General features: G+C 40.5%; 58 protein-coding genes (1 of these 58 running past the window's edge). 26 read left to right on the plus strand and 32 right to left on the minus strand.

Features of this window, described 5'->3' with window-relative positions; all coding sequences use genetic code 11:
* Positions 1–123: 123 nt before the first annotated feature.
* The 17 genes from cysQ to AKG98_RS16720 all read right to left on the minus strand — a co-directional run bounded on the left by cysQ (position 124) and on the right by AKG98_RS16720 (position 17,449).
* Positions 124–900, minus strand: a complete 777-nt coding sequence (gene cysQ / locus AKG98_RS16640) for a 3'(2'),5'-bisphosphate nucleotidase CysQ (RefSeq protein ID WP_067048394.1) — start codon at positions 898–900, stop codon at positions 124–126.
* Positions 901–972: 72 nt separating this feature from the next.
* Positions 973–1,608: an adenylyl-sulfate kinase gene (cysC, locus tag AKG98_RS16645; protein WP_067048619.1), complete on the minus strand. Its 636-nt coding sequence runs from the start codon at positions 1,606–1,608 to the stop codon at positions 973–975.
* Between the two features lie 7 nt (positions 1,609–1,615).
* Entirely contained in the window at positions 1,616–3,346 is a 1,731-nt protein-coding gene (locus AKG98_RS16650; RefSeq protein WP_067048395.1) for an SLC13 family permease, read from the minus strand.
* Positions 3,347–3,355: 9 nt separating this feature from the next.
* Positions 3,356–4,777, minus strand: a complete 1,422-nt coding sequence (gene cysN / locus AKG98_RS16655; protein ID WP_067048398.1) for a sulfate adenylyltransferase subunit CysN — start codon at positions 4,775–4,777, stop codon at positions 3,356–3,358.
* 15 nt (positions 4,778–4,792) lie between these two features.
* Positions 4,793–5,701, minus strand: coding sequence for a sulfate adenylyltransferase subunit CysD (gene cysD, locus AKG98_RS16660; protein ID WP_067048401.1), 909 nt, complete (start codon positions 5,699–5,701; stop codon positions 4,793–4,795).
* 176 nt (positions 5,702–5,877) lie between these two features.
* On the minus strand, positions 5,878–6,930 hold the full coding sequence (gene dinB / locus AKG98_RS16665; protein WP_067048404.1) for a DNA polymerase IV: 1,053 nt from the start codon (positions 6,928–6,930) through the stop codon (positions 5,878–5,880).
* 197 nt (positions 6,931–7,127) lie between these two features.
* Positions 7,128–8,219 carry a hypothetical protein gene (locus AKG98_RS16670; RefSeq protein ID WP_067048407.1) on the minus strand — a complete coding sequence of 364 codons (1,092 nt, stop codon included), beginning with the start codon at positions 8,217–8,219 and terminating at the stop codon, positions 7,128–7,130.
* Between the two features lie 432 nt (positions 8,220–8,651).
* A complete protein-coding gene (ompW, locus tag AKG98_RS16675; protein WP_067048410.1) occupies positions 8,652–9,299 on the minus strand; it encodes an outer membrane protein OmpW in 648 nt (215 codons plus the stop codon).
* A gap of 329 nt (positions 9,300–9,628) precedes the next feature.
* On the minus strand, positions 9,629–9,853 hold the full coding sequence (gene nqrM / locus AKG98_RS16680) for a (Na+)-NQR maturation NqrM (RefSeq protein WP_067048413.1): 225 nt from the start codon (positions 9,851–9,853) through the stop codon (positions 9,629–9,631).
* A gap of 8 nt (positions 9,854–9,861) precedes the next feature.
* A complete protein-coding gene (locus AKG98_RS16685; protein WP_067048416.1) occupies positions 9,862–10,857 on the minus strand; it encodes an FAD:protein FMN transferase in 996 nt (331 codons plus the stop codon).
* A gap of 45 nt (positions 10,858–10,902) precedes the next feature.
* The gene (nqrF, locus tag AKG98_RS16690; RefSeq protein WP_067048419.1) at positions 10,903–12,123 is read right to left on the minus strand and encodes an NADH:ubiquinone reductase (Na(+)-transporting) subunit F; all 1,221 of its coding nucleotides are present in this window, start codon (positions 12,121–12,123) and stop codon (positions 10,903–10,905) included.
* 48 nt (positions 12,124–12,171) lie between these two features.
* Complete coding sequence (gene nqrE / locus AKG98_RS16695) at positions 12,172–12,780, minus strand: NADH:ubiquinone reductase (Na(+)-transporting) subunit E (protein WP_067048420.1); 609 nt, start codon at positions 12,778–12,780, stop codon at positions 12,172–12,174.
* Positions 12,781–12,783: 3 nt separating this feature from the next.
* On the minus strand, positions 12,784–13,413 hold the full coding sequence (locus AKG98_RS16700; protein WP_067048421.1) for an NADH:ubiquinone reductase (Na(+)-transporting) subunit D: 630 nt from the start codon (positions 13,411–13,413) through the stop codon (positions 12,784–12,786).
* The gene (locus tag AKG98_RS16705) at positions 13,406–14,179 is read right to left on the minus strand and encodes a Na(+)-translocating NADH-quinone reductase subunit C (RefSeq protein WP_067048423.1); all 774 of its coding nucleotides are present in this window, start codon (positions 14,177–14,179) and stop codon (positions 13,406–13,408) included. The genes AKG98_RS16700 and AKG98_RS16705 overlap by 8 nt, the downstream gene beginning before the upstream one ends.
* Entirely contained in the window at positions 14,172–15,380 is a 1,209-nt protein-coding gene (locus tag AKG98_RS16710) for an NADH:ubiquinone reductase (Na(+)-transporting) subunit B (RefSeq protein WP_067048426.1), read from the minus strand. The genes AKG98_RS16705 and AKG98_RS16710 overlap by 8 nt, the downstream gene beginning before the upstream one ends.
* Positions 15,381–15,382: 2 nt before the next feature.
* On the minus strand, positions 15,383–16,723 hold the full coding sequence (locus AKG98_RS16715) for a Na(+)-translocating NADH-quinone reductase subunit A (protein WP_067048622.1): 1,341 nt from the start codon (positions 16,721–16,723) through the stop codon (positions 15,383–15,385).
* A gap of 414 nt (positions 16,724–17,137) precedes the next feature.
* Complete coding sequence (locus tag AKG98_RS16720; protein ID WP_067048430.1) at positions 17,138–17,449, minus strand: BolA family transcriptional regulator; 312 nt, start codon at positions 17,447–17,449, stop codon at positions 17,138–17,140.
* 75 nt (positions 17,450–17,524) lie between these two features.
* Here AKG98_RS16720 and AKG98_RS16725 point away from each other — a divergent pair, with 75 nt between their 5' ends.
* On the plus strand, positions 17,525–18,652 hold the full coding sequence (locus AKG98_RS16725; RefSeq protein ID WP_067048625.1) for a methyltransferase: 1,128 nt from the start codon (positions 17,525–17,527) through the stop codon (positions 18,650–18,652).
* Between the two features lies 1 nt (position 18,653).
* Positions 18,654–19,211: a YajG family lipoprotein gene (locus AKG98_RS16730; RefSeq protein ID WP_067048433.1), complete on the plus strand. Its 558-nt coding sequence runs from the start codon at positions 18,654–18,656 to the stop codon at positions 19,209–19,211.
* Between the two features lie 135 nt (positions 19,212–19,346).
* Here AKG98_RS16730 and AKG98_RS16735 read toward each other — a convergent pair whose 3' ends face one another.
* A complete protein-coding gene (locus AKG98_RS16735; RefSeq protein WP_083544002.1) occupies positions 19,347–19,871 on the minus strand; it encodes a peptidylprolyl isomerase in 525 nt (174 codons plus the stop codon).
* 334 nt (positions 19,872–20,205) lie between these two features.
* On the opposite strand from AKG98_RS16735, the gene AKG98_RS16740 reads away from it, so the two are divergent.
* Positions 20,206–20,547: a hypothetical protein gene (locus AKG98_RS16740; protein ID WP_067048439.1), complete on the plus strand. Its 342-nt coding sequence runs from the start codon at positions 20,206–20,208 to the stop codon at positions 20,545–20,547.
* Between the two features lie 116 nt (positions 20,548–20,663).
* Complete coding sequence (locus tag AKG98_RS16745) at positions 20,664–22,052, plus strand: MFS transporter (protein ID WP_228140340.1); 1,389 nt, start codon at positions 20,664–20,666, stop codon at positions 22,050–22,052.
* 109 nt (positions 22,053–22,161) lie between these two features.
* Here the strand turns inward: AKG98_RS16745 and AKG98_RS16750 are convergent, their stop codons facing one another.
* Positions 22,162–22,644, minus strand: coding sequence for a YajQ family cyclic di-GMP-binding protein (locus AKG98_RS16750; RefSeq protein ID WP_067048442.1), 483 nt, complete (start codon positions 22,642–22,644; stop codon positions 22,162–22,164).
* A gap of 149 nt (positions 22,645–22,793) precedes the next feature.
* On the opposite strand from AKG98_RS16750, the gene AKG98_RS16755 reads away from it, so the two are divergent.
* Together AKG98_RS16755 and AKG98_RS16760 are read left to right on the plus strand one after the other, a co-directional pair.
* Positions 22,794–23,141 (plus strand): VanZ family protein, encoded by a 348-nt coding sequence (locus AKG98_RS16755; RefSeq protein WP_067048445.1) that lies wholly within the window; start codon positions 22,794–22,796, stop codon positions 23,139–23,141.
* A complete protein-coding gene (locus AKG98_RS16760) occupies positions 23,134–24,033 on the plus strand; it encodes a ketopantoate reductase family protein (RefSeq protein WP_067048448.1) in 900 nt (299 codons plus the stop codon). The genes AKG98_RS16755 and AKG98_RS16760 overlap by 8 nt, the downstream gene beginning before the upstream one ends.
* A 117-nt stretch (positions 24,034–24,150) precedes the next feature.
* Here AKG98_RS16760 and thiI read toward each other — a convergent pair whose 3' ends face one another.
* Positions 24,151–25,605 (minus strand): tRNA uracil 4-sulfurtransferase ThiI, encoded by a 1,455-nt coding sequence (thiI, locus tag AKG98_RS16765; protein ID WP_067048451.1) that lies wholly within the window; start codon positions 25,603–25,605, stop codon positions 24,151–24,153.
* Positions 25,606–25,778: 173 nt separating this feature from the next.
* The gene (locus AKG98_RS16770) at positions 25,779–26,996 is read right to left on the minus strand and encodes a DNA ligase (protein WP_067048454.1); all 1,218 of its coding nucleotides are present in this window, start codon (positions 26,994–26,996) and stop codon (positions 25,779–25,781) included.
* 272 nt (positions 26,997–27,268) lie between these two features.
* Between AKG98_RS16770 and AKG98_RS16775 the strand changes: the two genes are divergently transcribed.
* Complete coding sequence (locus tag AKG98_RS16775; protein ID WP_067048457.1) at positions 27,269–27,502, plus strand: thymidylate kinase; 234 nt, start codon at positions 27,269–27,271, stop codon at positions 27,500–27,502.
* A gap of 95 nt (positions 27,503–27,597) precedes the next feature.
* Here the strand turns inward: AKG98_RS16775 and AKG98_RS16780 are convergent, their stop codons facing one another.
* A complete protein-coding gene (locus AKG98_RS16780; protein WP_228140341.1) occupies positions 27,598–28,104 on the minus strand; it encodes a hypothetical protein in 507 nt (168 codons plus the stop codon).
* A 331-nt stretch (positions 28,105–28,435) separates the two neighbouring features.
* Between AKG98_RS16780 and leuS the strand changes: the two genes are divergently transcribed.
* From leuS to lipA, 14 genes are all read left to right on the plus strand, one after another.
* Positions 28,436–31,027, plus strand: coding sequence for a leucine--tRNA ligase (gene leuS, locus AKG98_RS16785; RefSeq protein WP_067048463.1), 2,592 nt, complete (start codon positions 28,436–28,438; stop codon positions 31,025–31,027).
* 194 nt (positions 31,028–31,221) lie between these two features.
* Positions 31,222–31,968 carry an LPS assembly lipoprotein LptE gene (gene lptE / locus AKG98_RS16790; RefSeq protein WP_067048466.1) on the plus strand — a complete coding sequence of 249 codons (747 nt, stop codon included), beginning with the start codon at positions 31,222–31,224 and terminating at the stop codon, positions 31,966–31,968.
* Positions 31,968–33,005 (plus strand): DNA polymerase III subunit delta, encoded by a 1,038-nt coding sequence (gene holA, locus AKG98_RS16795; RefSeq protein WP_067048469.1) that lies wholly within the window; start codon positions 31,968–31,970, stop codon positions 33,003–33,005. The genes lptE and holA overlap by 1 nt, the downstream gene beginning before the upstream one ends.
* 83 nt (positions 33,006–33,088) lie before the next feature.
* Positions 33,089–33,739: a nicotinate-nucleotide adenylyltransferase gene (gene nadD, locus AKG98_RS16800; RefSeq protein ID WP_067048472.1), complete on the plus strand. Its 651-nt coding sequence runs from the start codon at positions 33,089–33,091 to the stop codon at positions 33,737–33,739.
* Between the two features lie 101 nt (positions 33,740–33,840).
* Positions 33,841–34,170: a ribosome silencing factor gene (gene rsfS / locus AKG98_RS16805; protein WP_067048474.1), complete on the plus strand. Its 330-nt coding sequence runs from the start codon at positions 33,841–33,843 to the stop codon at positions 34,168–34,170.
* Between the two features lie 4 nt (positions 34,171–34,174).
* Positions 34,175–34,645, plus strand: coding sequence for a 23S rRNA (pseudouridine(1915)-N(3))-methyltransferase RlmH (gene rlmH / locus AKG98_RS16810; protein WP_006034552.1), 471 nt, complete (start codon positions 34,175–34,177; stop codon positions 34,643–34,645).
* A gap of 5 nt (positions 34,646–34,650) precedes the next feature.
* Positions 34,651–36,525: a penicillin-binding protein 2 gene (gene mrdA, locus AKG98_RS16815; protein WP_067048631.1), complete on the plus strand. Its 1,875-nt coding sequence runs from the start codon at positions 34,651–34,653 to the stop codon at positions 36,523–36,525.
* Entirely contained in the window at positions 36,506–37,606 is a 1,101-nt protein-coding gene (gene rodA, locus AKG98_RS16820; protein ID WP_067048477.1) for a rod shape-determining protein RodA, read from the plus strand. The genes mrdA and rodA overlap by 20 nt, the downstream gene beginning before the upstream one ends.
* A 9-nt stretch (positions 37,607–37,615) precedes the next feature.
* Complete coding sequence (mltB, locus tag AKG98_RS16825; RefSeq protein WP_067048480.1) at positions 37,616–38,611, plus strand: lytic murein transglycosylase B; 996 nt, start codon at positions 37,616–37,618, stop codon at positions 38,609–38,611.
* The gene (locus tag AKG98_RS16830) at positions 38,601–39,392 is read left to right on the plus strand and encodes a septal ring lytic transglycosylase RlpA family protein (protein WP_067048484.1); all 792 of its coding nucleotides are present in this window, start codon (positions 38,601–38,603) and stop codon (positions 39,390–39,392) included. Before mltB ends, AKG98_RS16830 begins: the two co-directional genes overlap by 11 nt.
* A gap of 145 nt (positions 39,393–39,537) precedes the next feature.
* On the plus strand, positions 39,538–40,704 hold the full coding sequence (locus AKG98_RS16835; protein WP_067048486.1) for a D-alanyl-D-alanine carboxypeptidase family protein: 1,167 nt from the start codon (positions 39,538–39,540) through the stop codon (positions 40,702–40,704).
* A 93-nt stretch (positions 40,705–40,797) separates the two neighbouring features.
* Positions 40,798–41,067 carry a DUF493 family protein YbeD gene (ybeD, locus tag AKG98_RS16840; protein ID WP_067048489.1) on the plus strand — a complete coding sequence of 90 codons (270 nt, stop codon included), beginning with the start codon at positions 40,798–40,800 and terminating at the stop codon, positions 41,065–41,067.
* 83 nt (positions 41,068–41,150) lie between these two features.
* The gene (lipB, locus tag AKG98_RS16845; RefSeq protein ID WP_067048492.1) at positions 41,151–41,807 is read left to right on the plus strand and encodes a lipoyl(octanoyl) transferase LipB; all 657 of its coding nucleotides are present in this window, start codon (positions 41,151–41,153) and stop codon (positions 41,805–41,807) included.
* Positions 41,800–42,765 carry a lipoyl synthase gene (lipA, locus tag AKG98_RS16850; protein WP_067048494.1) on the plus strand — a complete coding sequence of 322 codons (966 nt, stop codon included), beginning with the start codon at positions 41,800–41,802 and terminating at the stop codon, positions 42,763–42,765. The genes lipB and lipA overlap by 8 nt, the downstream gene beginning before the upstream one ends.
* 125 nt (positions 42,766–42,890) lie before the next feature.
* Here lipA and AKG98_RS16855 read toward each other — a convergent pair whose 3' ends face one another.
* The 5 genes from AKG98_RS16855 to gpt all read right to left on the minus strand — a co-directional run bounded on the left by AKG98_RS16855 (position 42,891) and on the right by gpt (position 47,379).
* Entirely contained in the window at positions 42,891–43,625 is a 735-nt protein-coding gene (locus AKG98_RS16855) for a hypothetical protein (protein WP_067048497.1), read from the minus strand.
* A 98-nt stretch (positions 43,626–43,723) separates the two neighbouring features.
* Positions 43,724–44,980 carry a glutamate-5-semialdehyde dehydrogenase gene (locus AKG98_RS16860; protein ID WP_067048501.1) on the minus strand — a complete coding sequence of 419 codons (1,257 nt, stop codon included), beginning with the start codon at positions 44,978–44,980 and terminating at the stop codon, positions 43,724–43,726.
* Between the two features lie 10 nt (positions 44,981–44,990).
* Complete coding sequence (proB, locus tag AKG98_RS16865; protein ID WP_067048504.1) at positions 44,991–46,094, minus strand: glutamate 5-kinase; 1,104 nt, start codon at positions 46,092–46,094, stop codon at positions 44,991–44,993.
* A gap of 186 nt (positions 46,095–46,280) precedes the next feature.
* On the minus strand, positions 46,281–46,691 hold the full coding sequence (crl, locus tag AKG98_RS16870) for a sigma factor-binding protein Crl (protein WP_067048507.1): 411 nt from the start codon (positions 46,689–46,691) through the stop codon (positions 46,281–46,283).
* 226 nt (positions 46,692–46,917) lie between these two features.
* The gene (gene gpt, locus AKG98_RS16875) at positions 46,918–47,379 is read right to left on the minus strand and encodes a xanthine phosphoribosyltransferase (RefSeq protein WP_067048510.1); all 462 of its coding nucleotides are present in this window, start codon (positions 47,377–47,379) and stop codon (positions 46,918–46,920) included.
* Positions 47,380–47,704: 325 nt separating this feature from the next.
* Between gpt and AKG98_RS16880 the strand changes: the two genes are divergently transcribed.
* The 3 genes from AKG98_RS16880 to AKG98_RS16890 all read left to right on the plus strand — a co-directional run bounded on the left by AKG98_RS16880 (position 47,705) and on the right by AKG98_RS16890 (position 50,290).
* On the plus strand, positions 47,705–49,162 hold the full coding sequence (locus AKG98_RS16880; RefSeq protein WP_067048513.1) for an aminoacyl-histidine dipeptidase: 1,458 nt from the start codon (positions 47,705–47,707) through the stop codon (positions 49,160–49,162).
* 150 nt (positions 49,163–49,312) lie between these two features.
* Positions 49,313–49,753, plus strand: coding sequence for a phosphoadenosine phosphosulfate reductase (locus AKG98_RS16885; RefSeq protein ID WP_067048516.1), 441 nt, complete (start codon positions 49,313–49,315; stop codon positions 49,751–49,753).
* A 132-nt stretch (positions 49,754–49,885) separates the two neighbouring features.
* A complete protein-coding gene (locus AKG98_RS16890) occupies positions 49,886–50,290 on the plus strand; it encodes a hypothetical protein (RefSeq protein WP_228140342.1) in 405 nt (134 codons plus the stop codon).
* A gap of 60 nt (positions 50,291–50,350) precedes the next feature.
* On the opposite strand, the gene AKG98_RS16895 is transcribed toward AKG98_RS16890, so the two are convergent.
* From AKG98_RS16895 to AKG98_RS16905, 3 genes are read right to left on the minus strand one after another with little or no spacing between them, the layout of a single operon-like run.
* The gene (locus tag AKG98_RS16895) at positions 50,351–51,112 is read right to left on the minus strand and encodes a phosphoadenylyl-sulfate reductase (RefSeq protein WP_067048520.1); all 762 of its coding nucleotides are present in this window, start codon (positions 51,110–51,112) and stop codon (positions 50,351–50,353) included.
* Positions 51,105–52,793 (minus strand): assimilatory sulfite reductase (NADPH) hemoprotein subunit, encoded by a 1,689-nt coding sequence (gene cysI, locus AKG98_RS16900; protein ID WP_067048523.1) that lies wholly within the window; start codon positions 52,791–52,793, stop codon positions 51,105–51,107. The genes AKG98_RS16895 and cysI overlap by 8 nt, the downstream gene beginning before the upstream one ends.
* Positions 52,793–54,580 carry an assimilatory sulfite reductase (NADPH) flavoprotein subunit gene (locus AKG98_RS16905; protein WP_067048527.1) on the minus strand — a complete coding sequence of 596 codons (1,788 nt, stop codon included), beginning with the start codon at positions 54,578–54,580 and terminating at the stop codon, positions 52,793–52,795. The genes cysI and AKG98_RS16905 overlap by 1 nt, the downstream gene beginning before the upstream one ends.
* Positions 54,581–54,823: 243 nt before the next feature.
* Between AKG98_RS16905 and AKG98_RS16910 the strand changes: the two genes are divergently transcribed.
* On the plus strand, positions 54,824–55,597 hold the full coding sequence (locus AKG98_RS16910) for an enoyl-CoA hydratase (protein ID WP_067048530.1): 774 nt from the start codon (positions 54,824–54,826) through the stop codon (positions 55,595–55,597).
* 271 nt (positions 55,598–55,868) lie between these two features.
* The gene (locus AKG98_RS16915; RefSeq protein WP_067048533.1) at positions 55,869–56,219 is read left to right on the plus strand and encodes a DUF3802 family protein; all 351 of its coding nucleotides are present in this window, start codon (positions 55,869–55,871) and stop codon (positions 56,217–56,219) included.
* 83 nt (positions 56,220–56,302) lie between these two features.
* On the opposite strand, the gene ilvN is transcribed toward AKG98_RS16915, so the two are convergent.
* Positions 56,303–56,797 carry an acetolactate synthase small subunit gene (gene ilvN / locus AKG98_RS16920; RefSeq protein ID WP_067048535.1) on the minus strand — a complete coding sequence of 165 codons (495 nt, stop codon included), beginning with the start codon at positions 56,795–56,797 and terminating at the stop codon, positions 56,303–56,305.
* Positions 56,794–57,671 carry the 3' portion of an acetolactate synthase 3 large subunit gene (locus AKG98_RS16925; protein ID WP_067048538.1) on the minus strand. 850 nt of this gene lie beyond the right edge of the window, so only the last 878 of its 1,728 coding nucleotides appear in the window; its start codon lies beyond the right edge, outside the window — the gene reads right to left on this strand; its stop codon occupies positions 56,794–56,796. Before AKG98_RS16925 ends, ilvN begins: the two co-directional genes overlap by 4 nt.

A 57,671-nucleotide genomic window follows, 5' to 3' on the forward strand; every position in this document is an offset into this window, starting at 1 on the left:
AATGTCGGCCTGAAAAATTGATTGTCATATCATAATGCCTCTTCGAATATCGAAACATTATCAACATGTTGGTTTATTTAGTCAACTTTGCGACAGAACCTTTCGAAGTAGCTTGGGTATATATCATTTAGCGACAACAAAAAACGGGTTTAACACTGACTCTTGGTGGTTATACAATAATGGTGAACCATCAAGTTGCACTACTTTTGCACCTGCAGCACTAGCTACGGCATGTCCAGCGCCAGTGTCCCACCAACAAGTTGGACCTAATCGTGGATAACAATGTGCACTCCCTTCGGCAATCAAACAAAACTTCAATGAACTACCAACCGGAATAATATCTGTTTCTGTAAAACGCGATACATATAACGCCATTTCTGGACTTGCATGAGAACGCGAACCGACCACTTTAACGACTTCATCGTCAGGAATTGGTAACGCAGCTAACTTAACGGTTTCACCGCCATGTAATAAAAAAGCACCGTCAGTATTCGTATAATAAAGCTTATCTAATACAGGTGCATAAACAACACCTAATATTGGTTGCTGATTGTGGATCAAGGCAATGTTAACGGTAAACTCACCATTACGTTTAATAAACTCTTTGGTGCCATCGAGCGGATCAACAAGCCAAAATGTTTGCCATTGCTTTCGTTCATCCCAAGGGATATTTGCGCCTTCTTCCGACAAAATTGGGATATCAGGAGTAATCGCGCGTAAACTGGCAACAATAATGTCATTGGCTGCAATATCAGCTTCTGTCACTGGTGAGTTATCATCTTTCGTATCAACCTTAAAATCGCGCTGATAAATCGTTAATATCTCTTGTCCCGCTGCTACAGCGATATCATTAACCTGACTGACTAAATGATCGATTGAACTCTCTATTGAACTATCCATTTATTCGCTACGACTCCCTTACTGACACACGATTTTTATAAAAATGTTACTTAATATACGCTTACAAAACTGTTACTTAATATGACCTTGCTGTGAAAGATAAGTCATGATCTGTTGAACTGAAGTTGAAACCGGATTATTGCCATTATCTAGATACAATTCAGGTTTATTTGGCGCTTCATAAACAGAATCAATACCGGTAAAATTCTTGATCTCACCTGCTCGCGCTTTTTTATAAAGTCCCTTCGGATCACGCTGCTCACAAACCGTAAGATCCGCATCAACATGTATTTCGATAAACTCACTGTCACCCAATAATGAACGAACTAATTCACGCTCTTGACGGTGTGGCGAAATAAAAGCAGTTAATACAATAACACCGGCATCAACCATTAACTTCGCCACTTCTCCCACTCTGCGAATATTTTCTTTACGGTCATCATCGCTAAACCCCAGATCACCACATAAACCAAAACGCACATTATCGCCGTCTAACAAATACGTATGATAACCCGCTTTGTGTAATTCATTCTCTAATGCGCCCGCCACTGTCGACTTGCCAGAGCCACTTAAGCCCGTAAACCACAACACACAGGGTTGCTGTTGTTTATTCGCTGCTCTTGCTGCTTTATCTACAGTATGTTTATGCCACACGATATTTTCAGTTGCTGTTGTATCAGCATTACTTTCATTGGTAATTGTTGTCATTACATGCTCACAGATAAAATGGGAATACATATGGGATCATTACTAATACCACAGAGGAATAAGCAATCGATGTCGGGATACCGAGTTTAAGGTAGTCTGATAGCGCGTAATTTCCTGCACTATAAACCATCAGGTTGGTTTGATAACCGTAAGGCGAAATAAAGCTGGCACTGGCGCCAAAGATAACCGCCATAATGAAAGGTAACTCACTCACCCCATAACTTTGTGCCAAGCTAAATGCAATTGGGAATGCCAATGCGGCAGCGGCATTATTAGTAATTAACTCACTTAATAATAATGTCGCAAAATAAGTCGCAATAAACGCGGCTAATACCCCCCTGCCATTAAAAGCCTGTATTAAATAGTCCGCTAATAAATCTGAAACACCACTGGTTTGTAGCATGTTCGATAACGCTAATGCACTGCCAACGACGATCCAAAGATCAACGGGTAAACGTCTGCGAATTTCTTGCAAAGATAAAGTACCACTCATGCAAAGCAGTAATACGAATATAACTAAGCCTTTTAATAACGGTAATGTGCCCGTGAGTGCTAAAGCAATTGTGCCAACAAATCCAGCTAATACACCAATACTACGCTTATCACTTAAACGTGTGGCAACATCTAAACCACTGACCACGACAAAATCACGACTCAGATCTTTACTGTTTTTAAACTCTGCACCCGGTGCTAATAATAAGGTATCACCAGCACGTAATCGCACATTACCTAAGCCTCCGCGTAAAGGACTATGCCCACGGCGGATAGCCACAACCACAGAATCAAAATGTTCTCTAAATTTACTTTCTTTTAGAGTTAAGCCGTTTAATTTTGAGGAATGACTGACGATCACTTCAACAAGATGTTGACCATTCAGCTCACCTTGACCAAATAATTTCAGCCCTTTAATATCTTGCAGCACACCGACAGAATCAACGTCACCACAAAACAAAAGTTGATCATTGGCTTGCAATACTTCGTCTGGGCAGACAGGACAAATCACGTCGCCATTTCGCTGTATTTCGGCAAGATATAACTGTTTTAACGCACGTAAATTGTTTTCAGCAATGGTTTTTCCAACCAGGTCTGAATTAGGTTTTACATGTGCTTCTAAAAAATAGACTAATTCTTCACTCTCATCTTGGGTATGATCGGGTAACCGATGGCTCATGGTAATAAGTACAATCATGCCAGCAGCAAAACCAGCTAAACCGATAATAGAAAATTCAAAAAATCCCAATGAGGGAAGCCCTGCATCAACCACAAAACTATTCACAATCAGATTGGTCGATGTACCAATTAGCGTCAGTGTGCCACCAAAGATCGCAGCATAGGAAAGTGGAATAAGTAATTTAGTGGGCGCATGGGTATTGTTACGTTTCACGGCACCAATTAACGACGCAACAACAGCGGTATTATTGGTAAAAGAAGAGAGTAAAGCGGTAGAAATACCGAGTTTAGCAACCACAACCGTAAAACGGCCTGTGGATAACTGCCGTCCTATCCAGCTAATTAGACGCGTTTTTTCAATCGTAATCGAAATAAGCAATAATAAAATTAATGTGATAAGAGAAGGATTGGTAAATCCAGCCATGACTTGTGGCATTTCAATAAAACCAGACAAGTAAGCTAAAATAACCATCCCACCAAATAAACTCGATGGTCGAAACTTACCTGAGATAAGCAAACCAATGAAGATCACTAGTGAGACTAAAATGCTTCCCTGTATCACATTCATAACAACATCCTACAGCTTGCTAATATCGATAGCTTGCCATTGTGGGAAGTGCTTACGCACTAATGCATTCAACTCAACTTCAAAGTCACTAAACTCATGCGAGTTAGTACTCACTGTTGCATCAAGTATTTGCTCAATCATACCGGCACCAACAGTCACATTGGTTAAACGGTCAATAACAATAAAGCTGCCAGTGTCAGAAACATCGTTGTAGTTATCTGCAGGTACCAATTCAGTCAGCGTTAACTCACATAAACCGATTTCATTCAGTGTTAATGTGCTTGCCGCAGATTCAGCCATGGTATTCACATCGATCTTATGACGGATCAAATTGAACTGACCAGTCGTTTTTTTACTTGCCAGTTTAATGTCATATTGACGACCGGTTTGTAATGCCTGATCTGACATCCATACAACATTCGCCAATAATGAATCTGATAATTTGGGTTGATCAGCTACAGCAACAAGAATATCACCACGGCTCACATCAATTTCGTCAGTAAGCGTTAAGGTAATAGCTTGATCTTGATGTGCAGAGACTAACTCACCATCAAAAGTAACTATCGATTTGACTGTACTTGACTTACCTGATGGCAACGCAACCACTTCATCACCGACACTAATTTGACCTGCTGCGATAGTACCAGCGAAACCACGGAAATCGAGATTAGGACGATTCACATATTGCACAGGTAAACGGAATGGTTTATCAAGTGCTTCATCGGATGTATCAACCGCTTCTAAACATTCTAATAATGTACGGCCTTTAAACCAAGGTGTGTGCGTAGAACGATCAACAACGTTATCACCAAGTAAAGCTGACAATGGCGTGAATTCAATGGTAATGTCGTTAAGCTTTTCAGTAAAACCTAAGTATTCCTCTTTGATCTCTTCAAAACGCTGCTCAGAGAAATCAACAAGATCCATTTTATTAACGGCCACAACAAAATGTTTAATACCCAGTAATGACGCAATATACGAGTGACGTTTAGTTTGCGTTAATACCCCTTTACGCGCATCAATTAAGATCACCGCAAGATCACACGTTGAAGCACCTGTTGCCATATTACGCGTGTATTCTTCATGCCCCGGTGTATCAGCAATAATAAATTTACGTGTTGATGTCGAGAAATAGCGGTATGCTACATCAATGGTAATACCCTGCTCACGTTCAGCAGCAAGACCATCAACCAATAAGGCTAAATCAATCGCTTCACCTGTTGTACCAGACTTTTGGCTATCAACATGCAACGCAGCTAATTGATCTTCATAGATCTGGTGCGAGTCATGTAATAAACGACCAATAAGGCTACTCTTCCCATCATCAACACTACCGCAGGTTAAAAAGCGCAATAGGCTTTTATGCTGCTGTTGATGTAAGTAGGTTTCAATATCTGTTTGTGCTAATTCATTTGCTATTTGAGTGTTCATCTGCCCTGCTCCTACCTAGAAATAACCTTGACGTTTCTTCTGTTCCATTGAAGAAGAAGAATCATGATCAATCATACGTCCTTGTCGTTCACTGCTCGTCGCCAGTAACATCTCTTCAATAATTTCAGGCAATGTTGTCGCTTCAGACTCTACTGCGCCCGTTAATGGGTAACAGCCGAGGGTTCTAAAACGAACCATTTTTTCTTCTATCTTCTCGCCTTCTTTTAACTTCATGCGATCATCATCAACCATGATCAGCGCACCATCACGTTCTACAACAGGACGTTTGGCAGCAAGGTAAAGTGGCACAATTTCAATTTGTTCTTGGTAGATATATTGCCAAATATCCAGTTCAGTCCAGTTGGATAATGGGAACACACGAATGCTTTCACCTTTATTCACTTGGCCATTGTAAGTACGCCATAATTCAGGTCGTTGGTTTTTTGGATCCCAACGGTGATGCTTATCACGGAATGAATAGACACGCTCTTTGGCACGCGATTTTTCTTCATCACGTCGTGCGCCACCAAAAGCCGCATCAAAACCGTATTTATCCAGCGCCTGTTTAAGCCCTTGGGTTTTCATAATATCGGTATGCTTAGAGCTGCCGTGATCAAATGGACTACAGCCCATTGCGATCCCTTCTGGGTTTTGGTGTACTAACAGATCAAAACCGTATTTAGCAACCGTCTTGTCACGAAACTCAATCATTTCGCGAAACTTCCAGTTAGTATCAACATGCAATAATGGAAATGGGATCTTACCTGGGTAAAAAGCCTTACGAGCCAGGTGTAGCATCACTGACGAGTCTTTACCGATTGAATACATCATTACCGGATTATCAAACTCTGCCGCAACTTCCCTGATTATGTGGATACTTTCAGCTTCCAGCTGTTTAAGGTGGGTCAACCTCTGTTGATTCATCTTCTACTCCATCAGACCAAATTGGATAATTTCATATCGTTTGAATCAATATAGCGCCTTTACTTATAACCGACAAAGAACATAAGCTGATTTTTTATAACTTTTAGGAATATAGAAAGCTAACAGATAGATTATATAGAAAGTTATATAAAATTATTGTTGAAGGTAATGCGAGGCTAAAACAGCAGGTTATATTGCTCACTATCATTATCACCAGCAAGACCAACATATAAACCAATTAAACGAATGCTACGTTGTTCTTGCTTTGTCAATGCTTGTGCAAATAAGTCAGTAAAGAGATGTTCATCAAGCGTGGTAATACTTTGTTCTGCACTAGTAAGCGTAAAATCATTAAACTTAAGCTTAGCGCCTTGTTTAGTGATCCGCATATCAGGAGAAGCTTTTTCTAGGCGTTGCAACAAGGTTTGATATAGCTGAGGAAATAACGCCATACACTGTTCTAGCGTGACAATATCTTCTGGTAGAGTAATCTCAACCCCCACCGATTTACGATGTCGTTCATTGCAAACAGGGCGATTATCAATCCCCTGACAGCGTTCTAATAAGCTATGGCCTAACTTGCCAAAGCTATCAATAATATCTTCAGGTGGGAATTTAAGCACATCAGCACACGTATACAAGCCGACACGATTGAGCTTTTTCCAAGTGACTTTACCCACTCCTGGGATCTTATTTAGAGGTAAGTCTGCTACAAAGGATTTAACTTGCGATGGCGTGATAACAAACAGTCCATTCGGTTTATTTATATCTGATGCCACTTTCGCCAGGAACTTCACTGGTGCGACACCCGCAGACGCAGTGAGTGCCAACTCACTTTCGATAGTTTGACGAATATCTTCGGCAATTAACGTGGCACTACCAGAAAATAATTTACAATCAGAGACATCTAAATAAGCTTCATCTAACGATAAGGGTTCGATCAAATCGGTATAGCGAGAAAATATTTCATGGATCTGCGCTGAGACTTCTTTGTATACCTGCATGCGTGAGGGCACTAACGTTAAATCTGGACAGAGCTGCATTGCTTTATAAGAAGACATGGCAGAGCGCACCCCATATTGGCGGGCGATATAGTTGCACGTCGCGATCACCCCACGGCGATCACTCATCCCACCAATGGCAATAGGGATATCTTTATAGGCTGGATTATCACGTATTTCTACATTGGCGAAATACGCGTCCATATCGATATGAATTATTTTTTTCATGACTTAACTAGTTATAACCAAGTAAATATGACTGTATAAAAGACCAGTTAATTATAAATAAAATTAGTGGATAGAACAAATTATTAAATCAGAAATTGAAGATGATGAAGTTTATATATTGAACTTGAATTTTATTTAAGAGCATATATTTATCCTTAATTTGTACATCCATGTACAAATTAAGACAACGAATAAAATTAAATCAAATTTAATTTATCTACAATTGTCAGCCAACCGCCCGGTTCACGCATCAGTTTGTCCGCTCGTAGATGTTCACCGCCAAGTTTTAACTTGTGACCCGAAAAGTTAATTAATACTCTCTCTTTTTCTATTTTCCCAATTTGCGAAAATAACTCACGTACCATATCTAATGCAGGCGTCTCCCGAGCACATGCTCCCGATGAACCGGCCTTCATTTCATAAAACGCACGATGATGCAATTTTTTAGCCGCCTCTTCAATATCAAAAGCCATTTTCGATAATCGATGAGCCATTGTTTGCCCGTGTACAAAACTAATAGCAGCTGTAGCACCACCACCGACATTACCAGGAATAAGATCTGAAGCCAACGCAGCCGACTGCGATTCTACTTTAAGTTTTTTAGCATCAATAATAACCTTGCAAAGATTATATTCTTCTGTCAATTTTTTGCCTTTATAGTGACTAAGTAATTTCTTAAGCCTCACAAGATGCGCAACAGTCTTAGCATCAGAACGTCCATGGCGAGCGACACCTAACGCATTCACGTGAGTAACACTACTGAGCATACTGCCACCAAACGAAACCGAATCACCAATGATTTTCTTCACCATTCTCTTCTTAAAATATGCGGTAGTCTTAGTATTCGTATATAAGGCAGCATCAGCTGGAGAAAGTAGTGGGTTAGCTGTAAGTTGTGCCCCATTACTGAAGTTTGTTTTCCATTCATAAATATTAGTAACAGTGTCATGTACTAGCATTAATGGGCCTAGAATAGTAGAAGCTGAAGCTTCCAACGGCCCGACACCTGTATACGCGCTATCTCCATCCCGAATATGTTTAGCAAGGTCATTAAAACCATCAGCAGAATCCCCTATCCAACCTGCTATATCACCACGCCGGTCAATAGCTAAGGGCCCTAATGACTTTACACGGGCTAAAGCTTTTTGAGCCTTTGTGCTGGAAGGTGGATTCTGATTAGCACTTAATGCAGCATTACTCGTAGCGCTTGTCGCAGTGGTACCTACGCTGGCAATCCCTGCATTGGCCAGTACTGCATTTCTATTTCTTGCATTTTTTCTACCAAGCATAACTTTATTCTCTAATATATCGAATTAATGAAAACCTAAATATCTTCTCTGGATTTATTGACGTTTCAGACTCGAAACTGCTTTTATTATTTGTCTTAATCAAACACAAAATCGTCTTCCATATTAATTTTACATCTCATCCATCACCGAAAACGCAAGTAATCGCATAACTCGAGATAGAAAATTTAGAGATAAGAGTGCTAATAGCATACGTTGTCGATTACAGCTACAGTGTAAGGGATTGTAATCTACGGCTTAAATGACACAGCCGAAACATGAATAATCAAAAACAGAACTGTATAAAACTAATTAAGACAGGAGGAAATAATTGAACAAGGAAGGTGTAAAGATAGAACATTATATTGAGCCAAAAACAAAACAAGGTGCAGATGCACCTTGTTATATTTAGCTAATAGAAACTGTAAAAGCTAATTAAAATACATAACCAATACTTACCATGTATACCAATGGATCGATGTCTGTTTTAATTTTAACATCATCAGTACCTACCTTAAATGTCACATCAGTGCTGATATCCGCATACATTACCGATGCATTCACCAACCACTTATCATTGATCATATAGTCAATACCAAACTGTGCAGCTAAACCAACCGAATTACTCATATCTAAATTGCTCAAGCCAGCGTCAGTACCTGCATCATTAAACTTAGTATCATAAAAAACAGTAAAGTTAACACCAGCGCCCACATAAGGACGGAACTTAGAACTTGCATTACCAAAATAATACTGTGCTAATAGCGTTGGTGGTAGCTGATGAACTTCAGCAATAACACCGATTCCCTCTAATGCAACCTCATGGGTGAACGGGCTAGCAGCGACCAATTCAATACCAATATTATCTGTTGCCATATACGTAAAGTTAAGACCAAGTTGAGTATTATCATTTACCTCAAATTCACCTAAACCCAATACATTATCACTTGACTCATTTGGTGCTACAACGATGGCGCCCGCACGAACAATCATATCCCCTTGTTGATGAGCAAAAGCAGGGGCTGCAAGCGTTGCTGATAATAAAGATGCGGTGATTAATCCTGATAATATTTTATTGTTCATGTAGGCTCCATCAATTCGAGTATGTTTTTAATTTCAAATACAGCTTCATTACACTTGATGTTATTTTTCATAATTTCGTAATAAAACATTAACTTAGGTATACTTTACCACATTAAAAAAACACATATTTGATCCATATCAACCGCAAGCAGAATACTCACTAATGAGTACTACCAATATGTGAATAATATTGAATTAGATAATCAGCGTCTTTAGGAAGGTATTAAACAAGAAAAGTAATATCGATGGTTTAGAGAATTGAATGAAATGATTGGAAGAAAAAGCTATAAAGTGCGTATTGCACTTTATAGCCAGATGCTTAGCATAAACTAGATGATACGATGCTCGTTTAACATCTTTTGTTTAGCTTCTTCTTTTGCCATTTTAACTTTACGTTTATCGCAAGGATCGGGACAATCACACGCCTTTTCCATGCCTAAGTTACTAATACCACCACAGCTACCTGTGATCGATTTCTTTTGCACGATATAGCCAATCGACATACCAGCAATAACTAGCGCAAAAATAACAAATGTTGCAGCAAAATAAGCCATATTAGCCTCTATTTTAAATAACGTTCGAACTGTTTGGTATACACTTCATTATAACCTGAATCTGAATCTGACTTTGAGATCATCAATACAGCTAAGCCTTGCTGTTTGGCAAACTCAAGACCATCTTTCTCACCCATCACCATTAACGCCGTGGCGAATGCATCCGCAGTCATTGATGAAGTATGGATAACAGTCACAGAAACCAGCTTATGTTTAATTGGTCTACCGCTTACTGGATCAATCGTATGCGCAAAACGCTCACCATTAAGCTCGTAATAATTACGGTAATCACCTGATGTAGCAATTGCATTGTTACCAACAGCAATTACTTCTTGCACACTTTGACCGCCACCTGTCGGTTTCTCAACCGCAACTTGCCAATCAATACCGCGTGCATTCACACCATTAATACGCAGTTCACCGCCCACTTCGACCAGGTAGTTTTCAATCCCTAATGAAGTAAAATATTCAGCGATAACATCGACGCCATAACCTTTAGCAATTGAAGACAAATCAACGTATAAACCGTCAATGTCTTTGCTTAAAGTTGTTTCTGTCGCAGCTAAATGCTGAATACCAATACGTTGCTTAACAATATCTAATTCTTGCTGTGACGGTATTTGTTCTGGTTTATTATCTGGGCCAAATCCCCACAGATTAACCAAAGGACCAACGGTTACATCTAATGCACCATTCGTCAGTTTATTTAAACGAAGAGCTTCTAGCACGACTTTTGCCGTATCACGTGATACTTCAAAACCAGTAACTGCAACGCTTTGATTAAAGCGCGATAACTCTGAATTAGGACGATAAGTCGACATCTGATCGTTAACTAATTCTAAACGTTTATCAATCTCGACTTGGATATCTTGCTTATCTTGTTCAGACAGTGGGAAACCCACTACTTTCATATGATAAGTTGTACCCATAGTAGGACCAGAGAAAAGCACTTCTTCTGTACTTTTTTGCTCACTACAACCAAGAATGAAAATGGCTAGCCCCATCAGAGCTAGCCATCGATACATCGATTTGAATTGAATCAAAAACTATTAACCAAAGTCATCGAGTAAGATGTTTTCATCTTCAACACCAAGATCTTTCAGCATACCGATAACAGCAGCATTCATCATTGGTGGACCACACATGTAGTACTCACAATCTTCTGGCGCTTCATGATTCGCAAGATAATTCTCAAGGATCACGTTATGGATGAAGCCTGTGTAACCTTCCCAGTTATCTTCTGGTTGTGGATCACTTAATGCTACATGCCATTCAAAGTTTTCGTTTTCTTTAGCAAGCATATCGAAATCTTCTACATAGAACATTTCACGCTTAGAACGAGCACCATACCAGAATGAAACTTTACGGTCTGTATTTAGACGGTTAAGTTGATCAAAGATGTGTGAACGCATAGGCGCCATACCAGCACCACCACCAACAAATACCATTTCATTGTCAGTTTCTCTCGCGAAGAACTCACCAAATGGACCTGAAATCGTTACTTTATCGCCAGCTTTTAAGCTAAAGATGTACGAAGACATCTTACCCGCAGGTAAAGAAAGATTACGCGGCGGTGGCGTAGCAATACGCACGTTCAGCATGATGATACCCGCTTCTTCTGGGCAGTTAGCCATAGAATAAGCACGGATAGTTTCGTCATCAACTTTAGACTCGATGTCAAAGAAGCCAAAGTGCTTCCAGTCACCACGATATTCTTCAGGAATATCATAATCTGAATATTTAACATGGTGAGCTGGCGCTTCAATTTGGATATAACCACCGGCGCGGAAAGGAACCACTTCGCCGTTTGGAATAGCCATTTTAAGCTCTTTAATGAACGTTGCTTTGTTATCGTTAGAGATAACTTCACATTCCCATTTCTTCACACCAAAGATTTCTTCTGGTAGTTCGATGTCCATGTCAACTTTTACGCTAACTTGACATGCTAAACGCTCGCCTGCACGTGCTTCACCTTTAGAGATGTGATCAAGTTCAGTTGGAAGAATATCACCACCACCTGATTTAATTGTTACACGACATTGACCACATGTGCCACCACCACCACAAGCTGATGATACAAAAATACCACTACCTGCAAGTGCTCCGAGTAATTTACCACCCGCTCCAGCTACCACTGATTTATCAGCGTCACCGTTAATACTAATTGTAATATCACCTTCACTTACCAGTTTAGACTTAGCAAACAGAATTACTGTTACTAGTGCCAAAACGATAACCGTGAACATGACTACGCCGAGAATGATTTCCATCGACTTATCCTTTGCTCTTGAAACATGCTGACCGAAGCCAGCTGTTTGTTATAACTGAATACCAGAAAATGACATGAAACCTAGCGCCATAAGACCCGCTGTAATAAAGGTAATACCTAAACCACGTAGACCATCTGGCACATCTGAATATTTCATTTTCTCACGAATACCGGCCATCGCAACGATAGCTAACATCCAACCTAGACCACTGCCAAAACCATATACTATTGATTCTGTGAAGTTGTAGTCACGTTGTACCATGAAAGATACACCACCGAAGATTGCACAGTTTACTGTGATCAACGGTAGGAAAATACCCAGTGCGTTATATAAAGCTGGTAAGTATTTATCTAATACCATCTCTAAGATTTGTACTAGTGCAGCAATTACACCAATGAACGTGATGAAACCTAGGAAGCTTAAATCTGCTTCAGGGAAACCAGCCCATGCAAGTGCACCTGGTGCAAGTATGCCACTATAGATAACTTGGTTAACAGGGATTGAAATGGTAAGTACAGCTGTTACTGCAACACCAAGACCAATCGCTGTTGTCACTTTCTTAGAGACTGCAAGGAATGTACACATGCCTAAGAAAAATGATAATGCTAAGTTTTCAATGAAAATAGCACGTACGAATAAACTAATATAATGTTCCATCGTTTACCCCTTTGGCTCAACTTGCTCTGGTTTCCACGTACGTAGAGCCCAAATCAATAAACCAATGATGAAGAATGCACTTGGCGGAAGTAGTAGTAGACCATTTGACTGATACCAACCACCATTTTGGATTAGTGGTAAGATTTCAATACCAAACCAAGTACCAGAACCAAAGATTTCACGCACTGTCGCAACAGCTAATAAAATAGCACCGTAACCTAAACCGTTACCGATACCATCTAAGAAACTAGGAATTGGCTTGCTCTTCATTGCGTATGCTTCAGCACGACCCATTACAATACAGTTTGTAATGATCAGACCAACGAATACCGAAAGCTCTTTTGATAACTGGAACGCTACCGCTTTAAGTACTTGGTCAACAACGATTACAAGTGATGCAATGATCGCCATTTGCACAATAATACGCACGCTATTCGGGATCATGTTACGTACTAACGAGATAAAGAAACTTGAAAATGCTGTTACCAACATTACCGCTAGCGTCATCACTAATGCAGTTTCCATCTTAGTTGTTACAGCCAGAGCAGAACAAACACCTAGGATTTGTAATGCAATTGGGTTGTTAGTAACGATGGGTGAGGTAACTACTTCTCTTAACTCAGACTTAGCCATTGTTTAAGCCTCCGTTTTGCAATTTCTTCAAGAAAGGACCAAAACCGTTTTCACCAATCCAGAACTGGAATGTATTTTCAACACCTTGGCTAGTTAGCGTCGCGCCAGATAGACCATCAATACCTGAAGGTGTCTTACCTTGACCGCCACCTTTCACGATACGGATTGCAACATCACCATTCGCATCGAATAGTTGCTTGCCTTCCCATTTAGCTGTCCACTGTGGGTTTAACACTTCACCACCTAGACCCGGAGTCTCATTTTGGTCATAGTACTGAATGCGTTTCACTGTTTTGCCATCTTTGTCGATTGCAACGAATGCATACATAGTTGACCATAAGCCACGACCGTATACAGGTAAAACATAAGATTCAATATTACCCTGTGCATCTTTTACAAGATAAACATCAGCAACATTTGAGCGGCGTTTGATACCAGCAACATCTTTACCTTTTAGGTCGGTACTTTTCGCTAGATCTTTTACGTTTTGAAGTTGATCAAATGTCGCTGCATTTTCTTCAACATACTCACCCGTACTTAAATCAACAAATTTAGCTTCAACAAATTCAGCGTAAATTTCGCCAACGTTCGCATTTGCTTCTAACTTGCCAGCAACAGAAAGTAGGTTAGTTTGCTTATCTAATGCTTTGTTAGCATTTTGAGCATCACGTAAGCCTACAGCTGCACCAGATACGATGATTGAACAAACTAAACACAGCGCCGTAACGACTGCGATAGTTCTCATTGGAGTTTCTTTACTAGCCATTGCGTGCAAGTCTCCGTTTAATGTTAGCTTGAACCACAAAGTGATCAAATAGAGGTGCGAATAAGTTAGCAAATAAGATTGCTAGCATCATACCTTCAGGGAATGCAGGGTTAACTACACGAATCAGTACAACCATTAGGCCGATAAGGATACCGTAAGCCCATTTACCGCTATCAGTAAATGATGCAGATACAGGATCAGTCGCCATGAACATCATACCAAATGCGAAACCACCCAGTACTAAATGCCAGTAGAATGGTACTTCGAACATTGGATTAGTATCAGAACCAATCATGTTGAATAGTAAGCTTGTCGCTACCATACCAATCATTACACCAGCAACAATTCTCCATGATGCGATACGAGCAAACAATAAAACACCGCCGCCTAATAGGATTAGCAATGTAGATACTTCACCCGTAGAACCTTGCATGTTACCAATGAATGCATCCGCCCAAGTCAATGAACTTGTTAGACCTTCAAGACCGCCAGCAGCTGCAGAGCTTAGTGCTGTAGCACCAGAGAAACCATCAACAGCAGTCCAAACAGCATCACCTGAAATATCAGATGGGTATGCGAAGAATAAGAACGCACGACCTGCTAATGCAGGGTTTAAGAAGTTCTTACCTGTACCACCGAATACTTCTTTCGCGATTACAACACCGAAAGTAATACCGATAGCCGCTTGCCATAATGGAATGTTAGCAGGCAGGATAAGTGCAAATAGGATAGATGTTACGAAGAAACCTTCATTTACTTCATGCTTACGCACTGCCGCAAATAAAACTTCCCAGAAACCGCCCACTATAAACACGGTTGCGTAAATAGGAAGGAAATAAACAGCACCGTATAGCATATTGGCTATGATACCGGCACCCTCACCCATCGTCACGCCAAGTGCACTCAGTAGCGCAACATGCCAGTCATCAAATGCGATACCTGCACCTGTTGCGATAGCCGTATTTGCTTGAGCACCAATGTTGTACATACCCCAAAAAATCATTGGGAAAGTACACATCCACACCATAATCATGATACGTTTTAAATCGATGTTATCACGTACGTGTGTTTTACCTTTTGTCACAAAGCCAGGTGTAAATAGGCCAGTTGCAATTGCTTCATACAGGGCAAACCACTTCTCGTGTTTACCACCTGGTTCGAAGTGATGTTCAATCTCTTCGATATAATTCTTAAGACCCATGCTTAACCTTCCTTCTCAATTGTCGTTAGACAATCACGTAGAATTGGACCAAAGTCGTACTTACCAGGGCAAGAGAAAGTACATAATGCTAGATCTTCTTCGTCTAATTCAAGACAACCTAACGTAATCGCTTCGTCTGTATCACCCGTTACTAATGAACGCAGTAACATATTTGGTAAGATATCTAATGGCATAACACGCTCATAGTTACCAATAGGCATCATTGCACGATCACTACCACCAGTGGTTGTAGTAAAGTTGAATTGACGTGCGCGGTTGAATGCAGAAGTAAATACGTTAGCGATAGAGAATTTGTCGCTACCAGGTTTCATGTACCCGATGAACTCTTTCTCACGGCCTTCAGCTAATACACTGATTTGGCTGTGGTAACGGCCAAGATAAGCATGTACACCTTCCGACTTAACACCAGATAATACAGAACCTGAAATAATGCGATTTTCACCGGCATTAAGTTCACTTGCAGTTAATTCTGTAATTGATGCGCCTAGACGAGTGCTAATTAAACGTGGATTTTTCACAGCAGGGCCTGCGAGTGAAATAACACGGTCAGTATGTAGTTCACCAGTAGTGAATAACTTACCAAAAGCGATAACATCTTGATAGCCAATAGACCAAACAGTACGGTTCGTACCCGCTGATTCTAATAAATGGATATGTGTACCAGCAAGGCCAGCAGGATGAGGGCCAGCAAATGCTTGCTCTTCAACATTTGATGCTGTTGATTTAGGTAATGTACCTTCCGCTTTACAAACGTAAACTTTACCGCTTGTTAAAAGTGAAATAACATTTAAACCATCAACAAATGCATCGCTGTTTTGATTAATAATTAATGCAGCATCTGCAGCTAATGGGTTAGTATCCATCGCTGTAACGAAGATTGCTGATGCATTACTATCAATTGCAGGAACACGGCTAAATGGACGAGTGCGTAATGCAGTCCATAAACCTGAGTCTACAAGATTGTTAACCACTACATCGCGGTCAAGATTAGCAATTTCAGTTGACTTGAACTGAGCGAATTTCTCACTCTCGTTACCGTCTACGTCAATCACTACCGATTGTAAGACCCGCTTAGCGCCACGGTTAACTTCAGCAATTGTTCCTGCAGCGAAGGCTGTATATTTTACGCCCGGCGTCTTTTTGTCTTCAAAAAGAACCTGACCTTTCTTAACACGATCACCAACTTTAATACTCATCGTTGGGCGCATTCCAATATACTCTTCACCTAGAACAGCAACTCGTTTGATAGCAGGGCCACCATGAATCACTTGCTCAGGTTTACCTGCGATAGGTAGATCCAGTCCTTTTTTTATCGTAATCATACTCACATGCACTACTTTTTTTAGGAAGATAAAGAACACTTTTATCAACAAAAAACGGTACGCCTAAAACAACCCACAAGTAGGTACTCACAAGGCGGTACGTCTTAGTTAACAAAAAATTTTGGCTTATTCTAGCACTAATTTAATATGATTGCTCGCACTTCATCATGTAACGAGTACTTATAAAGCAAACTTATCAAAGCGTAACTAAATCATAAATAAAAGATTAAAAACAAAAGCTTAAGCTAAGTTAAAATACATGAATCAGTTAATAAAGTATAAAAACATATTTTATATAACTCATTTAAATCATATTTGATGATAGATCGATTAATTAAAAAAACAGCTTCGAGAATTAACATTAACTCACAGTATGTAACATACAATTAATCATTTATTTAAATTTACGGATAATTAGCCTAAACAATCTGGAGACTCGGGAATTTTTTGATCTTGATCATTTTTTTTAGCCCATTGATCAGGGGTATAGGCATGAATTGATAATGCGTGAATACCCGCTTCAAATTGAGCCACCAACGCAGTGTTAACCATTCGATGACGCGCAATCAACATTTTCCCTTCAAATTCCGTCGCAACGATCACCACCGAAAAATGGATTTCGGTGCCCGGTGGCACATTGTGTTTATGACTATCACAAACCACCTCTAAATGCTGAATATCAAAGCTCGCCAATAACTGCTGTTTAATATCGTTACCTAATGACATTTAAAAACCTCTTCTTTTATATATTTAGTAAAATAACAGTGTAAAATGCACGATCAACCTGAACTGGATCATATTATGAACACTGAACTATCTCTTGAAAGTATCGAATTATCTTTGTACCGCTACCCTAAACGTAGCGTTGAGCAACTGCAAGCTTGGGACTCTGCTGATGAGTATATTCTTAATACTGTTGCAGATTTAACGCTTGCTGAACAATCTTCAATACTTATCTTCAATGATAGTTTTGGTGCATTAACCTGTGCGTATAATCAACACAATGTCACGACAGTGAGTGATTCGTGGATCAGCCATGCGGCAATCGCGCAAAATCTAGATGAAAATGAGTTAAGCACAGAACAAGTAAAAGTCCAAGACTGTCTTGCTGCGTTACCGAAAAATATTGATTTAGTCTTAATTAAGATCCCACGTACATTATCTTTATTAGAACATCAATTGGCAATGCTTAGCCATGTTGTAACGCCGAACACGACGATCATTGCGGGTGCAAAAGCGAAAGATATTCATAATTCTACCTTAGCGTTATTTGAAAAGTACCTCGGCGAGACTAAAACATCATTAGCGAAGAAAAAATCACGTTTGATCTTCTCGACTATCACAGAAACGAAAGCACTAGAGATCCCTGCGCCAGTGGCTTGGGATATAGCGAAAACAAATATCTCGTTATCTAATCATGCCAATGTATTTTCACGTAACAATTTAGATATTGGCGGCAACTTCTTTATGCAGTATTTACCAAAAGGTGAATACCAGCATATTATCGATCTTGGCTGTGGTAACGGTGTTATCGGTATTACTGCGGCACGCTTAAACCCACAAGCTAAAATCACCTTTGTGGATGAGTCATTCATGGCAATTGCATCAGCGAAAGAAAATGCAGCGGCTAATATAGCCAATCACGAACCTGACGTTGAATTTTTAGTGAATAACTGCCTTTACGATTACGAACCACACAGTGTTGATCTGGTGTTATGCAATCCTCCATTCCACCAAGAAAAAGCGATTACCGATCATATTGCATGGCAAATGTTCAAAGATGCTCACCGCGCATTAGCTTGGGGCGGCGCACTTTACATTGTTGGTAACCGCCATCTTGATTACCATATCAAACTTGACCGCCTATTCGATAATCATGAAATTGTCGCCTCAAATGCCAAGTTTGTTATTATTAAGGCGCAAAAATAATATGCTAAAAAAACTGCTGTTAAGTATCAGTCTATTACTAACCGCCTGTGCGAGTGCCCCTCAGCAAGTTAATATTACGGCTGAGCCAGCGCCATTAACAACGCAATATACAGGTACTCAGGTCTCGCTAACAAGTAAAGACATCCGTGATGCGAATTACTTAATTGCGATCCATAAAGTCGGTGAACCAGCACTGTTGCTTAATAACCAAAGCTCACTGGTTAACCTTACAACGGCGAAACTACAACAGGGGTGGGAGCAGCAGGGCTTAGTTTTCTCACCACAAGCAGACATCGCGATTAATCTTGAACTGCAAACCGCAAGAATTGATGTTCAACAAGATAGCTTTGAGCATCAAGCTGAATCAACGCTAATGCTGATCGTATCAATTGATAATAAAGGTCAAACACTGACGAAGCAATTTCGCAGTGCATCAACCTTAACAGGCGCATTTAGCCCATCAATGAGTGACTTAGAAACGAAGTTTTCTCAGCAATTATCGTCGCTATTGAACGATGTATTTAATGATCAACAGATCAGTGATTATCTAACACGTTAATTATACTAATTATTTAACTCGCTAATTATAGTAAGCATACAATTGCAAAAGCCTCGCTCGATGACTTATCACAAGTATCGAGCGAGGCTTTATATTTTCTTACTGTAACCAATTAGAAATAATCGTTAAACTCGATTATTTCAGCATAGTGATGCTTTCAATCACTATGTTAGTTAATGGTACATCACTGTAATACTTCTTTTTACCGGTTGGTTGTTTTGCCATTTTATCAACAACATCCATCCCCTTAATCACACGGCCAAACACGGCATAACCCGCTTGCGACGGACTTGAACCCGAACGATTTAAGAAATTATTATTTTTTAGATTAATGAAAAACTGCGATGTAGCTGAATTGGGGTTATTCGTACGCGCCAATGCCAATGTGCCGCGCTCATTACTCAAGCCATTATTCGCTTCATTAACAACTGGTTTTTTTGTTACCTGCTTTTCAAGGTTTTCATTAAAACCACCTGTTTGCGCCATAAATCCAGGGATCACACGGTGGAAAATAATACCGCTATAAAAATCACTTTCAACATAACTGATAAAGTTAGCCACAGACACCGGAGCTTGTTCTGGATATAGCGCAATCGTTATATCGCCAAGGTTAGTTTTGATTAAAGCTTTAGTTTCTGCCGCGATCGCGGTATTAAACATAAATGTTGAACACAAAATTAAGAGTAATTTTGAAAAAAAGTGATTTATTCGCATGATATAGGTTCCATTCAGTTATAAAAATAAGCGTACGCTTCGCTACTATAGCAGATGTTTGATCTTTGAAGGATCTTCTAACATCTTAGACATTGACGAGCGCGTTTATGACATGAATATGAATTATTGTTATTTTTTTAAGTTCAACACTTAAAAAAATTAATCTTTTGAGATGTTTCACACTTTACCCATTAATCAGTATTAAGAATGTTCTAATTAATGACAGCTTAATTTTTTAGTCTAGGATTAGAATCAGATACGAACAAATGAGGATATTTGCATGGAAGCGAAAAAGTTCATTGACGAGAAATCTGACGTTTTAGCTAACTATCTCGATTTTTTTCTAATGAAAAAACTTAGTTATGCGCAATTAAACCATTTTCTCTGGGAAACATTACGAGAATGGGATGATTTGGATATTTATGACGAGTCTACAAGTAGCTGTAAAGAACAGGTCTTTTGGTTCCTGTTATTTGAGCTAAAAAGCTGGTCAAGCCAACAGATTTTTTCCAACAGAATATTGCGCCAGCAATTACATACCGGCGCTTTATTTCTACAGGGTCAGGGGGTTAAACCATACAACTGTATTGGTATTAGACCTATCACGGAATATTTGGACTAATTTCGCCATCACAATTATAAAACATAATCGATTAAATTAAACCAAGCCCAGTCAGTGGTCGGGCTTATTTAATTTATAAAAATACGGTAGTATCAGCAAACACTTACGTTAGATGGATGCTGACATTGCCGACTACTCTTCAAACCTTATCGATTTACCTTAATCCCCGTGTACTGTTTATGGGATTATTTGGTTTCTCCTCTGGATTACCTATTCTTTTGGTCTTCTCTACATTATCATTTTGGCTACGTGAGGCCGGAGTCGATCGTGCCAGTATTGGTTTCTTTAGCTGGATAGCACTGACCTATGGCTTTAAATGGGCTTGGTCACCCTTGATTGATCAGATCCAGCTACCTTGGCTGCACAATAAATTGGGTCGACGTCGAAGTTGGCTATTGTTTACGCAAATAATGATCATTGTAATGCTAATGATCATGGCAACTCAAGATCCCCAACAAAACGTGATCTTATTCATTATCGCATCACTTGGATTAGCACTTTTTTCAGCGACCCAAGATATTATTGTCGATGCCTTTCGAATTGAGAGCGCAGATACGCGCTTACAAGGTGCCATGGCAGCCACTTACATGACAGGCTATCGTATTGCCATGATTGTGGCGGGCGCAGGTTCATTAGCCATTGCAGCGCTCTATGATAATAGTGCTATTTATAATGCCGCAGCTTGGCAGTTCGCTTATGCTTGTATGGCGCTATTTATGTTATTTGGTATTTTTGCGACCTTACTTTCTAAAGAACCCATCGCAAAACATAAAATACATCATGTCCATAATATTCGCGACTTTCTTATTACGGGGATAGTGAAACCCCTAACCGATCTATTCCAACGATACGGTAAAACCTGCTTACTATTACTGGGCATTGTCATCACCTATCGTATTAGTGACATTGTTATGGGGATCATGGCTAACCCATTTTATGTGGATATGGGTTATTCGAAGGCTGAAGTAGCCACAGTCGCAAAAGTCTTTGGGGTGATAATGACACTGGTTGGGGCCGGACTTGGTGGGTTGTTGGTCAATGGCTTAGGCTTACTTTCTACTTTATTATTAGGTGGTGTGCTTGCTGCGTTGACTAATGTGTTATTTCATTGGATGGCCGGCAGCATGGCAACCTCACAATTAATGACAATGCTTGCCTTAATACTCCCAGAGACTTGGTTGCAAACACAAGACCCTGCCCTCTTGTTATTAACCTTGGTGATCAGTGCAGACAATCTCAGTGCAGGTATTGCCACTTGTGCCTTTGTGGTGTTTTTATCACGCTTAACCAATACCCAATTTACCGCCACTCAATATGCGCTGTTCTCGTCAATCATGGTATTACTGCCTAAGTTTATTGCTGGGTTCTCTGGGGTTGTGGTCGATGCGTGGGATTATTCAGCCTTCTTCATCGGTACTGCAGTGTTAGGGATTATTCCAGTGGTCTTTATTGTAATATTAGTTTACATGCAAATGACAAAACGCTTTAAATGGATTGAATCTTAGGCATAAAAAAGCCCAGTGTGTATAACAGACTGGGCTTTACGTACTTATATGACATGTATTTATATGAGACGACTTAGAGCAAGTAAATACTCATACAAGTCATGGCATATTAGTCACGGAAGTTATCAAACTGGAACGGCTGACCTAGTTCAGCTGTTTTCACATGCTGCATAACAGCTTGTAAATCATCACGTTTTTTACCTACAACACGTACTTTATCGCCTTGAATAGATACTTGTACTTTAAGCTTGCTGTCTTTAATTGATTTAACCACTTTTTTAGCGACTGCGCCTTCAACGCCTTGTAAAAACTCAACGTCAGCACTGCACGTTTTACCCGAGAATTCAGTTTTACCTACGCTCATCGAAGAGCTGTCTATATTACGCTTCACTAAAGCACTACGTAAAATATCAGCCATCTGACGAAGTTGCATATCTTCATCTGTGCGCATTTTTACTTTTTCTTTAATCAGCTCAAAGCTTGCATCAACACCACGAAAATCAAAGCGTGTGCTTAGTTCACGATTTGCATTGTCAGTTGCGTTTTTAACTTCAACCATGTCGACTTCAGAAATAATATCAAATTGAGGCATCTTCATATCCTATCATTTATAATAATATGATTATCTAATAGATGATAGTTGTAATTCAACCATTAACTACAGAAGTAAGTCACTAGGACGCATTAAGTAACGATTAACTGACTATAATTGCTATTATGCCCCTTTTTATTGAGATAAGTATGTCATTGGACAAATATAAACTCTGGTTTCGCTTACTCTTTGTTATTGTTATATTCACAATCTGCCTACTTGCTTTTGGCAAACCTTCAACGAGTATAACGCAATTAGGTTACGACAAATTAAATCACTTAGTTGCCTTTGTGACATTAGCCTTACTCTTTGATTATAGTTTCCCAGATAGAACAATAACGTTGTTTATGACATTACTTGGATTCGGTATTTTCATTGAATTTATTCAAGGTATGATACCCGGTCGCACAACAAGCCATTGGGATATCGTCGCCGATTTAATCGGTATCACCAGTTACTTAATCATTCAACCATTACGAGCAAAAATACATGGCTAATTGGAACATTCTCGGTGCGGGTGCTATCGGGCATTTCTTTGCAGAAAAATTATTAAAATCAGGCCAACACGCCGCATTTATATTGCGCCCCAAGAGTGAGGCTCATATCCGTACATTTAACGTTGAAGATTTAAATGGCGGACATTCGAGTAACACCGTAATGGCACAACCTAACCTCACACCTAAATGTGACTTTTTACTGGTTACACTAAAAGCCCAACATGTGCTTCCTGCATTAACCTTACTTCAATCACAAATCGATAAGCATTGTTGTATCGTGCTCTTGCACAATGGCATGGGCACGGCGGAACAAGCCGAAAAGCTATTCCCTCGGAACGCAATCATAGTTGGCACAACGTCCAATGGCGTATTAAAACTGTCAGACGATCATATTCGCCATACGGGGGCTGGTGTCACTTGGTTCGGCGCATTTAATAATCAAGCTAAGCGTTATAAAGATATCGCCAGTCAGTTATTTGCACTTGAAGAATTAGCATGGTGTGAAGATATACGTGAGAAATTATGGCTTAAATTAGTGATTAACTGTGCGATAAACCCGTTAACCGCACTCCATCAATGCAAGAATGGTGTATTGGCGAGCCCCGCGTTATATCCGCATGTGGTTAAGGTGGTACAAGAATTAGCGCTTGTTTGTGAAAAAGCCCGTTTGCCTTGGTCTTATTCAGAGCTGCAAGCACAGGTCGATAATGTTATTGAACGTACGGCTGAAAATTTTTCTTCGATGCATCAAGATCATTACTTTAACCGTCAATCCGAAATTGATTACATTACCGGGTATGTTTTAAAAGTGGCGAATGCCTACAGTATCGACATTCCTACAAATAAAGCCTTATATGATCAAATCAAACAGCACGATACTGAATTAGCTTAGTTACATAATTCAACATTACATCATGATCAAAAAAGCCAGCAACTGATTGCTGGCTTTTACTCATTAGCTTGATAAGGATAAAGCCTTAACAGCGTAATGATTAAGGGTAGTTAAAAGTTAAGGACGATAAACTTTTACGTTCGCATAACCTTTTTCAATCAGGTATAACGCTTGCAATTTACTCATCACACCACGATCACAATACAGTAAGTACGTCTTCTCTTGATCTAACTCGCCAAACTGATTACCTAACTTAAAGAAAGGCATGTGCTGAACTTCTAGCCCATCAACATCAAGTGGTGAATCTTCAACTTCGTCAATACTACGAATATCTAAGATCACTTCATTTTCTGCAATTTCAGTTACCGCTTCAACATCGCTGACTTGCTCTTGTGCTTCTGTTGCGATTTGACGAATATCGATTACTTTAGCATCCATAACAACTTGATCGATCAAGCTCATGTCAAATTTAGCTTCTTCCGCTTCGATCTTCTCTTTCACTGCTTTTACGGTTGGTTTCTTCGAAATAACACCGCAATATTCAGGAATTGTTTCAGAAAATTCAGCAGTACCAATTTTACGCGCTGTATCAATAATGTCTTGCTTATCAGCAACAATTAACGGACGTAAGATCAAGGTATCCGTCACGGAATCGATTAACGATAAGTTACGAATCGTTTGGCTTGATACTTGACCAACCGCTTCACCAGTTACCAAAGCTTCAATGCCTAAACGCTCAGCAATTTTAGACGCAGCGCGCATCATCATACGCTTAAGTACCACACCCATTTGTGAGTTATCTACTTTCTCTAAGATCTCAGCAACAACAGGATCGAACGGTACGCTAACAAATTTAACTTTGTGTGATGAGCTGTACTTGTTCCACAAGAAATATGAAATTTGTTTCACACCAATCTCATGCGCATCACCGCCTAAGTTGAAGAAACAGAAATGCGTTCGGCTACCACGTTTAATCGTTAAGTAACTTGATACCGCAGAGTCAAAACCACCTGACATTAATGACAACACATCTTCTTGTCCTGCCATAGGGAAACCACCTAAACCTTCATGGCGTTCAGTCACGAGGTAAAGTTTATCATTTTCAACTTCAATTTTAATCGTTTCTTGTGGTTTTCTTAATTGTACACGCGCTGCTTCTGTATGCTGATTTAAGCCACCACCAACATAACGCTCTAAGTCAATCGACGTAAAGTCATGCTTACCGTTACGCTTTGCACGTACACAAAACGTTTTTCCAACTAAAATATCTTTATAAACGGGTAATGCTTGCTGGAAAATATCATCAAGATCGGTGAAAGTTGACTCTTGAACTTCGAGTGAATGGGCAATCCCAGGGGTATTGCTTAATACTTCACGATAAAAATCGCGGTTTTTATCACTGTCATCTGTCGTGCGGACAACAATTTTATCCCACTCAAGGATCACGCGTGCATGTTCATCTTCACGGCGTAGAATATTACGTAAACTCGATTGCAGCATTTTACTAAAACGCTTACGTACAGATTTACTTTTCATCATTACTTCTGGGAATATTTTTACAATAAATTTCATGGTTTTGCCTACATCATAGTTCAAACAAACAGGTGGCCCAGCATTTCATCGAGCCGGGTGTTTCGCTGATATATTCGATCATTTCAATCAAAATAAAAACGGGCCCACCTTAAAGTGAGCCCGTTGCAGTTACTGGGCAGCAGTATACTTAAAATGCCTAAATATGCAAGATGCTAGCGACTGCTCACAACCCTTGTTAATTGCGGTGTTGCATTACCCACTAATTCAATTTCCACTTGGCTGCCAACTTCAATTTTGGCTTTCTGTAACCAAGGTCGTGAACGCCCAGAAACCTTCGTTATCTGTCGACCAGATAACGCCAGTGGTTGTAAATGAACAATAGGCGTAATACGACCACTTTTACCCATTTGATACGTTATATCAATAACATGACTTAATCCTTTCGGCCCACTAAATTTTAATGCAAGCGCCCAACGCGGAGCATGCTGGGTTTGACCATATTCACGTTGCAGTGCATTCTCAGCTAATTTAATGACCACACCATCAAGTAATAACGTTTCCATGCTTTGGTAATGCGCAAGCCAATAATCGATGTCTTTAGCACTATCGATGACGTGACTCATCTTCGACATATCAGTAAACCCAAGCATGGCGAGTTTCGCTAACCCCATCAATTCATCGTTATAAGGTGAGTCAACCCAACGCCAAGGTATAAAACGCAGACTCATCACATCTGCTTGTGTGGGTGACAATTGACTGGCAATGCCCGCGGTCATGTGTCGAGAAGACACATACTTACTTCGTTGCTGCCAATCTTGCTGACTAACGTATAATTCGCCATGGATAACCAGTGTATGCGGATGTGCAATAATGCTATTGACTGCATTACTGCGTAACATCAGCGCTAGCAAGTCTTTACCTTGTCTACCATCCCCTCTGCTCGATGCGGCAACTAACATGCCTTTTTCATAAACTAACTCCACAGCCATACCATCAATTTTCGGTTGGATAAGTAACTGCTTGTCTTGATGACGTTGATAAAACGCATCCATTAAGGCACGGTCACGTACCGAATTTAAGCTCAGCATTCTTTGTCGATGCGGGTACAGCTTATTGTCATTTGTACCGACCTCGCTTAATACCGGTGATAAGCAGTGAGATAGGAGCGCTAACTCATCAACTAATAAATCAAACTCTCCATCATGCAGTAATGGTTCTTGGCCCGCGTAATAAATCTGGCGGTGTTTAATAATCTGTGTCTCTAAATAGCTAATGCGATGTTGATTAAGCACACTTGGACAACGAGAATAGGCCTCTGCCTCCTCTATAGGTAACTTAATTTCAAGATCAGGAATGGCATCAGCAGCGAACAACTGCTGATAGCTTGATACGAATAACGAAATGAGTAATGACGAAGTTCGAGTAAACATCCGATTTCCAAACAATAAATGGTATAACTCAGTATGATAAACAGAATGAAAGTTAACGAATTAATTTGATGCTCATGAGTAGAAGCATCGAAAGGCCGTAATTCATTGAGATAATTAGTCGTTCTAGATCACAAATTAACAATTCAAATAATACGTATTTTAACTACTGATTAACACTGTACCATTCTTTTAAAATCGAATTTCTTGAAGTTGTTTGACCATCAACTACACTAAAACTATAATCCGATTGTTCCGCCACGAGAGGTATTACCATGCAGCTTTCCGATATCAAAAGCATGTATCACAGACATGAATTAGTTGAGGCTATCGTCGAACCATCTTTGGTAGCAAACGGGTGGATTGTAGAATTTAAATCTGAAAATGGAGATATTATTCCTTTAACCGATTTTAGCGGCCATGAAAAGTGTTATCGAAATTTAGATATCGCGACAGCAACTGCGCAGCAGGTCGGGTTTCCATCTGTGAGAATCGATGAACCATTTTAACTATCTGCTCTATATTTAATTCTAAGCAAAAAAATGGTCAGTGCATCATCGCACTGACCTTTAGGTGTATATCATTATATACATGTTTATATACATTAAGGATCAAAGCTTTCACGCATAAACTCGTCTCCATCACAGCCAGCACAAGAAAGTACAATGGCAGGATGAAATAATTCTTTTTGATAACCACAACGCACACACGTGAGTAAACCAAAGCCAACTTCGTCACCAGTTCTATAACGACCTTGGTGTTGTAAATCATCTCCGACCTCAGTCCATTCGACCTGTGTTTTATCCGTAATCGCTGCCAATGCCCCCCACGTAATTTTATCCCATGCTTGATACCAGGCTGACAACTTAAAACTGCTAACACTCGTCTGATAATCTTTATTAAATTCACCAATATCATGGCGAATATAAGCAGATGCTTCTGTTAATTCTTTTTTTGTTAAATCACCCGCAGCACCTAAATAAGCTTCTGCTTTAAGTACAAATCGTTGCGTAAAATCATTACCCATAAACAGTTTCCTCCCTTTAAATCCCAGAGGATGTACAGATAAGTGGCGCACTGAATTTTGATACTGAGTATTGAGCTTAGCCATATAAACCTCCGAATTAATGTAATAACAGTTAACCTGCATTTATTAATAAAACGTCATCTATATTCATCAGTAAACATTATTTATTGTCAGCAATAACGAGCCCCTTAGAAGAAGGGATATAGTTACTGCTATAACTTAAGTATATGCCAAAATGCGCACCCAACAAGCGCACTGCATCACATAGTTACCTTGTAAAAGTCTTCAATAAGCATTATCAGTATGGAAAACTTATCGCGATCTGCAAATGAAACTTGTTGCCCTTAGTCTGCTAAGGTATTCTATGGCAAAATTTTGTTTATAAATCCTACCAAGAACAGACTGGATATTACCCATGCAAGAACAATATACTCCAAGCAGTATCGAACCTCAGGTTCAAAAACACTGGCAAGAAAATAAAACATTCGAAGTACAAAACGACGAAACTAAAGAGAAATTCTACTGCTTGTCTATGTTCCCATACCCAAGTGGTCGACTGCACATGGGCCACGTACGTAACTACACAATTGGTGACGTGATCGCACGTTTCCAACGTATGCAAGGCAAAAACGTATTACAACCTATCGGTTGGGATGCATTTGGTCTGCCTGCTGAAAATGCTGCAATCAAAAACAACACGGCACCAGCGCCTTGGACGTATGAAAACATTGATTACATGAAAGGTCAGCTAACGTCTCTAGGCTTTGGTTATGACTGGAAGCGTGAAATCGCAACATGTACTCCTGAATACTACCGTTGGGAACAAGAGTTCTTCACTAAACTTTTCAACAAAGGTTTAGTTTATAAGAAGACGTCATCAGTGAACTGGTGCCCGAACGATGAAACAGTACTGGCTAACGAACAAGTAAATGACGGTTGCTGCTGGCGTTGTGATACCCCAGTCGAACAAAAAGAAATTCCACAGTGGTTCATTAAAATCACTGCATATGCAGACGAACTACTGACGTCAATTGATGACCTTGACGGCTGGCCTGAGCAAGTTAAAACGATGCAACGTAACTGGATCGGTCGCAGTGAAGGTATTGAATTAGACTTTGTTGTTGATGGTCAAAGTGACGAACTAAGCAAGCTATCTGTATACACGACACGTCCAGACACAGTCATGGGCGTAACGTATGTGGGTATCGCAGCAGGTCATCCACTGGCAGAGCAAGCTGCACAAAACAATCCAGAATTAGCTGCATTCAACCTTGAATGTAAAAACATGAAAGTGGCTGAAGCTGATCTAGAAAAAATGGAAAAGAAAGGCATGGCTACTGGCCTATACGCTATTCATCCATTAAATGGTCGTAAAGTACCTGTATACGTAGCAAACTTCGTATTAATGGGTTACGGCACAGGCGCAGTAATGGCGGTTCCAGCTCACGACCAACGTGACTATGAATTCGCAACGAAATACAGTATCGATATCGTTCCAGTAATCAAACCTAGCGATGGTAGCGAACTAGACGTTTCTGAAGTAGCTTACACTGAAAAAGGTGTACTGTTTAACTCGGGTGAATTCGACGGTTTAGAATTCGGCGCAGCAGTTGATGCCATTGCAGCTAAATTAGAAGCAAACGGTCAAGGCACCAAGAAAGTTAACTTCCGTCTACGTGACTGGGGTGTTTCTCGTCAACGTTACTGGGGCGCGCCAATCCCAATGTTAACACTTGAAGATGGTACTGTGGTGCCAACACCAGCAGACCAACTGCCAGTGATCCTACCTGAAAATGTGAAAATGGACGGTATTCAAAGTCCTATTAAAGCAGATTTAGAATGGGCTAAAACAACATATAACGGTCAACCTGCACTACGTGAAACAGACACATTTGATACCTTCATGGAATCATCTTGGTACTATGCACGCTATTGTAGCGCAACATCAGAAACTGAAATGCTAAACCGTGAAGATGCAAATCACTGGTTACCAGTCGATCAGTATGTGGGTGGTATTGAACACGCATGTATGCACCTACTATATGCACGTTTCTTCCACAAACTGTTACGTGATGAGCAAATGGTTGATAGCAACGAACCGTTCAAACGTCTGCTTTGTCAAGGTATGGTACTTGCTGATGCATACTACTACACCAACGAAAATGGCGGTCGTGTTTGGGTTTCTCCGTTAGACGTTACCGCTGAGCGTGACGAAAAAGGTCAAGCAACGAAATACATCGACAATGAAGGTAACGAACTTGTTCATACTGGCATGACTAAAATGTCTAAGTCTAAGAACAACGGTATCGACCCACAAACAATGATCGATCGTTTTGGCGCTGATACAGTACGTCTATTCATGATGTTTGCAGCACCCGCTGACCAAACGCTAGAATGGCAAGACTCAGCAGTAGAAGGCGCACACCGTTTCCTACGTCGTGTCTGGACACTTGCTTATAACCACATCAGCAAAGGTGACGTTGCCCCTCTTGATCTTGCAGCACTTAACAGCAAACAAAAAGAACTACGTCGTGAAGTCCATAAAACAATTGCGAAGGTATCTGACGATATCGATCGTCGTCAGACGTTCAATACTGCGATTGCCTCTGTGATGGAATTAATGAACAAGCTAACTAAAGCACCTCAAGAAGCAGAGCAAGATCGTGCATTACTTCAAGAAGCCTTAGTAGCGGTAGTTCGTCTACTTGCACCTATCACTCCGCATATCTGTTTTGAACTGTGGGGTAAATTAGGTCAAGAAGGTAACATCGACGAAGCACTATGGCCTATCGCGGATAAAGCCGCTATGGTTGAGTCAGAAAAATTAATCATCGTTCAAGTAAACGGTAAGCTGCGTGCTAAATTAACTGTACCAGCAGACGCAACACAAGAATCTGTTGAAGCATTAGCAAATGCAGATGTAAACGTGACTAAATTTACCGATGGTAAAACAGTACGTAAAGTAATTTTCGTACCAGGTAAACTACTTAACATCGTTGCTAACTAAGATTATTTATTGTCACGTTCTACAGCGTTAATAGCTGATTAATTAACGCTGTATTTACTCGATTAATAGACAACTTAGACACAAAAAATAGGCCCTTCATTCTGCTTTTATTTTTATAGTAGAGTCTAGGGCTTTTTTGTTTTTAGATTACGTGTAAAATTACCTACAATTCACTTATATATTTTGTAGGCATTATGATCGCATCGGCACTGAAACCAGGTTTTATTCGACTAATTTGCATCTTCCTCTTTACTGCTATTCTTGGCGGCTGTGGCTTTCATTTAAAAAATGGCAGTGGCATTCCAAATGAATTACGTAATTTAACGTTAGTATCGAGTAAGTATTCCGATTTAACACGCCTCATCAAACAAGAGTTACGTTACAACAAAATTAACCTTGTTGTTCCGACTGTAACATCAACAACGAGCGATAAGTCTCTGACAACAGAAACCGATAACTCTTCTAATATATTGGATGAAGATTCAACCCAAACCAAAACGACGGCAATGGATCCTGCACTGTTAAATTCACAGACACCCATACTAAGAATTATGTCCGAGACCTCAGGTTCACGTACTGTGTCCCTCTATTTAAATGCAAGCGCAGCTGAATATGAACTTAGCTATGTAATCGAGATGGAAGTACGCTTACCGAATCAAGAACCACAATATTTTACTGTTGCCCTACAACGCGATCTGTTAAATGATTCACAAAAAGCACTCGCTAATTCACGTGTATCAGAACTATTACAGCAGGAACTACGTGAAGCGGCGGCACAACAGGTTGTTCGTACCTTAAGCCAAGTTATAATCGAACCACAAACCATTAATGATAACGATGATGAAACCGAGCTAAGTGAAGCAGCACTCAATACAGAATTAAATACAGAGCTAAATACAGAGCTAAATACAGAGCTAAATACAGAATTTGAAGCTAACTAATGCGCGTCTATCCAGAACAACTCGATCAGTACCTAAAAACTGAACTCAAACCCTGTTATTTAATATTCGGTGAAGAACCATTATTAAAAATGGAAGCGATTGAGCAGATTAAAGCAGCCGCTAAAAAAGTCGGCTTTGATGAGCATCATAAGTTTCATGCAGAACCTACCATGGATTGGCCTGCGGCTTTTAATACTTGCCAATCGATGTCACTGTTCTCTAGTCGTCAAACTGTCGAGCTCATCTTTGATAAACGCCCAACAAAAGAAGACATTAGCCAGCTGAATGATTTGTTTAAGCTGCTAAACCCTGATCTTATTTTAATTCTCAGTGGTCCGTATCTCACCAAAGCACAGCAAAGTGCGAAATGGTTTACGCAGTACTTTAAAAATGCACTCTACATTCCTGTTGGCCATCCCGAAGGTCGCTTTTTTGCCAACTGGATGCGCCACCGTCTTAAACGTGCCAATTTAGAAGCACCAACGGATGTGATCACCCTTCTGTGTCGTAGCTTTGAAGGTAATTTACTGGCAGCAAAACAAGAAATTGATAAGTTATCCCTGCTCTATCCTGGTCAGACATTGAACTTGGCACAATTGCAGCAATCAATTACCCAGCATTCACACTTTAGTAGTTTCCAGCTTGTTGACGCCCTGCTTGCCGGTAAAGTAAATCGTGGTCAGCGGATCCTCCAGCAATTACAAGCAGAAGGTGTCGACCCGATTGTCATTAACTGGGCGCTAAACAAAGAAATCAATCAACTTTATCATTACAGTTTGATGCAGCAGCAAGGCTTGTCTGTGATTGACGAAATGAAAAAGCAACGCTTATGGGCAGGCCGACAGCAGATTATAAATGCCTGCTTAAGCCGCTTATCATTAAGTAAAATTGAGCAAATGCTAGTATTGTGTTCAAGCGTTGATAGTGCAATCAAAACCAGTACTAGTGTTGATCCTTGGCTATCATTACAAATGTTGAGTATCAGCTTTGCAGACTCAACTTTGTTACCCAATTTTCATCATTCCGAAATTAAATAGTTTTCATCATGCAGATATTGAATAACTTTCATCATGCTGAAGATTAAAAGATTTGTGTCTTTATTAATAACTAACGGCTGTTTATGACTGACTTTACACCTACTCGCGCCATCGGTATTTTAGGCGGTACATTTGATCCGATCCATTATGGTCATCTTCGTCCTTGCTTAGACTTATTACAGCAACTTAATTTAGCTGAAGTCAGATTGATGCCAAATCACATCCCACCACACCGTGCGGCACCGGGATCCAGTGCAGACCACCGACTAGCGATGGCAATATTAGCGGTAGAAGACTGTGATGAGTTAAGCGTTGATACGCGCGAGTTAAATCGTACAACGCCTTCTTATACCATTGATACGTTAATCGAGATCGCGGCTGAAAATCCAACAACACCCGTGTGTTTTTTAATTGGTCTTGATTCACTTAATAGTTTACATACCTGGTATCGTTGGCAAGAATTGCTCGATTATTGTCATCTAGTCGTCAGTTATCGTCCTAACTACGCATTACAATTAGCGCCAGAAGTACAAAAATTATTTGAACAAGTGCAAACAACGGATGCCGAAGTCCTAAAGCAGCAAAAACAGGGCCGTATTTTACTCTGGCCAAGCACGCAATTAGAAATATCGGCGACACGGATTCGTCAGTTGATTAAACAGCAGAAAAGCCCCCAATATCTACTGCCTGATAATGTGCTGTCTTATATATATAAAAATAACTTGTATAAGTAAACTACAAGAGATACTGACTCATAAACAAGCTAGGTATATATTTAGGCATTATTCACTGTTATAATTCGCGGTTAACTCGATAAAGTTCCTCTGGAGGACCCTTGCAAACTTCTGAACTGCAAGCATTTGTACTAGATAAAATTGAAGACATGAAAGCCCGCGACATTCAAGTTATTGATGTTAAAGGTAAATCACCAGTAACAGATTTGATGATCGTATGTACTGGCACATCAAAAACTCACGTTAAGTCGATTTCTAATCACCTTTACCTTGAAGCTAAACGTAACGAAGTATTCGTTATGGGTATTGAAGGTACAGAAGATAGTGAATGGGTTTTAGTTGATATGGGTGACGTAGTAGTCCACATCATGCAACAACAAACACGTGATCTTTACCAACTAGAACAACTTTGGCAGTCTGTAGGGGCATAGTCAAATGAAAATTCAGCTAGTTGCAGTTGGCACTAAAATGCCAGCATGGGTAGAAACCGGGTATAAAGAATATGCACGTCGCTTCCCTAAAGATATGCCTTTTGAATTACTTGAGATCAATGCGGGTAAGCGTGGAAAAAACGCTGACATCAAACGGATCTTAGAACTAGAAGGTGTAAAAACGATGCAAGCGATCCCGAAAGGTAATCGCATCGTGACTCTGGAAGTTACCGGCAAACCTTGGACTACAGCACAACTAGCCGTTGAACTAGATAAGTGGAAGCATGATGGTCGAGACGTTAGCCTATTAATTGGCGGCCCAGAAGGACTTGCACCAGAATGTATCGCGGCATCAGAACAACGCTGGTCGTTGTCACCGCTAACCTTACCACATCCGATGGTACGTGTAGTGGTAGCCGAAGCGTTATATCGCGCTTGGAGTGTTACAACAAACCATCCTTATCATAGAGAGTAATATTGGTGGCAAGGAAGCGTATAACCTTACGAGACCATTCTGCGGAAACAGCATTATTTAGCCGTCGCATCATGGTCTCATTTATTTTTGTTCTCTGCGTGCTTGGCTTGTTATTAAGTAATCTTTATTACTTACAAGTCGATTCATATCAAGCTTACAAAACCCGCTCTAACGAAAATCGGGTCAAGTTAGTGCCTATCGCACCCAATCGTGGGCTTATCTATGATCGCAATGGTATACTTTTAGCGGAAAATAAACCCGTTTTCAGCTTAGATATGGTACCGGAAAAGATTACCGATATTGACGCCACAATCATCAAGTTAACAAGCTTATTAAGCCTAACTGAAGATAACATTGACGATTTTCATACTCGCTTAAAACGCCAACGTCGCTTTAAGCAGGTATCAATATTAACCAATTTATCTGAATCTCAAGTTGCCCTATTTTCAGTTCAGCAGCACAAATATCCCGGGATTTCCGTCAATGCACGATTAAAACGTTATTATCCATTTGGTGACGCACTCACGCATGCGCTCGGTTATGTCGCTCGTATTAACAGCAATGACCTTAACCGATTAGAAAAAAATGGCCTACGTGCAACCTACGCGGCAACCCATGATATCGGTAAGCAAGGTATCGAACGTTATTACGAAAAAACGTTACACGGTAAACCTGGCTTTAAAGAAGTTGAAGTCAATAATCGCGGTAAGATCATCCGCACACTCAAAATTACACATCCTGTACCAGGCAACGATTTATACCTGAATATCGATATACGCTTACAGATAAAAGCACAAAAGGAATTAGCGGGTCGCCGTGGTGCGATAGTTTTACTCGCGCCCAAAACAGGTGAAGTATTAGCAATGGTCTCTAGCCCGAGTTATGATCCTAACTTATTTGTACACGGAATTAGCAGTAAAGATTATAATCGCCTATTACAGTCAAAAGATCACCCCTTGATCAACCGAGCAACACAAGGGCGCTATCCGCCCGCATCAACAGTAAAACCACAGTTAGCTATCTTGGCCTTAGAAGACGGTGCAATCACCCCAAATACCCTTATCAATGATCCTGGTTGGTTCCAAATCCCAAATACTAAACGGCGCTTCCGAGACTGGAATCGTTGGGGGCGTGGTAAGATTAATGTTTACACAGCCATCGCTCGATCGTCAGATACCTTCTTTTATAATCTCGCTTATAACGTCGGCATTGATAAAATCAACAATTTTATGACCGAGTTTGGCTTTGGTGAATATACCGGTATTGATGTTAAAGAAGAAACCAATGCTATCTTACCTTCACGAGAATGGAAACGCGCACGTTACAATCAACCTTGGTATCAAGGTGACACGATTTCCGTCGGTATTGGTCAGGGTTACTGGTCTGCGACACCAATCCAACTTGCGAAAGCGACAGGTATTGTTGCAAGCCGAGGCCTACGCCCTGTGCCACAGCTTGTTCGGGATATAAAATATACCAATGGTGATCAATTTAAACCGGTCGTTGAATTACCACCGCTGAAACTCAGAGACCCCGCGAACTGGCAAGTAGCCAAAGACGGTATGCGCGGTGTTGTAACCAGAAAAGGTACTGCACATCGTGCGTTTGCTAACACAACCTACACAGCGGCAGGTAAATCAGGGACTGCACAGCTATACCAGCTCGGTGAAGAAAAATACGATGCCAGTAAGATCCGCGAACGATTACGTGATAATGCCATGTTTGTGGCTTATGCACCGTTTGAAGAACCAGAGATTTCAGCGACTATCATTCTAGAAAATGCCGGTGGTGGTAGCTCACAAGCGGCCCCATCAGCACGTCGTTTATTTGATGTCTACTTTGAAAATAAAAGGAAAATGAATGCCAGATCGTCGTCATAATCAGAGTATTTGGTATAAATTACATATCGATTTCCCCTTATTATTTGGCCTGTTAAGCCTGATGGGTGTCAGCCTTGTGGTACTTTATAGCGCAGGTGGCGCGGACATCGCGCTGATGGAAAGACAAGTCGTTCGCATGTTTCTTGCGTTAGGGGTAATGCTTGCGCTAGCACAAATTCCACCTTCCACTTATCGACGCTGGGCATTTCCCATCTTTGTCATTGGTACCACTTTATTAATCGCAGTATTACTGTTTGGCCATGTAGGCAAAGGTGCACAGCGCTGGATTGATCTTGGCTTTACCAAGTTCCAACCATCTGAAATAATGAAAGTAGTCATGCCATTGGCCGTTGCTCGTTACATGAGCAATCAACCAATCCCCCCCAGTTTTAGATCTATCATAACTGCGTTAATCATGGTCTTGGTCCCGACATTATTGATCGCAAAACAGCCCGATCTTGGCACCTCGTTACTGGTCGCGATTTCAGGTATATTCGTTATTTTCTTAGCGGGGATGTCATGGCGATTAGTGGTGATGGCTTTTGGACTGGTTTCAGGCTTTGCGCCTATTCTGTGGTTCTTCTTAATGCGTCCTTATCAAAAACAACGGGTATTAACCTTCCTCAATCCAGAAACCGACCCATTGGGCTCTGGTTACCATATTATTCAATCTAAAATTGCCATTGGTTCAGGTGGATTTTGGGGTAAAGGTTGGTTATCTGGTACCCAGTCACAACTGGATTTTTTGCCTGAGCGTCACACCGATTTTATTTTTGCGGTATTTAGTGAAGAATTTGGTTTATTTGGTGTGATCTTACTACTGTCACTTTATTTATTTGTGATCTGCCGCGGTTTAGTAATCGCAATACAGGGCCAACGCGTATTTGAACGCCTTATTGCAGGCAGTATAACCATGACATTCTTCATTTATGTGTTCGTAAATATCGGTATGGTAAGCGGATTATTACCTGTAGTAGGCGTGCCACTGCCTTTAATTAGCTATGGCGGCACTTCGATGGTGACATTGATGGCAGGTTTTGGCATTCTAATGTCTGTAAGAACACACCGTCGCTTAAATTGAGGAATCCAGATGCTAGGTAAAAAAGTATTATTTCTGCTAGGGTTAGCAGCGTTTCAAGCTAATAGTGCTGAGTTAAACAGTGAGCACAATACTTGGGTTGAAGAGTTAAGTACTCAATATGACATATCAAAACAAGTACTTACAGACGCCATAGGGCAAGCTAAGTTCGATGAAAACGTATTAACCAAGATCCAGACACCCTGGGAAAAAAAGCCTTGGTATAAATACGCGCCAATTTTTATTACCGAAAGTCGCATTAACAAAGGTGTCGAGTACTGGAAACAATACGAAGATACCTTTGCTAAAGCCGAAGCTGAATATGGTGTCCCTGCACAAGTTATCGTCGCCATTATGGGTGTTGAAACCTTTTATGGTAAATACAAAGGTAATATTTCGGTACTAGATTCACTTTATACCCTCGGTTTTAACTATCCATCCCGTGGTAAATTTTTCCGTCAAGAGTTTGCACAATACATTAAATTAAGTGAACAACAAGGCTGGAATCTGACAGAAACGCAAGGCTCATATGCGGGTGCGATGGGCTTAGGTCAATTTATCTCATCAAGCTATAGCCATTATGGTGTTGATTTCTCTGGTGACGGTAAAGTTGATATGATCAACGATCCTATCGATGCAATCGGCAGTATCGCTAACTACTTTAGTCAGCATAAGTGGAAAACCGGTGAGTCAGTCGCTTACCCTGTTAAAGCCGACAGTGAAAAAATCGCAGCATTACTGAGTAAATCATTGAAGATCAAGCATACATGGGCAGACTTAAAAGCCGCAGGTGTGGTACTAAAAGAGTCTGATGAACGGGTGCCAGCAATAACAATTGAAGACTCAAGCCCTGCGAAATTACTCAAACTTCAACAGCTTGATAGTGATGAATATTGGGTTTACCTTGATAACTTCTACAGTATTACGCGTTACAACCACAGTCCTTTGTACGCAATGGCTGTATTCCAATTAAGTGAAAAGATTAAACAAGCTAAACATGCGCAATAAACAACGTTTAACCCTACTTTGTATCTGCGGCCTTTTGGCCGCATGTTCTTCTTCTCGTTATCAGTACAGTGATGATCACGCACCAGAGAACATCCCCCAACTTGAGGATATTGCCGACGCAGTACCAACTCCCCAAACTTACAGTCGATATGCAAATCGCGACTATCAAGTGCGTGGTATTGATTATCAAGTATGGCGAGATATCAAAACCCTAACCCAAGAAGGTAAAGCGTCTTGGTATGGTAATAAATTTCATGGCCACAAAACCTCAAACGGTGAAATCTATGACATGTTCTCAATGTCTGCGGCGCACAAAAATTTACCCCTGCCGAGTTTTGTTAAAGTAACGAACCTAGGTAATGACAAAACCGTGATAGTGCGGGTTAATGATCGAGGGCCTTTTCATCCAGAACGTATCATTGACCTGTCCTATGCTGCGGCTTATAAACTCGACATGTTACAATCTGGTACGGCCAATGTACGCGTTGAATTAATTATTCCGACTGCCGATAACAGCACCTTATTTACCCCAAAGCCACAATGGTTTATTCAAGTGTTAGCGTCAAGTAATGAAGCTAAAGCGCAACAGGTTGCCAACGGTTTAGGGAAAAAATACAATACCGATAATCGCTTAGTCATCAGTGGTAAGTTCCATCGAGTACAACTTGGGCCTATCTCAGAGACAGGGCAAGCACAAGATTTATTAGCGAAAGTTCAACAAGAATATACAAATGCTTATATTTTGAAGGAACTTTCCAGCAAAGTAGTATCTAATAAATAAACTTTAAATAGTAAGACAACCATTCAGCTAGTTTGATAGACTAGCTGCTATTATCGAATAAATTTGATTAAAAACCGTTTAATCAAGTTTATTTATTTAAGTTATCAATGACTTAAATCCAATTTTAATTAAAGCGAAGTGAAACGTGGCCAATCAATTTAAAAGACTTATCCTAACGAGCCTCGCAGTGGCGAGTTTTTCATTAAGTGCAGCACCAAGTGTTATTCCCGATACACCCGTAGTAGCCGCTAAAGCATTCATACTAGTTGATTTTGATTCCGGCAAAGTAATCGCAGAAAAAAATGCAGATGATTCACTAAAACCTGCCAGCTTAACTAAAATGATGACCAGTTACGTTATTGGCCAAGAAATAAAAGCAGGTAACATCAATCTAGATGATGAAGTGACCATCAGTAAAAATGCATGGGCGAGAAACTTCCCAGACTCATCGAAAATGTTTATCGAAGTAGGTAAAACAGTCACGGTCAAAAAATTAAACCAAGGTATTATCGTACAATCAGGTAATGATGCCTGTGTCGCAATGGCAGAACATATCGCCGGTACAGAAAGCGCGTTTGCTCAGTTGATGAACTCGTGGAGTAAGCAGCTGGGGATGGATGATACACATTTTGCTAATAGCCACGGCTTAGATAGCAAAAAACAATACACCACAGCGCGTGATATGGCGACATTAGGACACGCACTTATCCGTGATGTCCCTGAAGAATATCGTATTTACTCGCAAAAGAAATTTACCTATAACGGTATTACCCAATACAACCGCAATGGTCTTTTGTGGGATAAAAGCATGAACGTTGACGGCATTAAAACCGGTCACACCTCAGGAGCAGGTTTTAACTTAGTGTCTTCAGCGACCAAAGACAACATGCGTCTAATTGCAGTCGTGCTGGGGACTAAAAGTGGTGATGCACGTAAAGCTGAAAGTAAAAAACTACTTAACTTTGGCTTCCGTTTCTATGAAACAGTAACACTTCACGAAGCGAACAGTAGCATAGTGTCAGAACGTGTGTGGATGGGTGAGCAAGAACAAGTTGAACTGGGTCTAGCAAACAAATTAACACTCACAGTACCCCGCGGCCAAGCAAAAAATCTAACGGCGGCTTTTGAAATCCAAAAAGAACTAAGTGCACCGATCGCTAAAGGCGATATTGTTGGTAAAATATTTTATAATCTGAACGATGAAGAGATTGCACAAGCCGATTTAATTGCGCTAGAAGACGTAGAATTAGGTAGCTGGTTTAGCCGATTAATTGATTATTTCAAATTATTATTTGCCGGTTGGTTTGGTTAATCCTTTCCCTGACACCGTTACCCGATTATAATGACGAATACAAAGGAGGCAATTGCCTCCTTTGCCATTATTTCTAAGGTACGAGAAAAACTAATGTCTTTAAATACTAAATTCGACGAACTGCTTGATTTTCCTTGTCAACTTAACTTTAAAGTTATCGGTACTACGGATCCTAAACTCGAAGATAGCATTGTTGCTGTGGCACAAAAACATGTCCCAGGTGACTATGCTCCTAGCTCTAAAAAGAGCAGTAAAGGCACTTACAACTCTGTAACCATCAAAGTTAAAGTCCAAGACAAAGATCAAATAGAAGGCTTATACGTGGATTTCGGTGCGATCCCAGGTGTGATCCGCGTTTTATAATAAATAATATCCATATCAAAAATCTAATTAGTGTTGCTAATTAGATTTTTTTCGTTGGTGTTAATCATATAGAAGAGCATATTTTGTCAGAACATAGCATTATAATTCGTCAACTTAATCGCCAATCTTACACAACTGTATTTGACGCGATGAAGTCGTTTACTGATAACAGAGACGACAACACAGAAGATGAACTTTGGTTTGTTGAGCACGACCCCGTGTTTACACAAGGTCAAGCTGGTAAAGCTGAACATATACTCGCCACTGGCGACATTCCTGTCGTCCAAGCCGATCGTGGTGGTCAAGTGACTTATCACGGCCCTGGTCAACAAGTGGTGTACTTCTTACTCGATATAAAACGTCGTAAACTTGGCGTTCGAGATCTTGTCAGCCATATTGAAAATGGTATTGTTGCCGCACTGGCTGAAGCAGGGATTGAAGCCTACCCTCGCGCAGATGCACCCGGTGTTTATGTTGCTGACAAAAAAGTTGCTTCATTAGGTTTAAGGATCAGAAAAGGCCGTTCATTCCATGGATTAGCACTTAATGTAAACATGGACTTATCCCCTTTTTTGCGTATTAACCCTTGTGGTTATGCGGGTATGAAAATGACCCAAACAAGTGATCTCGGTGGTGCTACCAGCCTAGGTGAAATACAACCTAAGCTAGTCGAACACCTATGTTCCCTGCTAGAATACACCCAATTAACTTTCAAAGATGGATTAACAGAGCATGAGTAAAACCGTTCGATTAGAGCCAGGCGTTAAACTTCGCGACGCAGATAAAATGGCTAAAATTCCAGTCAAAATTATTGCTACTGAGAATGATGAAATCCTGCGTAAGCCATCGTGGCTGAAGATCCGCCTACCAAAAAGCTCTGCTCGTATCCAAGAAATTAAAGCTGTGATGCGTGAAAACAACCTGCATTCAGTTTGTGAAGAAGCATCTTGTCCAAACCTTACTGAGTGCTTTAACCACGGTACTGCGACCTTTATGATCATGGGTGCAATCTGCACTCGTCGCTGCCCATTCTGCGATGTTGCTCATGGTAAACCATTACCACTCGTTGCCGAAGAACCGCTTAAATTAGCGCAAACGATTGCCAAAATGAAGCTAAAATACGTGGTTATTACCTCTGTAGATCGTGATGATTTACGTGATGGTGGCGCACAGCATTTTGTCGATTGTATCCGTGAAATCCGCTTACTGAATCCTGAAATAAAGATCGAAATTTTGGTTCCTGATTTCAAAGGCCGTATGGATAAAGCATTAGAAATCTTTAAAGATACCCCACCAGATGTATTTAACCACAACCTAGAAACAGCACCACAACATTATAAAATGGCGCGTCCAGGTTCTGATTATCAGTGGTCTTTACGTTTATTAAAACGCTTTAAAGAAATGCACCCGAACGTTCCAACTAAGTCAGGTCTTATGATGGGCTTGGGTGAAACCAACGAAGAGATTGAAGAAGTAATTAAAGATCTTGCTGAGAATGGCGTAACGATGCTGACACTAGGTCAATATTTACAACCTAGCCGTCATCACTTGCCAGTGAAACGCTACGTTCACCCAGACGACTTTGATGCACTTGGTGTACTTGCAAAAGAAGTTGGCTTTGAGCATGCAGCTTGTGGCCCATTTGTACGTTCTTCATACCATGCAGACTTACAAGCACAAGGCAAAGAGGTTACTTAACTTTTAAGCTCTGCTTTATCAAAGCTAACACGATAATATATTTTCGCTGTTAGTTTTGATTTAGCCCTATCCATAGCAAGTCATTAAGCATCACGTCACAATTTAACTATCCAGCTATCTGAGCACTATTTAGCAGGTTTTTTTTCATCGGTTTCAAAATAAGAACCTGGTGCTGTAAGTAACCGTTTCGTCGCATCAACAGGCATTTCTAAAATACCCTTAATTACCCCTTTTGCCGCCCCTTTCGAGGCGTTTTCACCAATCTTATCACTAGCTTCAACCAAGGCTTCAACACGTGTGAGCGTTGGTGGTATATCCACGCGAACTTTTTCAATCTGAGTTAAAATTGGTGGAATTAATCCATTAATATCATCCACCCGTTTGTTCACCGCGTCCACGCGCCTCAAAATGGCAGGGATCCGTTTATCTATCGCATTAACTTGCTGTAATACCGCGGGTAATTCAGCTCGTACAGCCGCCACTTCAGCTAGAATAGGAGGGACAGCTAAACGTATTGCTTCAAGCTCTTGCAACATTGGTGGAATACTCACGCGAACAGATTCTACCTCCGTTAAAATAGCGGGTACACTGTCACGCACAGCAGCAACTTCGGTTAATATATTCGGAATGATTTGCGCATTTATCAATTCAACTTGTGCCACTATCGCCGGAATTTGCACAGAGATATCATCAATTTTCTGCAATATATTAGGCATAGCCTTACGTACTTCACTCACCTCTTTGGTCAAGTTCAGTACCGCATACGAAAAATAACTTAAGCTCACGGCAATCAAAGCTGCAACTAAGACCGCTGATATATTCAACCGTGAAGCCGCTTTATCTACCGCTTTTTGAGCCATAAGCTCCTCCGTATTTCATTACCCGTAATATAAAAAAAGGCAGTCACACATAACGGACTGCCTTAGCACTTAATCAAATTAACAAAACACTGAAATGTTTATGGACGAATTAAGCCATCACCAATCGCAATCCATTTGTACGTTGTTAGTTCTTCTAAGCCCATAGGCCCACGAGCATGTAATTTTTGTGTTGATACTGCAACTTCGGCACCTAAACCAAACTGACTACCATCCGTAAATCGCGTACTTGCATTGACGTAAACAGCAGCAGAGTTAACGGCATTCAAAAAACGCGTCGCATTGGTTAAATTATCCGTTAAGATCGCGTCTGAATGCTCTGTCGAATGCTCACGGATATGTACAATCGCTTCTTCAACATCATCAACAACTTTAACGCCCAAAATAAGCGCTAGCCATTCTTGATCAAAACAATCTGCTGTTGCTACATGCACGTTTTTCGCATTAACGTTTGATAATGCAATATGTGCTTTTGGCTCTGCACGCAATTCCACTGCATTGCGCTCTAAACGCTCAGCTAATAATGGCAAGAAGCTACTGGCTATGTCTTTGTGCACTAATACCGTATCTAATGCATTACAAGCAGAAGGACGTTGTACCTTGGCATTTTCAATGATCGCAAGCGCATCTTCAACATTCGCTGACGCATCAACAAATGCATGACAAATACCCATGCCACCCGTAATAACAGGGATCGTACTTTGTTCTTGGCATAAACGGTGTAAACCTGGACCTCCACGTGGGATGATCATGTCGACATATTTATCCATTTTCAATAAAGCGGTCACCAAATCACGATTCGGATCGGCAATCACTTGAATTGAATCTTTTGGTAATTGCGCTTTTTCTAACGCGGTTTGGATCACATTCACTAAAATCAAATTCGAATGAACGGTTTCTTTACCACCGCGTAAGATCGCAGCATTACCTGTTTTCAAGCTTAGTGCCGCAATATCAATGGTCACATTCGGACGCGCTTCATAAATAACACCTATCACGCCTAATGGAATGCGACGTTTTGATAAACGTAGACCGTTTTCAAGTACTTTACCTTCAGACTCTGCGCCAACTGGGTCAGGTAAGGCAATGACACCACGCACGTCAGCAATGATCGCAGCCAGTCTTGCTTCTGTTAATAATAGACGATCAAGTAACGCATCGGTTAAGCCATTTTGCTTAGCTGCATCAATGTCTTTACTATTGGCAATTAAAATTTCGGCTTGATTATTTTCTAATTCACACGCGATGCATTCTAATGCGTTATTCTTTTGTGCCGTGGTTAACGTTGCTAATTCATAACTCGCAAGTTTGGCTTTCTTTCCTAATTCTTGTAACACTGTATCTTCCTTAAAGTAAAACTAAATCATCGCGATGTATGGCAACAGCACCGTAACCGTAACCTAATATGCTTTCAATATCACACGAATGACAACCCGCAATCGCAGTTAACTCATCGCTGGTATAGCGGCAGATCCCACGGCCGAGTAATTTGCCTTGTAATGTTTGCAGCTGAACAACATCGCCACGTTTAAATGTTGCTGACACTTCGGTAATGCCTTTCGGTAATAAGCTACTGCCTTTTTGTGTCACCGCACTTACCGCACCATCATCAATGATAATAACTCCCGATGGCGGAGGTCCGGCAAGAATCCATTGCTTACGACTTTCTAATGGGCTTGTATGCGAAGGAAATAAAGTGCCCACCCGTTTGCCTTCAGCAACACGCAACACCACATCTTCAGCAATACCAGCAGCAATAACAACATCAATACCTGATCTGCAAGCAATTTCAGCAGCTTGTAACTTAGTGGCCATACCACCAGTGCCTAAACCGCCGACAGTACCGCCTGCTAACTGACGTAATTCATCGTCGATAACATCAACAACTTCAATCAGCTTAGCATCGGGGTTATTACGGGGATCCGCCGTAAACAAGCCTTCTTGATCGGTTAACAGCATTAGCGTATCCGCATTCGCTAAAATAGCTGCAAGTGCCGATAAATTATCATTATCACCCACTTTAATTTCCGCTGTAGCGACCGCATCATTTTCATTAATAATCGGCACAATACGATTATCTAATAATGCCCGCATAGTATCGCGTGCATTTAAAAATCGTTCACGATCATCCAGATCTGCACGTGTTAGCAGCATCTGGCCGACATTTAAACCGTAGATATTAAACAGGCTTTGCCAAATAAAAATAAGCTGACTTTGACCTACAGCGGCCAACATCTGCTTATTTGCCATGGTGGGGGCCAATTCAGGAGCACCTAAATGTTCACGTCCGGCAGCAATTGCTCCTGACGTTACAACAATAATATCATGCCCTTGTTTGTACAATTTCGCACATTGACGAACCAGCTCAACCATGTGTGCACGATCTATTTTCGCCGTGCCACTGGTTAATACACTGGTTCCTAATTTCACCACGATGGTTTTCTTAGCCATTTAACTCATTCTCGTTACTAACTTAACAAGTATTTTGACCTGAGAACCGAATTTATACAATAGGGAAAGCTTGATAGGCGGGGAAAGTACAGCGAAATACGGTACTTTTATCAGATCCAACGTGGCATTTATTATCAAACAGAAGGATCCAATGCGATTAGCAACAATAAAGATCGAAACAACCAGTTAGGCAGCTGACAAAATCAGGGTCTTAGCCAAAATTAACGAAGGTTTTAAACTCAAGGTTAATTGATCGGTTAAACAAACAGATAATTTTTCATAGAATTGATTTAGCGACTGAGTAACGTCATGCTGATAAGAGTCAGGTATCGGCGCTGCAATCCACTCACCCAGTTTGTTATAGACACCAAATTGATAATGATATTCAAACGTATCACTAACTAACTCCATCTCTAGCCACCATCCATAAAATTCACGAAATTCAGGTTCAATCTCTGCATCAATACAAATGCTAAAACAATCAAAATAAAAAGAGGTGGGCTGGCAGTGATGTTCTCTTAAATAAGGACCAAGTGCATTTAAAATACGAATACGTTTACGGAAATAGATCAGATCGGGGTCATTCAGTATTGGCATAATGATTATCTCTTATTTGCTTATCGTGATGAATTAAGAGCGATAAAGGAGTCTCTTTAAATGTCAGGAAGAACTGTTAAGCATAGCTAATAATCAATAGCGGTCAAATTATAAAACCAAAATTTAGGTGATTTTAAGAATATAATTCTAATAAATGGCAGCGTCGTGATTTACAACGCTGTTTAATAACGAGAATACAGACTGACGTATATTCTAGGTAGTTTAATTAATCTTGTTTGCAGATTGGTTCTACAAATTCAATCGCCATATCCCAAGGTAACTCAATCCAAGTATCCTGGCTAATAGCAGTAACAAAGTCATCCACTAAATGCTCACCAAGTGGTTTCGCATAAACAGTCACGAATTTAGCTTTAGGGTACATTTTACGAATTGTTTTCGCTGTTTCACCGCTATCAACTAAATCATCAATGATAATAAAACCTTCACCATCACCTGGTGCAGATTTTAATACTGTCATATCACGCTGATGATCGTGGTCATAACTTGAAATACATACAGTATCAACATGACGTAAGTCTAATTCACGCGCAAGAATAGCTGAAGGCACTAAACCACCACGACTAACCGCAATAATACCTTTCCACTGTGTTGCAGGAAGCAGCTTACGAGCAAGTTTACGCGTATCACGCTGTAAATCATCCCAAGATACTATAAATTTATCACTCATTTAACCAACCTCTATATACACTTAGCGAACGAACTAACGTGTAGCTATATAAAATCATCAACGAAGGGTTTATGTACAAAAAAGCCCTGATTTGTACACTCAATTTGCAACCCGTAAAGATACCAGTACTTGACCCGCAGGACAAGTTACCAGCTGAGAATTACCTCTTATTGAGCATGATAAAACGACAACTTGTTTACGCTATCGCAGAACAACAGATTAACACAGCGCATTAGGAATATTCCTCTTTACTATCTCAATAAACTGGAACATCCTTTGTATCATGCTAAATATAATGATTAATTCCAATTAAGGAGCTACCCAAGTGGCAAATTTAAGTAATTTAGAACCGCAAATTGTCTGGAATATTTTTGAGCAGATGTGTGCCAACCCGCGTCCTTCAAAGCATGAAGAAAAAGTATCTGCATGGATCCAACAATTAGCGAAAGATCATAATATTGAGTGTAAAGAAGATAAAGTAGGTAACCTTATCCTACGTAAAGCGGCTACCGCAGGTATGGAAGACCGTAAAGGCGTCGTATTACAAGCCCACATGGACATGGTTCCACAAAAAAATTCTGACTCTGAGCATAACTTTATTACTGACCCTATCGACGCTTATGTTGACGGCGAATGGGTGACAGCCCGTGGTACAACATTAGGCGCTGATAATGGGATTGGTCTAGCAGCAAGTCTTGCTGTTATCTGTTCAAACGATATTGAACATGGTCCTCTCGAAGTGCTCGTGACGATCGACGAAGAGGCTGGCATGACAGGTGCATTTGGTCTTGAAGCAGGCTGGTTAGAAGGTGAGATCCTACTAAACACAGATTCAGAAGACGAAGGCGAAGTTTACATGGGTTGTGCTGGCGGCATCGATACAACAGTGTCTTTCCCTATCGAACGTGAAAACACTCCGACGGATCACCAAACATTTGAAGTATCTATTTCTGGCCTAAGAGGCGGTCACTCAGGTGTTGATATTCACCTTGGTCGCGGTAACGCCAACAAATTACTGGCTCGTCTTTTAAAAGAAGCGGGACGCGATATGGGGGTTCGCCTTGTTGAGATTAACGGCGGTTCACTACGTAACGCAATTCCACGTGAAGCTTTTGCAGTTATTACTGTTGCGCCAGCACAACGAGAAGAGTTTAAAGCGTGTTTAGAATTCTTTGCTAAAACAGTTAAAAAAGAGCTTACAGCAACAGAACCTAATTTCTCAATCTCACTGTTCCCAGTTCCAAATGAACCAACAGTGATGACTCAAGATTGCCAGACTCGCCTTATTACTGCACTTAACGGTGTATTCAATGGTGTACTGCGCATGAGTGATGAGATTGAAGGAGTCGTTGAAACATCATCTAACCTTGGTGTAATTCAATCACGCGGTAAAACAGTACATATTCAATGCTTGATCCGTTCTTTAGCTGACTCTTGCCGTCTTGATGCACAAGAAATGATCGCATCAGTATTTGAACTTGCGGGTGCCGACGTGAAATTTGACGGTGCTTACCCAGGTTGGAAACCAGATACTAGTTCACCAGTGATGCAGATCATGCGCGACGTATATGAAAAAGAGTTTGGTTCTGTACCAAAAATCATGGTTATCCATGCAGGTCTAGAATGTGGTTTATTCAAGACTTCATACCCAACGATGGACATGGCGTCATTTGGTCCAACGATCTGTTTCCCACATTCTCCAGATGAGAAAGTGAACATAGAAACAGTGGGCATGTTCTGGAAATACCTACTTGCGATCTTAAAAGCGATCCCAGCTAAGTAAGCTAAAACACGCTATATCGATTAACTCATTTACTTTGAGTCTTCGAACCGTTATCACAAAGCCAAGTCTCGCACTTGGCTTTTTTGTAGCTCACATACTAATATAACTTCAATATCATCTTCTTACAAAGTCCATTAACGGTGTACGCCTATGAATGAGATCCTCGAACTACAGACCAATCAAGTTTCTTTTATCAGTGGCTTAATGGCGGGTTTTTCTTTATCCATCGCCGCCCAGATCGTACGTAGCCACCGAAAAAGCATCTATAGTACCATCACCCTACTTATGTTTACCCTGACCTCCTTGTTATTTGTTGTCGCATTGTATATCGACGTGCGTTTAAGTATTGAAGTCGCGACCATTACTGCCTTTTCGGCTCCTGTATTAGAACAAATTAGTCAAGTTCGTGCTATCGGCACCACCTCTGCAAGCATTGCACTGTTTCTATTTATTATCGCTATCGGCATGCTGACCTGGCTACAAGGTAAAGTCGCTGGAATATGCGGTACACTGCTTGCTTTCATTACAATGATGTTAGTGGTCATTGCGAAATACAAAATTGATACAATAGCCCAATTACTTCACAACTAATGTGTACTTCACAAGTAATTGATACTACATATAACCGTTACTGCATGTATACCGATTGAGGGATGACGCAGCTAGGCAATATTTGCTACAATTTAGTTATGTAATCGATCCTATTGAAAGAATAAGCGAGTGATGATGAAAAAAATACCCATTTTAATAATCAGCCTAGCAAGTTGCTTTTCGACATTCGCAGTTCAAGCAAATAGCGCAGGTGACGCATGGGATGCCTCTAAAGAAGCCATGGGAGAAGCATGGGATAAAACCAGAGAAGCAACCAATAAAGCAATGGAAGCCGCGAAAAGTAAAACGGAAGAGCTATTAGAGAATAGTGCGGATAACAGCGATGAGTGGTTCGAATCCTTAAAACAAGGTGCAGAGTCAGGCTGGGATAAAACCAAGCAAAAAATAGAAGAGTTGCAAAAAGAATTAGATGAAGCCAAAAAATCAGCATCAAAAGAAGACGAAGAAAAAGAGACACAATCAACACCAGAAGCAGCGCCGGTTGATAACGCAACGCCTGAATGGCAAAAAGCTTAGTTCAAATGAATCAGAACTAAGCCTCATTAACAACCAAGCGATATCAGTGGTAGCTTGAACTTAAATTCCGCTGCCAGCCACTTCATCATTTTCTTCATGTAGACCACACTCACGCTTCAAACCAAAGAAGCGTGTTTCTTCTTCCGTCATCCCAGGTCGCAGTGGTTGTGACGTATGCACATCACCGACCGAAACATAATTCTGTTCCCACAACGGATGATAATTCAACCCGTTATTTTTCAGATAATAATGAATTTCTTTATTGGTCCAATCAATAATAGGCAAAAATTTAAAACAGCCATTTTGAATAGACAATACCGGTAATGCTTCACGACTTGATGACTGACTACGACGTAATCCAGAAAACCACACTTGTGCACCTAACTCTTTAAGTGCGCGCTTCATTGGTTCTACTTTATTAAGCACGTTATATTGCGTGATCCCTTCAACACCCTGTTCCCATAACTTACCATAACGCGACTCCTGCCAAGCAGGTGATTGTGGCGCAGTATATATTTGTAAATTAAGGCTTAGCTGTTGAGTTAACTCATCAATAAACTGATAGGTCTCAGGAAATAAATACCCTGTATCGGTTAAAATAACCGGAATATCAGACTTAAACTGCGTTAATAAATGTAAACACACGGCCGCTTGAATGCCGAAGCTCGATGACAATACTAATTTGTCACCCAACTCAGTGACAGCCCAATCGACACGTTGTTCTGCGGTCATCTCCTCTAGCTGAGCATTAACCACAGCCAAAGCTGATTTCTGGCTCGCCTTATCTAACGTTAATAATTCATCTAGGTTCAATTTAGCCATGGAAATCTCTCGACGCTATAATCACAGGTTTAATCACTTCACTACGTATCACGAAATCACCAAAACGTTCGTCTGGTAATGCATTAGTTGCCCATTCAGCAATTAATTCATCAAGGATCGTTAAGATCTCAGTTTCACCAATATTCTCGCGGTACATCTTGTTTAAACGCATACCGTTATTCTTCGCGCCCAAATACATATTGTATTTGCCAGGCCCTTTACCAACAAAGCCAACTTCCGCTAAGAATGGACGACCACAACCATTGGGACAACCCGTCATACGCATCACAAAGTGTTCGTCAGGAATACCGTGTTTTGTTAGCAAGCCCTCAACTTTAGTCACCAATGACGGTAAATAACGCTCTGCTTCAGCCATCGCTAACGCACATGTCGGCAGTGCAACACAGGCCATTGAGTTCAAGCGTTGCTGACTTAATTCGTCAGAGTACAGACCATATAAACGTGCGAGACGTTCGATTTGTTCTTTATCTTGCTCTGCTACACCGGCAATGATTAAGTTTTGGTTGGCTGTCATTCTAAAATCACCTTGGTGGATCTTAGCAATTTCAACTAACCCGGTCTTAATCGGATGTGTTTCGGTATCAACAATACGGCCATTTTCAATAAATAGGGTTAAATGCCATTTATTATCAACGCCTTTGATCCAACCAAAGCGATCACCACGAGTGGTAAATTCAATTGTTTTTGGTACTTCAAACTTAATACCTGAGCGTAATTCTACTTCTGCGCGGAATTTATCCACACCGTTATCTTCAAGTGTATATTTCAAACGAGCACGTTTACGATCAGTACGGCAACCCCAATCACGTTGTACTGTTAATACCGCTTTCGCGATTTCAACTGCATCTTCAGGTTTTACAAAACCAAAATCATCGGCTAAACGCGGGAAAGTATTCACATCACCGTGCGTTGTCCCCATACCGCCACCAACTAATACATTGAAACCAACTAGCTTACCGTTATCACCAATCGCAACAAAGTTTAAATCATTAGCGTGAATATCCACGTCATTGTGTGGCGGGATAGCCACTGCAATCTTAAATTTACGCGGTAAGTAAGTGGGTCCATACATAGGCTCAACTTCATTACTATGCACTTTTTCACCGTCTAACCAGAGTTCTGCATAGGCATTGGTGTTTGGTAATAAGTCATCACTTAAACGAATTGCCCATGCATAAGCTTCTTGGTGTAATGCTGACTCCACGGGATTCGGCGTACACATTACATTACGGTTCACATCACCACAGGCAGCAATCGAATCCAAGTTCACCGAGCCTAATGCTTGGATCAATGGCTTCACTTGCGGCTTTAAAATACCATGGTACTGAAACGTTTGACGCGTCGTTAAACGGATACTGCCATAGATAGTTAAGTCACTAGCAATACGATCTATCTCTAACCATTGCTTAGGGCTACAAATACCTCCAGGTACACGCGCTCGTAACATAAAGCTATGACGAGGTTCTAACTTTTGTTTCTGACGTTCGGCACGAATATCACGATCATCTTGCTGATAAAAACCGTGGAACTTAGTTAATTGCATATCATCATCTGACAGTCCGCCAGTGATTTGATCCGCTAAGCCTTCAGCAATGGTGCCGCGTAAAAAATTACTTTCTGTTTTAATGCGTTCGTTAACCGCTAATTTCTTGTCGCTCATCAGTAAACATCCCTCTGATAACGTTTATTTCGACGTAGTTCAGCGACATACTCTTCTGCTTCACTACGCGCTAATTTACCGTGTTCTGCTACAATCTCGATCAATGCTTCATTCACATCTTTCGCCATTCTATCGCCATCACCACAAACATAAATATGTGCGCCTTGCTCTAACCAGGCATACAACTCTGCGGCATTTTCACGTAAACGGTCTTGCACATAAATTTTCTCAGCTTGGTCGCGTGAGAACGCCACATCCATCTTAGTCAATAGACCCGATTTCAAGTAGTCCTGCCATTCAGTTTGATATAGGAAGTCATCAGTAAAATGTTGGTTACCAAAGAATAACCAGTTATTTCCTGCAGCTTCACGTACGTCACGTTCTTGTACAAAAGCACGAAATGGCGCAATCCCGGTACCTGGACCAATCATGATCACAGGTGTGTCATCATTGCTTGGTAAACGGAAGTTATCATTGTGTTCAACAAAGACTTCAACCTCGGCACCTTCTTCAAGACGCTGAAGGAAACCAGAAGCACCACCAATGCGTTGCTCACCACTTTGCTGATAATCAACCACAGCAACGGTTAAATGTACTTCACCTTCCGCTTCATTAGGACTTGAAGCAATTGAATAAAGGCGTGGGGTCAACTTGCGTAAACCACTAATGAGTTGCTCTGCTGTTAATTTTGCTTTCTTTTCATCAATCACATCTAAGATTTGACGACCATAACAATAGTGGCGTAATGCTGTTTTATCATCGAGTAATTTAGCTAATTTTTTCGAACCCGATATTTCAGCATAAGCCTGAATGAAACTTGGATAACTCTGGGTCAATTCGAAACGATTAATCAGTGCATCACGTAAACTTTCTGTTTCATTAGCCACAGTAACGGTTTGTGTACCATCTAATTCCAATTGGTCTAGAATAGCGTCAACAAGAATTGGGTCATTCTTAAACCAGATCCCTAATGCATCACCCGCTTGGTAATTAATGCCAGAATCTTCTAATGCAATTTCAACGTGACGAATATCTTTATCAGAGAAACGGCCCGTGATCTTTTGATTCACTAATAATTCGGTTTTAAATGGCTTCTTTTTAGAATACGTATTCGCGACATGATTCGTCGCCAACGCTGCAATAGGAGTGGTCGCTTCCTTAAGCGTTGCTTTAACAGCAATAAGCGCCAATTCGCTCCATGTTGCAACTGCATCATCATAATCAACATCGCAGTCTGCACGAGCAACGACAGCTTCAGCACCAAGGGCTGCTAAGCGTTCATCAAACTCTAATCCTGTTTGGCAATAAAATTCGTAACTTGAATCACCTAATGCACAAACGCTATATTTAAGTTCAGGTACTTTAGGCGCTTTTTTAGAGGCCAAGAACTCATGAAAGGTAACAGCATCATCGGGGGCTTCGCCTTCACCATTGGTACTTGCAACAATCAGTAAGTGTGATTCTGTTTTCAATTCTTTGGCTTTATAATCCGCCATATTCACAAGTCGGGCTGCAATGCCTTGTGCTTGTGCTTGTTCATAAAGTTCTTCCGCTACACCTTTGGCATTACCGGTTTGTGAACCAAATAAAATAGTCACACGTTGAGCAGGTTGAGATACCGCTCCTTGCGCCTGTACTTGACCTCCAGATGCTTGACTTATCCCTGCCAAATACCCACTGACCCACGCGGTTTGCGTCGGTGACAAATCATTAAGTGCTAATTGCAATTGCGATAACTGCAGTTCACTCAATGGACTCGTCAATGATGATAGTTCCTTTAATAGCATATTACGGCTTCCACTGTGCTGAATTAATTAAAGGTTAACGACTGTTAAGGATAACCACAAAGAATAAATAATGATTTTTTATTCCATTTTGTTATATAGGAAATGCTTTGTTTGTGTATGTATAACAAATAAGCCACAAGTATTATTAACACTTTACCTACCTAGGGTTAACATTAACATTTCAATTAAACTGGTTTACATGGCAAAATAGTGGTTTATAAACACCATTATCAGGATAATAAAATGGCAACTTATTTACTAACACAGTTAAATGAACAAGGCGTATTAACCTTAACCCTTAATCGATTAGATAAGCTCAATGCATTTAATGGTGCATTTTATACTGAGCTAACCGAGGCTTTTAACCAGGCAGATACCAACCCAGCAGTGCGCGTAGTGATTCTTAGAGGCTCTGAAAATTGTTTCTGTGCGGGTAATGATATGGCCGACTTCATGAACGGCATGGACTTTTCTAAAGACCAACCATTAGTGCAATATATGCTCGCCTTATTACACTTCTCCAAACCAGTGATTGCAGCAGCAGCGGGCCCTGCGGTTGGTATTGGTACGACAATGTTAATGCACTGTGATCTGGTTTACCTTGCCGATAATACTGTACTTCGCTTACCATTTACAGATCTTGCAGCTGTGCCTGAATATGCCGCAAGCCTGATATTACCCCGAATGGCGGGTCATCAGCGAGCATCTGAAATGATGTTGCTTGCCGACAAATTTGATGCACAAACAGCATTAGAAATTGGTCTAGCAAATAAAGTACTGCCTGCTGATGAATTATTTGCAATGGCAGAAAAAAGTGCATTGAAACTTGCAGCGAAAGCGCCGGCGTCATTACGTAACACCAAAAAATTAATGAAAGCTGAACTGATTAGCCAAATAGAAAAAGTGATCCATATTGAGCTAGCGCATTTCTCGACAGCGCTTGAAAGCGAAGAATCAAAAGAAGCGGTGAGCGCATTTATGCAAAAACGTAAACCGGATTTCTCACGATTCAATTAACCGTTCACCTTAACACCCATTTGTGGATACAAGTTTAACCACAAACAAATACAGTTATAAAATAAGGTACAAAGTAGAACATAAAATTACGCTTTGTTTTCTGTTCTACTTTACCTCTCGAGATGGTCAGCGCATAATTAAACCTTATACATGTTTATATTCCAATGAATATTAACAACCTATCTTGAGTTGTTAATTATACCCCCCGCTTTTCGCGGTATATATACGGTGTAATAACATGTCATTCTTATATTTTACGCGGTAAATAATTATGATAACAAACAGTGATGGTTATATTCAGCTGATCCATTTTTTAGCTGACAACTTAGCTATTTTTGAAAACCATAGCCAACAGAGCGCTTCAACAACAGATACAATTGGAGATATTTTTTCTGAACATATCGCCAGTAATACTATGGTTGTTTGTAATCAACATCAGCAGCTTACTGAAAAGCATCGTTTTGTTATTATCCGTGAAATAGACGCGATAGTCGGTGACTTAGAAGAAGTATTATCAAGCGCTTGGGACGTACCGCCAAGTAATGATCAAATGGCATTTATCGAAGAGTTTGTCGGTTTAATGAAAAATCTGTTTGATAGTGAAATATCTAAATTAGTTTAAATAACCCGATGTAGTAAGTTAAGCTTAATAAAAAGCCAGCTCACATTATATGCGCTGGCTTTTATATTGATGATAAAGCGATATTATGCTTTTAAACAGCGTTCGCCACGTGCGATACCACAAACACCGCTTCGAACAACTTCGACAATCTCAGTATGCGACGCTAATGTTTGAATAAAGGCATCAAGCTTATCGCTATCACCCGTCAGTTGTACCGTGTATAACGAATCTGTAATATCAACAATTTGACCACGGAAAATATCTGATGTGCGTTTCACTTCTGCACGTACAAAACCCGCCGCTTTTACTTTAATAAGTAATAGCTCACGCTCAATATGCGCACCTTCAGTAAGATCACTTACTTTTAATACATCAATCAGCTTATTTAATTGCTTCATGATTTGTTCAATCACAGCACGGTCACCGTTCGTGACCAACGTCAAACGTGATAATGTTTCATCATCCGTCGTTGATACAGTCAAAGACTCAATGTTATAACCACGTTGTGAGAACAGACCAACGATGCGTGACAAAGCACCCGACTCATTTTCTGTTAATATTGAAATTATACGTCTCATGATGTGGTTTTCTCCGTCTTACTTAAATACATATCATCCATTGCGCCATATTTAATTTGCATCGGATATACATGTTCTTCTGGATCAATAATAATATCCATGAATACAACACGGTTTTTATTTTTTTCCGAAAAGCACTCAGTAAACGCTTTATCAAGATCTTCAGGTTTACTCACCTGAATACCAACGTGATGATAAGCTTCTGCTAATTTAACAAAATCAGGCATAGACTCCATATAAGAATGAGAATGACGGCCATCATAGAACATTTTCTGCCACTGCTTAACCATGCCTAACGCACCGTTATTCAGGGTAATAATCTTCACTGCAATACCATACTGCAGACATGTCGATAATTCTTGGATGTTCATTTGAATAGAACCATCACCAGAAATACAACATACTACTTTTTCTGGGTTGGCTATTTTAGCACCCATTGCCGCAGGGAAACCAAAGCCCATCGTGCCTAAGCCACCAGAGTTGATCCATTGACGCGGTTTATCGTACGGATAGTACAAGGCACCAAACATTTGATGCTGACCTACATCCGAGGTAATAATCGCTTTACCCTCTGTATGTTTATATAAGCCTTCGATAACCGCTTGCGGTTTAATTGACGACCCTGTTTCATAACTGAGGCATTGCTTAGTACGCCAACCATCAATTTCTTTCCACCACGTACTACGTTCTTCTTCATTGGCAGTGACTTGCAGTTCATCAATAATCTCTAGCATCTGCTCAACAACCACTTCGATAGAACCAACAATTGGAATATCGGCATGGACTGTTTTCGAAATTGACGTTGGATCGATATCTACATGAATTATTTTGGCGTCTGGACAGAATTTATCAATCGCATTCGTCACTCGATCAT

It is taken from the genome of Moritella sp. JT01, from assembly GCF_001574435.1.
Lineage (GTDB): Bacteria > Pseudomonadota > Gammaproteobacteria > Enterobacterales > Moritellaceae > Moritella.

What these genes read in the sequence shown, in the direction of transcription:
- cysQ (WP_067048394.1), bottom strand. Translation starts at nt 900, where the DNA reads ATGGATAGTTCAATAGAGAGTTCAATCGATCATTTAGTCAGTCAGGTT.
- cysC (WP_067048619.1), bottom strand. Translation starts at nt 1,608, where the DNA reads ATGACAACAATTACCAATGAAAGTAATGCTGATACAACAGCAACTGAA.
- AKG98_RS16650 (WP_067048395.1), bottom strand. Translation starts at nt 3,346, where the DNA reads ATGAATGTGATACAGGGAAGCATTTTAGTCTCACTAGTGATCTTCATT.
- cysN (WP_067048398.1), bottom strand. Translation starts at nt 4,777, where the DNA reads ATGAACACTCAAATAGCAAATGAATTAGCACAAACAGATATTGAAACC.
- cysD (WP_067048401.1), bottom strand. Translation starts at nt 5,701, where the DNA reads ATGAATCAACAGAGGTTGACCCACCTTAAACAGCTGGAAGCTGAAAGT.
- dinB (WP_067048404.1), bottom strand. Translation starts at nt 6,930, where the DNA reads ATGAAAAAAATAATTCATATCGATATGGACGCGTATTTCGCCAATGTA.
- AKG98_RS16670 (WP_067048407.1), bottom strand. Translation starts at nt 8,219, where the DNA reads ATGCTTGGTAGAAAAAATGCAAGAAATAGAAATGCAGTACTGGCCAAT.
- ompW (WP_067048410.1), bottom strand. Translation starts at nt 9,299, where the DNA reads ATGAACAATAAAATATTATCAGGATTAATCACCGCATCTTTATTATCA.
- nqrM (WP_067048413.1), bottom strand. Translation starts at nt 9,853, where the DNA reads ATGGCTTATTTTGCTGCAACATTTGTTATTTTTGCGCTAGTTATTGCT.
- AKG98_RS16685 (WP_067048416.1), bottom strand. Translation starts at nt 10,857, where the DNA reads ATGGGGCTAGCCATTTTCATTCTTGGTTGTAGTGAGCAAAAAAGTACA.
- nqrF (WP_067048419.1), bottom strand. Translation starts at nt 12,123, where the DNA reads ATGGAAATCATTCTCGGCGTAGTCATGTTCACGGTTATCGTTTTGGCA.
- nqrE (WP_067048420.1), bottom strand. Translation starts at nt 12,780, where the DNA reads ATGGAACATTATATTAGTTTATTCGTACGTGCTATTTTCATTGAAAAC.
- AKG98_RS16700 (WP_067048421.1), bottom strand. Translation starts at nt 13,413, where the DNA reads ATGGCTAAGTCTGAGTTAAGAGAAGTAGTTACCTCACCCATCGTTACT.
- AKG98_RS16705 (WP_067048423.1), bottom strand. Translation starts at nt 14,179, where the DNA reads ATGGCTAGTAAAGAAACTCCAATGAGAACTATCGCAGTCGTTACGGCG.
- AKG98_RS16710 (WP_067048426.1), bottom strand. Translation starts at nt 15,380, where the DNA reads ATGGGTCTTAAGAATTATATCGAAGAGATTGAACATCACTTCGAACCA.
- AKG98_RS16715 (WP_067048622.1), bottom strand. Translation starts at nt 16,723, where the DNA reads ATGATTACGATAAAAAAAGGACTGGATCTACCTATCGCAGGTAAACCT.
- AKG98_RS16720 (WP_067048430.1), bottom strand. Translation starts at nt 17,449, where the DNA reads ATGTCATTAGGTAACGATATTAAACAGCAGTTATTGGCGAGCTTTGAT.
- AKG98_RS16725 (WP_067048625.1), top strand. Translation starts at nt 17,525, where the DNA reads ATGAACACTGAACTATCTCTTGAAAGTATCGAATTATCTTTGTACCGC.
- AKG98_RS16730 (WP_067048433.1), top strand. Translation starts at nt 18,654, where the DNA reads ATGCTAAAAAAACTGCTGTTAAGTATCAGTCTATTACTAACCGCCTGT.
- AKG98_RS16735 (WP_083544002.1), bottom strand. Translation starts at nt 19,871, where the DNA reads ATGTTTAATACCGCGATCGCGGCAGAAACTAAAGCTTTAATCAAAACT.
- AKG98_RS16740 (WP_067048439.1), top strand. Translation starts at nt 20,206, where the DNA reads ATGGAAGCGAAAAAGTTCATTGACGAGAAATCTGACGTTTTAGCTAAC.
- AKG98_RS16745 (WP_228140340.1), top strand. Translation starts at nt 20,664, where the DNA reads ATGCTGACATTGCCGACTACTCTTCAAACCTTATCGATTTACCTTAAT.
- AKG98_RS16750 (WP_067048442.1), bottom strand. Translation starts at nt 22,644, where the DNA reads ATGCCTCAATTTGATATTATTTCTGAAGTCGACATGGTTGAAGTTAAA.
- AKG98_RS16755 (WP_067048445.1), top strand. Translation starts at nt 22,794, where the DNA reads ATGTCATTGGACAAATATAAACTCTGGTTTCGCTTACTCTTTGTTATT.
- AKG98_RS16760 (WP_067048448.1), top strand. Translation starts at nt 23,134, where the DNA reads ATGGCTAATTGGAACATTCTCGGTGCGGGTGCTATCGGGCATTTCTTT.
- thiI (WP_067048451.1), bottom strand. Translation starts at nt 25,605, where the DNA reads ATGAAATTTATTGTAAAAATATTCCCAGAAGTAATGATGAAAAGTAAA.
- AKG98_RS16770 (WP_067048454.1), bottom strand. Translation starts at nt 26,996, where the DNA reads ATGTTTACTCGAACTTCGTCATTACTCATTTCGTTATTCGTATCAAGC.
- AKG98_RS16775 (WP_067048457.1), top strand. Translation starts at nt 27,269, where the DNA reads ATGCAGCTTTCCGATATCAAAAGCATGTATCACAGACATGAATTAGTT.
- AKG98_RS16780 (WP_228140341.1), bottom strand. Translation starts at nt 28,104, where the DNA reads ATGGCTAAGCTCAATACTCAGTATCAAAATTCAGTGCGCCACTTATCT.
- leuS (WP_067048463.1), top strand. Translation starts at nt 28,436, where the DNA reads ATGCAAGAACAATATACTCCAAGCAGTATCGAACCTCAGGTTCAAAAA.
- lptE (WP_067048466.1), top strand. Translation starts at nt 31,222, where the DNA reads ATGATCGCATCGGCACTGAAACCAGGTTTTATTCGACTAATTTGCATC.
- holA (WP_067048469.1), top strand. Translation starts at nt 31,968, where the DNA reads ATGCGCGTCTATCCAGAACAACTCGATCAGTACCTAAAAACTGAACTC.
- nadD (WP_067048472.1), top strand. Translation starts at nt 33,089, where the DNA reads ATGACTGACTTTACACCTACTCGCGCCATCGGTATTTTAGGCGGTACA.
- rlmH (WP_006034552.1), top strand. Translation starts at nt 34,175, where the DNA reads ATGAAAATTCAGCTAGTTGCAGTTGGCACTAAAATGCCAGCATGGGTA.
- rodA (WP_067048477.1), top strand. Translation starts at nt 36,506, where the DNA reads ATGCCAGATCGTCGTCATAATCAGAGTATTTGGTATAAATTACATATC.
- mltB (WP_067048480.1), top strand. Translation starts at nt 37,616, where the DNA reads ATGCTAGGTAAAAAAGTATTATTTCTGCTAGGGTTAGCAGCGTTTCAA.
- AKG98_RS16830 (WP_067048484.1), top strand. Translation starts at nt 38,601, where the DNA reads ATGCGCAATAAACAACGTTTAACCCTACTTTGTATCTGCGGCCTTTTG.
- ybeD (WP_067048489.1), top strand. Translation starts at nt 40,798, where the DNA reads ATGTCTTTAAATACTAAATTCGACGAACTGCTTGATTTTCCTTGTCAA.
- lipA (WP_067048494.1), top strand. Translation starts at nt 41,800, where the DNA reads ATGAGTAAAACCGTTCGATTAGAGCCAGGCGTTAAACTTCGCGACGCA.
- AKG98_RS16855 (WP_067048497.1), bottom strand. Translation starts at nt 43,625, where the DNA reads ATGGCTCAAAAAGCGGTAGATAAAGCGGCTTCACGGTTGAATATATCA.
- proB (WP_067048504.1), bottom strand. Translation starts at nt 46,094, where the DNA reads ATGGCTAAGAAAACCATCGTGGTGAAATTAGGAACCAGTGTATTAACC.
- crl (WP_067048507.1), bottom strand. Translation starts at nt 46,691, where the DNA reads ATGCCAATACTGAATGACCCCGATCTGATCTATTTCCGTAAACGTATT.
- gpt (WP_067048510.1), bottom strand. Translation starts at nt 47,379, where the DNA reads ATGAGTGATAAATTTATAGTATCTTGGGATGATTTACAGCGTGATACG.
- AKG98_RS16885 (WP_067048516.1), top strand. Translation starts at nt 49,313, where the DNA reads ATGAATGAGATCCTCGAACTACAGACCAATCAAGTTTCTTTTATCAGT.
- AKG98_RS16890 (WP_228140342.1), top strand. Translation starts at nt 49,886, where the DNA reads ATGATGAAAAAAATACCCATTTTAATAATCAGCCTAGCAAGTTGCTTT.
- AKG98_RS16895 (WP_067048520.1), bottom strand. Translation starts at nt 51,112, where the DNA reads ATGGCTAAATTGAACCTAGATGAATTATTAACGTTAGATAAGGCGAGC.
- cysI (WP_067048523.1), bottom strand. Translation starts at nt 52,793, where the DNA reads ATGAGCGACAAGAAATTAGCGGTTAACGAACGCATTAAAACAGAAAGT.
- AKG98_RS16905 (WP_067048527.1), bottom strand. Translation starts at nt 54,580, where the DNA reads ATGCTATTAAAGGAACTATCATCATTGACGAGTCCATTGAGTGAACTG.
- AKG98_RS16910 (WP_067048530.1), top strand. Translation starts at nt 54,824, where the DNA reads ATGGCAACTTATTTACTAACACAGTTAAATGAACAAGGCGTATTAACC.
- AKG98_RS16915 (WP_067048533.1), top strand. Translation starts at nt 55,869, where the DNA reads ATGATAACAAACAGTGATGGTTATATTCAGCTGATCCATTTTTTAGCT.
- ilvN (WP_067048535.1), bottom strand. Translation starts at nt 56,797, where the DNA reads ATGAGACGTATAATTTCAATATTAACAGAAAATGAGTCGGGTGCTTTG.